This is a genomic window from Parapedobacter sp. ISTM3, from assembly GCF_016533505.1.
Taxonomy (GTDB): domain Bacteria; phylum Bacteroidota; class Bacteroidia; order Sphingobacteriales; family Sphingobacteriaceae; genus Parapedobacter; species Parapedobacter luteus.
On sequence record NZ_JAENGN010000001.1, the window covers coordinates 403,700 to 461,370 of the forward strand.

Genomic DNA, 57,671 nt, shown 5'->3' on the forward strand with positions numbered 1-57,671 from the left:
GCTGATAACTTCTGGTATAAGGCGGTTAATGATTATATGTATAGCATTGGTGGCGTTGCCGGTGCACGCAATCCCGCCAATGCGGAGTGTTTTATTGCCCAGCCGGCAACGTTGTATGAAAACGGCTTTGCTGCTGGCGGGCAAAACGAAACCTGCGCCACCTACAATATGCTGAAACTGACTGGTAACCTGTTTCTCTTCGATCAGCGGGCGGAGTTGATGGACTATTATGAGCGCGGGCTGTACAACCATATTCTGGCTTCGGTAGCCGAAGACAGCCCGGCCAATACCTATCATGTGCCGCTCCGGCCGGGGTCTATCAAGCGCTTCGGCAACCCGAACATGACGGGTTTTACGTGCTGCAACGGCACCGCAATAGAGAGCAGTACCAAGCTGCAGAATTCCATCTACTTTAAAAGCAAGGATGATCAGGCGCTTTATGTCAACCTGTACATCCCCTCAACATTAAATTGGACTGAGCGCGGAATAACGGTGAAACAGGTCACAGATTTTCCCAGGGAAGACCATACGCGGCTGATGATTCAAGGCAGCGGAAAGTTTGCCATCCACGTGCGTGTGCCGAGCTGGGCAACCAAGGGATTTTTTGTGACGATCAATGGTAAAGCACAAAAGGTAGAGGCGAAGCCGGGCAGCTATCTGCCATTACGCCGCAACTGGAAAGATGGCGATGTCATCGAATTGAAAATGCCTTTTCAATTTCGCCTGGATCCGGTCATGGATCAGCAGAACATCGCCAGCCTGTTTTACGGACCGATATTGCTGGCTGCCCAGGAGCCTGAAGCAAGAAATGAGTGGCGTAAGGTAACCCTGGATGCGAACGATATCAGCAGATCAATCAAAGGGGACCCGCAGCAGTTGCAATTTGAGATTGACGGGGTGGTTTTTAAACCGTTCTATGAAACATACGGGCGTCATTCTGTGTACTTGGACGTGACGTTGAAATAGGTCTTGAGATCAACATTTAGGTAAGAATATAAGATTTAATAGCCGTGAAAATTGAAATGAAAAAAGAAATACGCTATATTTGTTTTCATGGAAGCGTACGTAGTATATCCTGAAAATAAAGAACAACTCTCCGCATTGAAGGCTGTGTTGAAGGCGCTTAAGATCAACTTTGAGCCGCAGGTGTCCGCTCCCCTGCCCCACCATGCCATCAAAGGAATGAAACGCGGAATCGAAGACTTGGACAATGGGCGGAAAATCCCATTTAGCGAGTTTGAAGAAATACTGACCCGCAACCCCTAATTCCGTAATGGCGGACTATAACCTGTATTTCTCCCAAGAAGCGAAAGACAGTTTTGAAGCCTTGTTGGAGCAAGTGAAGAAACGTTGGGGCGTTAAAACTGCCAAACAGTTTCAGAAAGATACCCGGCGGGTACTGGGTGTCGTTGCCAAATACCCATTTGCTTTTCAGACTATAAGAGGATGTGTATGTAAGGCGTGCTATCGTGCATCGCACCATTTCGTTTTTGTACTGTGTCGTGGGTGATGAGGTTCAGCTTATCGTTTTCTTTGATAATCGGCAGGAACCGATTCTATAGGTGGCAGCTTAATTGGATTGTGGAAGCATGTCAATTTATGGTTTACATTTGCAAAAATATAAGGGGTCTTGTGGAAACGCATCCACTACTTTCGTGATAGTAATTAACCGGAAATCGCGATGAAATTATTTAATGGATGTGCATTAGCTGTAGGTATCATCATGTTGTCGCTGGCGGTGACCGCTCAGGAGCTGGTGAGCCGACAGGAACGGTTTTCGCGGGCGGATACCCTCCGCGGAAGCAACACCCCTGAACGGGCTTGGTGGGATGTGCGGCGGTATGATCTGACCATCGTGCCGGATTTTGAGGATAAGTATACCGCGGGCACGAACAGAATGACTTATCAGGTAGTGGATAGTGGGACCGGAAGGATGCAACTTGATCTGAAGCCGCCGCTTAAAATCGATAGCGTTGTACTGGCCAGTGACGGCAGTAAGCGGCCTGTTGAATATGCAGGGGGCGACATTTGGTACGTTGATCTGCCCCTGCAGCAAGCAGGAACGACAGACCGGGTCAATGTCTATTTTTCGGGCAATCCGCACATTGCGATCAGACCACCTTGGGATGGGGGATGGACGTTTTCAAGAGACTCCCTGGACAACCCCTGGATGACCGTATGCTGTCAGGGGTTAGGTGCGTCTGTATGGTTTCCCTGCAAGGATCACCAAAGCGATGAACCGGATGACGGCGCTTCATTGACCATGGTCGTGCCGGATACGCTGCAGGCGGTTGGCAATGGCAGGTTGGTCGAACGGATCGATAACCATGATGGGACGATGGCTTATACCTGGGAAGTTACCAATCCGATTAATAATTACTGCATGATACCCTATATCGGCAAATACGCTTCCATTAACGATACGTATATTGGCGAAAAGGGAAAACTGGATCTGCAATTTTGGCCGTTGCAACTTCACAAGGCGCAGGCCGAAAGGTATTTTCCTGAGCAAGCAAAAAAAGTGTTGCGTGCTTTTGAGTATTGGTTTGGGCCTTATCCATTTTACGAAGATAGCTATAAACTGGTGGAAGCCGATAATACCGGAATGGAACATCAAAGCAACATCGGGTACGGTAATTTTTATGCGTTTGGTTACCGGGGACGGGACGCCTCCGGTACGGGCTACGGTTTGCTGTCGGATTTCATCATCGTTCATGAGAGTGCACATGAATGGTGGGGTAATAGCATCACCACCAATGACTTGGCGGATATGTGGGTGCATGAAAGTTTTGCGAATTATGCTGAAGCATTGTATGTAGAATATCATTGGGGCATTGGCGCGGGGAATGATTATGTGTATGGCGTGCGTAGGGGGATCCGGAATGACAAGCCCATCGTACCACCATTTGGCGTGAATGCGCAGGGTAGCGGTGATATGTATCCCAAAGGCGGGAATATGTTGCACACCATTCGCCACAGTATGGCTGATGATACGTTGTTCCGGGAAATATTGCGGGGATTGCAACGGGAGCACGCGCACCAAACGATCGACGGGGAGCAGCTAATCGCGTATTTTTGCGACAAGACTGGCTACGACTATCGGAATGTTTTTGCCCAGTACCTCACTACGGTACAGATTCCCGAATTTCGATTTTATTTTGAAGATAATCGGCTATTTTATAAATGGCAGCATTGCATTGACGGCTTCAACCTGCCTATTGCTTTGACTGACTACGGATCGGCATCATTTAAATTGTTTCCGACGGCAACATGGCAGTCGGTTGTGCTGACCGATGCGCAAAAGGAATTGGTGACAGTTAAGCAACTGGAATACTTGTATTATATCTCCGCCGTGGAGGGAAGATAAATCATGGTAATAATAGGCGGAGCAAGTTGCCTCGAAATGCCGAAGTTACGGTATCTGTTCGAGTAGTTCGATATGGAGGCCGATGTAGCTGAGTTGGATACGGCAAGCAGTACCCAGAAACTGAGCGTTATGCCTTATCTTAACTTTGCATCCATAGTTGTTGACGCTAAAATAAACAATTCAGCTTTTCTTGATGGTCTCATATTAAGGCCGCATGAATAATATATCCCTCTTTTCTTCTATCCATCAAAAAGACTCATGTAAAGGGCAGGAAAAGATTTCAAAGAAATGCGAGCACAAGCTGGCCAAGAATCTACATCGGCTTGGAATTTCGTCATGGTAATGTCATATTTGTTTGTTTGTTTGTTTAATTCTAAACGCTTTTCAAAAGCTATTTTAAAACAATTATAAAGGAATTATACAACATGAAAAGACTGTTATTATTATTTATCATAGGAGCACTTTTTTCCTGTAATAAAAACAAGGAGGACATCGATGGAACGACTGACTCCGTGCAGCTTACTGCTGCGGAAAGGCAAAAAATAGCCGCATTGCAAGCCTCTGGACAGTCCGATGCCGCAATCCGGTTCAAAGATCTATGGGAAGCAGCATTGGAAAAAGCAAAACAAGTAGACCTGATAGTACAGAGCAATCCGAATGTGATGAAAACTTGGCCGGAGTATATACAACTGTTGCAATATGCCCGTGAGAATAAAGCTGTCATCGCCCCGATTATTGTAAGTTACTTGTTTGATGACGGCAAAAAACCGGAGCCTACCACGCAACAACAATATGAAAACAGCTTGGCTATCCTATTGATTAGCTCCGTGATGCAGGAAGAATACCAGACAATTTATGACGAGGTGATCAAAGAGTATGGCACTTCTTCTTTTGAGGCTTGGCAAATAGCAAGGCTGTTGTTTAAAGAGTTCTTAGCCACGTTATAAGACATTATCATAGCTTCAAAATTAAATAACAAGACATGAAAGCTATTATTTTCTTAGCTATGTTATCACTTGTAATTTGCCTATCGTGCAATAAAGAGAATGTCAATGCAGGTTCAAGCGATTTAAAATTAAAATTGATAACCATAGCCGGTACGACAGCGCAGGGCGATGAATCAGATGATAATCGCGTCATCGCTGTTCTGGATATAAAATCCTATAATGCTAAAACCGGAGAGGTGATTTTTTACAATAAACTGCCGAATAATATAGGCGACTGGCAAAATAACCGATATCATGTAAATGTGTACGCAAATAACGATACCCATTTATTTACGCTGACTTATTCAAATTCTTTTTTCAGTCACCTGTATAACGAGCCTGTCCTGTATTATTCGTTACTGGACAACAGCGATATACCGGGCCTTACCACAAAGAAAAATAGGTGGTATATGCTAAGTGGTTATCCGTATGGCAAAGTAATAGGCTCCGAAACCATAACTGATGATGAACAATGGGAGAATTTTCAGAAAATAGAATCCGAATGGAATTTGTTCATTGATGAATTAAAAAGAACCGGGAAGTATATTAATTAGCTTAATCAACAGTATCCCCGCCGTACTATCGACGGGGATATGTTGCGAATGGTAAAAAGAAACCTATTTGCCTCGTACCCGGACGGTGCGAGCACCGGATCCGTTCGGTACCACGTATTGCCCCTGCCCGTTCTTTTCAAACCCGGCAAGCGCAACGTCGCCACCGGTCTCCGTGCCTTGCTTGGTTATCCGAAGTAACGTATTCGGTGTATGCTCATCTGCTCCCGCCAGCGTGAGTGTGACCTCGCCGGTCTTGGTGTTATAGGACACTTCGTCAATTTTGCCCGCATCGGCATTTATCCAAAGGCCAATGGGAGCCAGATAGACCCGCGACCGTGCAGCCGAGGTGATTTTTGTGCTGACCAAATCGCCTTTTTCGGAGAGGCTTCCACTGAATGCCAACCAGCCGAATTCGGGATGATTTACGATGTAGGTGCCTGAGTTGACGGCATAGCCATAAAACCCACAGCCATAGTCACCGGCGTAGCCATCGATGGCCAGCGTGGAGGGATAGGAGTGAAAGGCTGCCGGCCCAAAACCGTCTTCGGTAATATTGGCTAACGCCCCCATGGCACCGGCGTGACCTACGCGAAGCAGGTAAAAGTCGTCCGGATGGTCGCGGTAATGGGTAAGCACGGGGATGGCGTTCAGTCCAGAACCATAGTGGTGCAGCTGACGCTCAATGCGGGAAAGCTTCCCGCCATATACGAAATCCCAATACCGCCGCGCGCTGCCGTTGTACCCCCAATGGGGAACGGTGGGCATATAGGCGAGGATGGCATTAAGCGTGACCATCGATTTTTCATCCATGCCGAAGTAGCGCGACCATAGGTATACTTCTTCCTGGCCGGTGGAGTCCCATGGCATCTCGCTGCCGAAAGGGTACGCCTGCTGCTCCCAACGGTCGGCCCGCTTGCGCATGGCTGCTTCCATTTCACTGGCCATTTCGGTAAGCCCTTCGGCCTTCAGGTCGTTGAGTACCAGTAAAAAAACCGAGCCTTCCATGAGACCAAACCGCGTGTAATAGGGCGCATGCTTCATCATCGCCATAGTGGTGTGGAACGCGTTTTCAAGCGATTGCTTCCAGGGGATATCATCGGCGTAGCCCACATGGTATCTGCCCAGGCGATACATCGTCCAGTAAGCCGCAACCACGTGCGGATAGTTATACGATCGGCCCGGATCGTCGGCTTCCTTTTTCTTCCAGGCCGACCACCCACGGAAGGGGATGCTGTCTACGTAGGTGCCTTTCGGCATGGAGTCGGGCTCATAATAGAACATGCTTTTCTTTACCGCATATTTTAGTGGCCCATCCTTGTACTGGATGCCGCCCCAAAGCGTCTCATTAACAAAGCGCTTCAGTTTTTCGACTTCCGCCTTGTTCGGCCGCAACACTTGCTTCATCATCGCAGCCAACCAGCTGCCTGCACCGGCCTCGTCGCTCAGTCCGACAAACCAGGCGCGATTTTCCTGCGTAAGCTTCCGTTTGACGTCATAGTCGTAGTTGATGATCGAAGGGGCGCGTCCAAAGGGGTCGCGTTGGTCGTCAAACCATTGCTCAGTGGTAAGGAAATGTCCGAGCTTATCTACCGTTTCCTTTTCGGGGCTAATGACCTTGTAGTTGATGGTTTGCGTCAACCCATCGGCATACGTGACCGTGAGCCGGGAACGGCCCCAGGTATTGCCCGCAATCTCATAGGTTTCCCATCCATGTTTGGTTTTCTTGCCGCGTTTGATGGTTAGGGAGCCGGCAGGATAGGCTGCAACCGATTTCACCTTGCTGCCGTAATTCAGGAATAGCTTGGCCGTTATGTCTTTCGGGACGACATAGCCAGGCACGCCGACAGCGACAGGGCGTTTTTGGTTAATCAGCTCGTCTTCGATTTGGCGAACACTTGGCGCCAGGGCGAATTTCAGTGCGAATGATTTGCTTTGTCCCGCCTTGAGCAGCGTAGAAGTCGGCTCGTTCCACTGCGCTACGCCTTTCCATTCGTCGGCTGCATACGCCTTACTATGGATCATCCATTCGTGGAAGCCCTCGAAAACGATGCCGCGCGGCGTTGGATCGTCATTCAGCGGGTGGTACGCTTCAAATGGTGCATTTTCATGGGGAAGAACAAGCAATACAGGCCCTTTGCCATGAAGCCTGTTTACTTGTAGATAGCCCGCATCCATACCGATGTAAGGATCAAAAAACACATTGTCTGCATGCGCTTCATCGAGGTGCTTCCCTTCCAGAATATTATTAAAAATCAAGGGTATACCCAATGCGCCGATTTCAATGTCATGTGTCGTCTTGTTGGTCAGTTCGAAACGCAATATCAAATGGCCATCATCGTTTTGCCAAAAACGCTTTACGGCTAAGGGTACATCGTTTGGGAGTGTAGGAGCCAGATCTGCCGCAGCAAGTATACTGCCACTTGCAGACAGGGGAATGACGGGCGCTCGTTTAGCAGCACTCGAAAACGATTGCCAGTCGCCACTGGCACCGGTGCGGACTCGGAAATTGATGTCGCCTAATTGGTATAATCCGTCTTTTGCGCGGACTTCCAATCGCTCGTCCGGTGTGTAATCAAACGCTGTATCGGCCAATGGTGTAAGTCCTGCCACGGTCTGGGAAGCTTTGACGAGCTTCAATTTCAATGGCGCTATGTCAAATTCGGAAACGCCTTGTTCAAGGCCCAAGGTTGATGGAAGATCGGCAATGCGCTCCCATGGCGACTGTGCCAAGCTTTGAGATCCAATAAGTAAAGAGGCAAGTAACAGGAAACTTCCACTACCCAGGTGTTTCAATAAATCTTTTTGTCTTTTCATCATGGTGTATACTTCATAACAAATGTAAGTATGACATTTTTAAAATTCTTGGCGATATTTGCTTGATTGTACTTATATCTTAGCCAGAAACAAAAATAGGCCTAATTTAGGAGCTGTAATGCCTTTTTCGGGATAACGGAAGTCCGTGGACAAATTTTTACCTATTTCGCCTAGTTAATTTTCGGTTTGCATCTGCGAATATGTTGTTAGTCTGGCGATAGGCGACGGCTTATCTTTGTCATATAAGATGTCATATTGACGTTTCTTTCATAACCAATTGTACCCAATTGTAATTGGGGCCATCATTAGCTGCTAACATATCAAAAATAGGCCTAATGATTACCATATTAAGTGTTAAAATAACGTGAATTATGATTTTAATAACCAAGCAATTAACTAATGTATGAAAAAGCTATCCATTTTCTTTGCTTTCCTATGTGTATTCGTCACCCAATTAGGATTAGCGCAACAGCAAACCACCTTAAGGGGGAAAGTCCTGGATGAATCGGGCGTGCCGGTTGTGGGGGCTTCAGTCAATTTGAAAGGTACGCAGACCGCTACTTCAACTGATGAATCGGGAGATTTCGTCGTCCAGTACGTTTCGCCGGCTATCTTGCAGGTGACCGCTTTGGGGTTTGTGAGTCAAGAGTTTAGCCTCACCGATCAAACAACCTTAACCATTCAGCTGGTCGTGACAGAAGAAGCTTTGGAGGAAGTGGTGGTCGTGGGGTACGGCACGCAGCGAAAGGGAGAAGTGACCAGCGCCATCGCCAGCGTAAAATCTGAAGATTTTGTCAAAGGCACCGTACGCGATGCCGCTCAACTAATTCAAGGAAAGGTAGCGGGGCTTCGAATCACCACGCCTAATGGCGATCCGAACGCGACAACGCAGATCAACTTGCGCGGGCTCAATTCAATTAATGGTTCGCAGAATCCCTTGGTGCTGATTGATGGCGTGCCCGGAAACATTGCAACCGTCGCACCTGAAGACATCGAGTCTATCGACGTGCTGAAAGACGGTTCGGCAGCGGCTATCTATGGTACGCGTGCTACCGGCGGCGTTGTATTGATTACCACGCGCAAAAACAGGAGCGCCGAGCCGCGTTCTTCGATTGAATACAATAGCTATGCCAATGTACAGACCATCTTTCGGAAACCGGAAATGATGGATGCCAATGACTACCGGCGGTTGATTGCGGAAGGATATGATTATGACGATTATGGTGGCAATACCAATTGGCTTGACGAGATGTTGCAGAATCCGGTCAGCCACAATCACAACCTCACGTTTTTCGGCGGCAGCTCGCGGACAAATTTTACCGGTTCGCTGAACTATCGGGGCTGGGAGGGGATATTGCTGAAGACCAATCAAGAACGGCTAACCGTGAGGGCCGACCTCAACCATGAGATGTACGATGGCAAGCTGCGGACAAATATCCAAGTCATCAATCAAAGCCTTTCGGCCAAGCAAGGTGGCGCAGGCGGCTGGGCTTGGCGGCAAGCTATGATTCGGAATCCGACGGACGAAATCAGGAATGCTGATGGAACCTGGAAAGAAGGAGACGCGTATATGTACGACAACCCGTTGGGGATTACTCACGAAACAATCAACGACCGCATTTTCCGTGAAACCCGTTTCAGCGGTTCGTTGGATTACCGGCCCATCGGTGACCTGAGTTTGAAGATGCTGCTGTCGCGGGTGGTAAACAACAACCTTACCGGTAACTCGACGACCTTCCAGCACGTCAATACGACTAAAAATAACCTGAATGGAACGGCCAATCGCTCGACCATCTCGAATACCGAAGACCTGCTGGAACTGACGGCCAACTACAACAAGACGTTCGGCGATCACCGTTTGACCCTCTTGGGCGGTTATAGCTATCAGCACAACGTGGGCGAGTTTTTCAACGTATATAATTTCGACTTCCCAAACGATGACTATTCGTATAACGAACTGGAAGCCGGAGCCGCACTGCGGCGTGGCCAGGCGACCATGGCCAGCAACAAGGACATGTGGAAGCTGATCGGTTTCTTTGGTCGGGTCAATTATTCCTGGAAGGAGCGGTACATTGTTACAGCAAGCGTGAGGCGGGAAGGTTCAACCACGTTCGGCGAAAACAACCAATGGGGTACGTTCCCAGCATTCTCCGCAGCTTGGAATGTGGGTAATGAAGACTTCATGCAGCCTGTCGGATTTATATCGGACCTTAAGTTGCGTGCTGGCTTTGGGGTGACGGGGACCATCGCTTCCTCACCTTACCAGTCACAAACCAGCTATAATTTCGACTGGACCCAAGGTGCATTCATCAACGGCGAATGGGTACAGGGATTTGTGCCTGCGCGGAATTTCAACCCTGACCTGCGCTGGGAAAAAAAGGAGGAGTGGAACGTTGGCCTGGAGTTCGGGCTATTCAATAATCGCGTGACCGGTGCGCTGGACTACTATACGCGCAATGTAAAGGATCTGCTGTACAATTTTGGGGTGCCTACCCCGCCGTTCTTGTACAGCAGCATGATGCTGAATGCCGGGGAAATGCAGAATTCAGGCTTCGAGGCCCTGGTGAATGTACGGGCGGTGGACAATGGGAGCTTCAAATGGAATACGAATGTCGCCTTTTCGACCAATAGGAACAAACTCGTCAACCTTTCCAATGACCAGTTCAACGTGACCACGGAGTTTTTCGATTGGGGACATACTGGAGAGCCTATACAGGTGTCCACCCACCGGGTAAGGGTCGGCGGGCCGATCGGCCAATTCTTCGTGCTGAAGAGTGTCGGATTGGATGACGACGGGAAGTGGCTGGTCGAAAGCCGGGAAGGCGAGACCATCCCGATTGGCGATGCCACGCCGGAAGACCGGCAATATTATGGAAACGGAATACCTAAATATAACCTGGGATGGAACAATACGTTTAATATTCAGCGCTTCGATATTGCAGTGAATTTCCGCGGTGCGTTTGGCCATCAATTGCTGAATATGCAGCGCCTATACTATGAAAACCCCGTAAACAAGGCGTACAACGTGCTGAAAACGGCTTACGACCCGGTATATGGCAAGCAATTGAACAACGATCTGGTGTACGTATCCCACTATATCGAAGATGCCGATTACCTGAAAATCGATAACGTCACGCTGGGTTATACCTTCAAACCGGATGCGATCAGGGGGATAAGCAACCTGCGCCTATACGTTTCCGGGCTCAATCTCTATACCTTCACCGGGTATACCGGAATTGATCCCGAAGCGGTGAACATGGGCATTGTTGAGGACGGCATGGGCGGGGCTCCTCAAAACTTCACGTTTTCGCCGGGCATAGACCATCGCGATAAATACCCCAATACGCGGACGTTTACCCTCGGATTAAATGTTACTTTTTAATGATTACTGAATTAAGACTGATATACTCATGAACACGAAAATAGTAAAAATCGGCGCGCTCATCGCCCTGCTGCTTGCTGGGGGCTTCAACTCGTGCACGAATTTGGATGAGGAGGTATATTCTGAAGTGCTTGAGCGGAATTTTCAGCCAACGGAGCGTGATCTGCCCTACATTCTGGCTCCCGTTTACGCACCGTTCCGGACCCTGATGTTTGGTTGGCAGGGATATTTTGACCTGCAAGAAGAGTCTGCCGACATTATTATTACTCCTGTGAGGCCAAATGGATGGGATGATGCGGGTACCTATCGCCGGATGCATCAGCACAACTGGACGTCCGAACAGTGGCAACCAACCAATACGTGGAATCAAGCGTATTCGGCAATCAGCCGGGCAAACCGGGTCATTATGCAGATCGAAGACGGTGCATTGCCATTGCCGGAAGACGTGGGCAGGGACGCTATCGCCGAATTGCGGGCCGCTCGTGCACTGGCTTACTACTTGTTGTTGGACAACCATGGCAATGTGCCCATTGTAACCGACTACCGGGATGACTCGTTGCCCGAACAAAGCACGCGGCAGGAAGTTTACGATTTTGTGATCACAGAACTGACCGAGGCATTGCCGCTGCTGTCGGAAGAAGTCGCCCCGATGTACGGACGCATGAACCGGTGGGCAGCCAAGGCACTGCTTGCTAAGATTTACCTGAATGCGGAAGTATACATCGGTACCCCACAATGGAATAAGGTCATTGAAGAAACAGATGAAATCATCACAAGCGAAGCCTATTCATTGGATATGAATTACTCCGATGTGTTCACCTACACCAATGAGAACTCGGGCGAAATCATTTTTGCGGTACCCTACGATGAGATTTATGGCACAGGCAACCAAATCCATATGAAAACCCTCGATCCGTTGAGCCGGTTGGTGTATGCGATGGCTGCGGGCCCTTGGGGTGGTAACTGTGCGGTACCTCAATTTATCGACACGTATGATCCCGAAGATAGCCGCTTATACGATACGTGGATACAGGGCCCCCAATACCACGCTACCACAGGCGAGGAAGTGATCAACTATGTCAAGCACGTGCCGGGTATCGGTGGTGATGGCACCGTTGCGCCAAGTAACGCCGGTTACCGCATCGGGAAGTATGAAATAAAAAAAGGAGCTACGGGCAGCTTGGATAACGATTATCCCATGTTCCGTTATGCCGATATCCTCATGATGAAAGCAGAGGCTTTGCTGCGCACGGGTGACGCGAATGGTGCGGCAGCACTCGTCACGCAGGTAAGGCAGCGTGCTTTCAAGGATAATCCCGATAAAGCTACCGTTACGGGGGCGCAGCTCGGACAGGGAAGTAGCTACAACTACGGCTGGCAGGATACGGACGGTTCTGTGGATGCTGTAAACGGTGGCACTGATATCGAGTACGGCCGATTCCTCGACGAGCTCGGCTGGGAGTTTGCCGCCGAAGCACATCGCCGGCAGGATTTAATCCGTTTCGGCGTTTTCCAAACGAAAACATGGTTTAATCACCGGCCCCATCCACAGGCTCAAACCCGTACGCTTTTCCCTATTCCGTTTGCTGAGCTGACAAAAAATCCGAATCTTACACAGAATCCGGGATATTAATAAAGTATAGGATGATTCATAAAGAGCCATGCAGCACATCCGCCGCATGGCCCTTTTTATGACGTCGGTGGCCAGTGTCCGCCTTTGCTTCGACGATCGTGCGTGGGGCAGATGCTTGTCGATCAGACTTGTTATCCGGAGGAATATTAGTAATTTCGGCATCTCGAAATAATACCAGAAGATACTTACTATAAACATCAAAAGCACTATGCTTCGCTATTACCTGTTTTTTGTATGCTTGTCGCTTTTTTATGCTGCCACCGCTCAATATGCGATTAAAGGCAGAATAACCGCAGATAGCGGCGGAATCCCCCGAGCCAGTGTACAGTTGCTAAATTCAAATTTGGCTGCTTCGACGGATGAAAACGGGGACTTTGCCCTTGAAGGTGTTCCGTCAGGCAGGCACCTATTGCGGGTAAGCGCCTTGGGCTATGCCGCAGAAAACCGCACTGTAACGGTCAATGGAGACGTCATTGTCGATATTCAATTGGCCAGCGTCGAAAACCGGCTGGATGAAGCGATCGTGACGGCACATAAAATGGAACATGACCCCCATGATATTCCTGCGAGTTTATCGGTGGTTGGTGCGAAGGAAGTTGAGCAGCAGTATATTTGGAACATCATGGATGTGGCGGCGGTGGTACCAAACCTGAATATCGCCAATCCTGGCGACAACCGGAATGTTGCATCCATCCGCGGCATCACCACGACGTCCTACAATCCTGCCGTGGCTACTTATGTGGATGGCGTAAATCAATTCGGGCTCGATACTTATATACCGTACCTGCAAGATGTGGAGCGTATAGAAGTGCTGCGTGGTCCGCAGGGCACGCTGTATGGTCGTAATGCAATGGCTGGGGTCATTAATATCGTTACGAAGCAGCCAACGAATAACGTGAGTGGATTAGCGGAGGTAAATCTGGGGAATTATGGACAGCAGCGATACCTTCTGGGAATACGCATGCCGGTCTTGAAGGACAAATTGTTCTTTGGGGCTTCGGGTATGTTTAACGGGTTGGACGGTTTCTACACCAATGATTTCGACGGTTCGCACTATGACAAACAACATACCGTCTTTGGTAATTATTACCTAAAATATTTGCCCAACACACAATGGGCGATGACATTAAATGTAAAACACGTTTCGAACCGAAACAATGGGGCTTTCTCACTGATCATGGGGCTTGACGATGCTTTTGAACATCCATTTCGCCTGAATCAAAACGCCAAGACCACGATGGTTGACGAGTCGCGCAATGTGTCGCTGGCTATCAACCATTTCGGCCAGGCGCTCAACGTTAGCGCACAAACGGCCTTCCAGTCTAACTACCGGTATTATCGAGATCCTATCGATGGCGATTTTTCGCCCCTGGATGCCGTTTCGATAATCAATGATTACGGCAAAGATTGGAATAATGTACGTGTATTTACGCAGGAAGTCAAAGTCTCTTCGTCGCCGTCAAAACATGCCTTGATGAGCTGGACGGCGGGTGCATTTTTGTTTCATCAGGATGCTCCCACGAAGCAAGGAACGTATTTTGGTGCGGATGCCGGAATGATGGGAGAAGGTACGCCGACCCACGCTACAAGCGTATTGACGAACTCGGCGATCAATCGGGGAGCTGCAGTTTTCGGCCAGATTGGCTTCCGGTTTGAAAGTGGGGTGGAGCTCCAAGCGGGGCTTCGCTATGATTACGAGCACGCACAATTGGATGCCCGAGGAGAATTCCAGCCCGATGGCGGAGAGTTGGTGGTCGTGCAACCGGATACGGCGGCATCGGCTAATTTCAATGCTTTTACGCCGAGCGTGAGTATTAAATATGCATTTGACGAAGCACATCACCTCTATGGTAGTTATGCCCGTGGCTTTCGGGCTGGAGGGATTTCGCAATTATCGTCCGACCCAGGCGAGGCTTCTTTGCGATCGTTTGCTCCGGAGTATAGCAATAATGTCGAAATCGGCACCAAGAATTTATTATGGGACCGGCGTTTGGAGCTGAATCTGGCGGTGTTTTATTCACGGGTCAATGACGCTCAAGTCCCTACATTAGTTTTGCCGGATGCGGTTACGGTAACGCAAAATACGGGCCGCATGGAAAGTATGGGCGGCGAGCTGGAGGCGACTGCCCGCGTGGTGCGTCACCTAAGTTTATGGGGCAACGTCGCATTTACCCGTGCGCGCTACCTCGACTTGAACACGGCGGGCAATGGAGGCAATGTGCAGCTAAAGGGTAACCGGCCGGTATTTACGCCAGATTGGACTGCCTTTTTGGGAGCGCAGTATGTGGTTCCCGTCGATAGGACCAAACGGCAACAGTTGCAACTGGGCGCCTATGCAAAATTTTTCGGTCAACAGTATTTTACCGTGGAAAATACCCTGGGACAGGGGGCTTACAGTCTGCTCAATGTCAATATCGGTTATTCCCTGATGGGTTATGAACTGATATGCTGGGGTCAGAACCTCGCGAATAAACGCTACATCGACTACGCTTACGACTTCGGTTTTGCTGCCGTGCACATGGGCAGGCCGGCTACTTATGGCCTGACGCTCCGGAAACGGTTCGGGCTTTAGTTCAGAGCGTCATAAACTTCTGCCGATATTCGGTGGGGGTCATGCCGACAAATGTTTTAAACTGTTTATTGAAATTTGAGAGTGTGTTGAAGCCTGATTCATAACAAATTTGTGCGATGCTCCTGGCCTCCTCCGTGGCGAGCAGTTTGCACGCATGCCGGATGCGGAGCTCTGTGAGAAAGTACGAAAATGATTTACTCGTTTTCATGGTAAAATACCTGCTGAATGAGGTGGGGGTCATATTCAACAGCGAAGATACTTCTTCCAACGTGATTTTGTGCTTGAAACGTCTGGCGGCATAGTTGTATACCGTATTGATGCGGTTTGTCTCTACGTCCTTTAACTGGTAATAAACGGCATCATCATGGAGCAGTCGATATTCTTTGCTTTTGGAAAGCAGGTCGAGTATCCTGAATAACTGGATGATACTTTCCAAACCGTGCAGGTGGACAAGCTCGACCATCAATTGGATGGTCGTTTGCGCGGTTTTTCCATAAAGCTCCATTCCACGCCTTACCTTTTCAAGCAATAGTTTCAATTGCGCAAATTCTTCTTTATCAATCAGCGGGCTAAGTGCTGTTGCATTGAAGTAAATCACCAAGCCTCGGCTGTTCTTTTCGCTGCAGGGGTCAAAGTAACACTCATCGCTTCGCCAAAGATGCGGAATATTGGGGCCAAGAAATGTGAGGTCGCCACTATCAAACGGTTTGACCGTGTTGCCGACGAATTTGGTGCCCGTGCCTTCGAGCACTAAAAAGAGCTGGTACTCCATATGGGCATGCCAGGTCGCATCAAAATGCCTGTCGTGGAGTTCGCGCACAAAAAACACATTGGACTCGGGTATCCGCGTCTTTTGTATGGCGGTTTTTTTTAAGGTGACGTTCATGATGGTTTATCTTTGGTTGCTGCATACAGCAGCGATTGTTCGATACGTTTACGCCACACTATTCTTCACATCGTCATGGTGTAGAGCGTATATATCCAAATCTAATAAACGGAAGCTTATCCCGATTATTGTAATGAAAATGTTAGCTAATTATCCAATAACGCTACGTAAGTATTGTAGAATGGATAAAATACAGTCAGTATTTGTTAATTAATAGGTGTGTCAATGCGTTGTAAGCCCCTATCTTAGCACATACATAATAACCAATAACGTAAACAATTATTCGATTATGACATGCGTAATTATACATTCACCTATGGTGGCAAAATAAAATAAATTATTTTTTTATGGCTTTACATGTTAAACGAGGTGTAAGTACTTGGTTATGGGTATCCCCATTTACCACAAAAGAGGCCGGGTCGTTATTTGAAAAGATAGCGGCGCTCGGCTATGATGCTGTGGAAATCGCTGTGGAAGATCCACAATTGGTTGATACCCAAGCTGTGAAGGAAATGCTGTTTAGGAATAACCTGGAGGCGGTTATCTGCGGGGCATTTGGCCCAACGCGCGACTTGACCAATGATGATGAGCGTTTGCAGCAAACCGGACTCGCTTATATCGAAGAATGTTTGAATATAGCGGATGACTTGGGAGCCCGGTTTGTTGCCGGTCCGATGTACGCTGCCGTAGGAAAGGCCCGGATGGTGCCCGCTGAACAGCGGGCTATCGAGTGGGAACGGGCGGTAACGAACCTGCGGACGGTATGCGAGCGTGCTGCGGCAAAAGGGCTGCAGATAGCCTTGGAACCGTTGAACCGCTTTGAGTCGGACTTGATCAACAATGTGGACGATGTGCTGCGCCTTATTGACGATATTGGCCACCCTGCCGCAAAGGTGTGCTTGGATATGTTCCACATGAACATCGAAGAGCCTGATCCGGAGGCCGCTATCCGCAAAGCCGGTGACAAGCTGATTCACATGCAGGTATCCGAAAATTACCGGGGTACACCTGGTACAGGAAATGCCAATTGGGATGCTTATTACCGTGGGCTGGCAGCAATTGATTATCGGGGGACCGTATCCATTGAGAGCTTTACGCCGGAGAATAAAGAGCTGGCAGCAGCCGTGTGTATTTGGCGTAGTTTGGCGGATAGCCAGGATGCTTTTGCCCGTGATGGATATGCGCATTTAAGTAAATGGATAACAGGTTTTTACAATTAAATAAAAGAAATAGATTATGATCAGCAAAAAGCCAATTAATGTAGCGATTGTCGGCTTAGGTTTCGGGGCAGAGTTCATCCCCATTTACCAGCAACATCCGGATGCGAATATGTATGCCATCTGCCAACGGAATGAGGAAAGTCTGAATAAGGTGGGCGATGCCTTTGGTATAGCAAAACGATATCGCGATTACGACGAATTGCTAAAGGATGACCAGATTGACGCAGTACACATCAATACCCCCATTCCCAACCATGCCGAGCAGTCATTAAAGGCACTCCGGGCAGGCAAACATGTGGCTTGTACCGTGCCAATGGCCACCACGGTGGATGAATGCCGGCAATTGGTGGAGGCCGTTGAAGAAACCGGCTTGACCTACATGATGATGGAAACGGTTGTTTATGCCAGGGAATTTCTTTTTATGAAGGAGCTATATGAAAAAGGTGAGCTGGGCAAGCTCCAGTTTCTAAAGGCCAGCCATCAGCAGGATATGGACGGGTGGCCGGACTATTGGCCGGGGCTGCCCCCGATGCATTATGCCACCCATTGCGTAGGGCCTGTACTGGGGCTTACACGTAGTGAGGCTGAGTATGTATCATGCTTCGGTTCGGGGACCATCAGGGAAGCGTTGCATCACTACTACAATTCGCCTTTTGCTGTAGAAACGGCTCACATTAAGTTCAGAAATTCGGATTTGAGCGCGCATGTATACCGTTCGCTGTTTGATACTGCCCGTCAGTACCGCGAGAGCTTTGAGGTGTACGGCTCGAAGAAAGCGGTGGAATGGCCGCTTATAGAGGGGGAGCCTTTGGTCGTGCATACGGCTAAGAAGCCCGAACCCGAAATCCCTGAAGAAGTGATATGCCCTGATTTTGCACATTTGCTGCCTGAGCCGATCCAGCACTTTACCACCGGAGGTGTGTATGATGAAGGTGAGAACCAACATTTGTCTTTTATTCAGGGCGCAGGTCATGGTGGATCTCACCCGCATTTGGTACACGAGTTTGTCAGTGCGTTGGTGGAAGGCCGACAGCCGTTCCCAAATGTGCGGCAATCCGCTAATATCACTTGTGTGGGGATTTTGGCACATGAGTCTGCTTTGAAGGGCGGCGAAATCATCCGGTTACCGGAGTTTACCTTATCAAAGTAATGGCGTATCCGCATGAGGTCGTCTTTTAATGTCAATAAATGTCAATCAAACAATAAAATGAATAAGTTAATTAGAATCGGGCTATTGTTACTGACCCCCTTGTTCTTTTTGAACTGCGGTGGCCAAAAAAACAAGGACGATGGTCCCCGGCGGCTTGAGTTGTTCTTTCTGGGCCACGCCAGTAAACATCATGATTCGGAATTATTGGCCGACATCTTAGCCCAAGCGTATTTCCCCGAAGGGATCAATATCACGTATTCTGTAGACCCCGATGATCTTACACGTGAGGATTTGTACCGGTACGATGGATTAATTGTGTACGCTAACCACGATTCCATCAGCCCCGCGCAGGAAAAGGCCTTACTGGATTATGTGGCTTCCGGTAAAGGGTTCATTCCTTTACACTCGGCTTCATTCTGTTTTCGCAATTCGCCAGAGGTGGTGGCGCTCATCGGTGGGCAGTTCAAAAGCCATGGCGGCGGCGCATTTTCTGCTGAAATCGTGATGCCAGACCACCCGGCGGTGGAAGGTGTGGAGCCTTTTGAAACCGAATGGGACGAAACTTATGTGCATGATAAAATTGCCGATGACATCGTGGTGTTGATGGAGCGTGTGGATAGTACGCATCGTGAGCCGTATACCTGGGTGAAGGAATATGGAAACGGCAGGGTATTCTATACGGCATTTGGCCATGATGAGCGGACATTCCGTAATCCGGGATTCCTTCAGTTGGTAAGAAGCGGTATCCGATGGGCCGTTGGGGAAGAAGCGGTCAAAAAAATGGAAGAATATACCATTGCGCAACCTACCTATGAAGCGGGGAGGATGCCGAACTATGAGCGCCGCGATCCGCCACCGAGATACCAGCACCCATTGAGCCCCGAAGAGTCGCAGACCCTGATACAAGTGCCAGTGGGCTTCAGACTGGAATTGTTTGCCAGTGAACCGGATATTAAAAAACCCATCGCGATGGATTGGGACGAAAAGGGAAGATTATGGGTGATTGAAACCGTTGACTACCCCAATACCGTACGGAATGACAAGGGACAGGGCGATGACCGCATCACCATTTGTGAAGATACCGATGGTGATGGCAAAGCAGATAAGTTTACGGTGTTTGCAGAGGGATTGAACATCCCGACGGCATTTACGTTTGTCAACGGCGGGATCGTAGTGGCGCAGGCACCTCATTTCCTTTTCTTGAAAGATACCGATGGAGACGGCAAGGCCGATGTGCGCGAAGTGCTGATAGACGGCTGGGGTACGTACGACACCCATGCCGGACCGTCCAATTTGCGGTATGGCATGGATAACAAAATCTGGGGTACGGTGGGTTACTCAGGTTTCGAAGGTACGATAGGAGGCCAGCCATTCAAGTTCGGCGCAGGCGTGTACCAATTTGACGGTGAAGCCAAACAATTTGAGTATTTGGGCAACACCTCCAACAATACGTGGGGGCTCGGGTTTTCCGAGGAGTTCGACGTTTTTATCTCTACGGCCAACAACGAGCACAGCGATTTTTTTGCTATTCCGGCACGCTATTATGAAAAGGCCAACCTGCATGAACGGGGTATCGAGAAAATTGATGCGCATTACAACATGCATGTACTGACCAAAGACCTCCGGCAAGTGGATGTGCATGGCGGCTTTACTGCAGCGGCCGGCCACAGCTTGTATACCGCCCGTGCCTTTCCGCAGGAATACTGGAATAGGGTAGCATTCATTTCAGAACCCACGGGGCGGCTGGTGCATCGCCACATCTTGGAGCAGGTCGGTGCCGGTTTCAAGGAGAAAGGCGATGGCTGGAACATGATTGCCAGCGCTGATAACTGGTTTGGACCGGTAGAGGCTAAAGTAGGCCCGGATGGTGCGTTGTGGGTACTGGATTGGTATAACTTCATCATCCAGCACAATCCGACACCTGAGGGTTTTGAAACCGGGGAAGGTAACGCCTATATCGATCCGCTCCGCGATAATACAAAAGGGCGCATCTATCGGCTGGTTCATGAAGACGCCAAACGCTATAAGCCGCTTAAGCTGAATCCTGAGCGTACAAGCACCTTGGTGAATGGGCTGAAAAGCGATAATATGTTTTGGCGGCTTACCGCACAGCGGCTGCTGGTAGAGTCTGGCGGTAAGGAAGCCGCTGGCGACCTGCATAAGCTTATTCGGGATAGGTCTGTGGATGAGGTGGCCGTCAATGGTGCGGCAACTCATGCTATTTGGGCGTTGCATGGGTTGGGATTATTGGATGGGTCTGATGAAAGCAGCATTTCGGTGGTCATTGAAGCGTTGAAACATCCCGCACCTGGCGTGCGCCGGGCCGCTATTCAAACGCTTCCGGCAACTGAGCCCGATGTGGTGCAGCAACTTCTTGCGTCCGGTGTAACGCAGGACCCCGACTTGCGCGTGCGCCTGGCGGCTTTCTTAGCCTTGTCAGATGCGGCACCAACAGCGGAGATCGGCAGCGCCGTGTTTGAGGCTGCGCAGCAACCGGAAAATATTGGAGACAAATGGGTATCCCATGCACTGCTTATCGCAGGAACAGTACATCGGCAGGCCTTTATGGATGAATACCACCAGAAATTGGGACACCCGGATCTTTCCAACACCGACGGATCGCTGGGCGAACGTATTGTCGCAGGCAAGCGCATGACGGTACTTCCTTTGACCACCGAACGGGGGGGCACAATCGGCGGGCGGCAAATCCCTGACTTTGTTAATCAGGAGATAAGCTTTGTGGCCGATGTCCTGCCGGGTGAAATGCGCCGTGTTTTACTGGAGGGAGTGCTCATATCCCATGGCGACAACCGCGACGGGTATGCTGTGTTCCTTAAAGATGGCAAAATCTATTTCCAGGTCAATCAAAAGGGAAGAAAAGCCATCATCCATTCCGCGGATTCGTTACCCGGGCAGTTTAAGGTAAAAGCTTCGCTGCTTGCAGGCGGAAAGATGACCCTGACCGTGGATGACAAACAAGTAGCCGAAGGAAAGGCAACCGGTTTATTTGCCGAAATGCCGGGCGGGTTTATCCGCATAGGGCATAACCGTCAACGCCGTTGGGGTGATGATTCCCCCCGCATTGCGAATGTTGGCGACTACCCCGACGACTTTCACTTCACCGGTCGCCTGGAGAATACGCGCCTTGTCATTGTAAACACGCACGACGTTGGAGAGGGGGAGGCTGTTGCAGCCGATGAATCCATCACCATTAAAGCTGTCATCGGCGAAATGAAATACGATGTAACGAATTTTACCGCCAAGGCCGGACAGACGTTGAAAATCATCTTCGAAAATCCGGACCATATGCAACATAATTTGTTGGTACTGAAACCGGGAACACTCGACCGGGTGGGGCAAGCAGCGGATGATTTGGCCAAGCAGCCTAATGGCGTGGAATTGCAGTATATTCCCAATACGCCGGATGTATTATTCAGTACACCGCTGGTTAATCCGGAGGAACGTTATGAACTAACGTTTACGGTGCCTACCACACCCGGGGATTATCCCTATGTGTGTACGTTCCCCGGCCATTGGCGTATCATGCAGGGCGTCATGCGGGTGACAAGATAACAAGGTACAAGCCCCCTCTTGATTCACGTCCATCCAAGAGGGGGCTTTTTAACCCAAGCTTTAATAAGCCAATAAGCGCCCGCAAGCGATAATGGCCAGCCAAACGATGACGGAAAAGAAGGCGGAGATTTTGGCCGCAGAAGGCAGGTTTGGCTGAATTGTCGATTCGATTCGGCGGGAGATCAGCTTATGGAATACCCAGGCATTGAGACCCGCGATGCCCAATAGGGCCAATTTGAGGCGGAATGTCGGATCGGAAGCCAATGATGCAGCGTTGGTCATAAATAACAGTATTCCCGACGGAATAATAAGCAACAACCCTTTTGCCGACCAAGCCAGTAGGTAACGTGATAGCGCCGGAAACGGTAAATTCCTGGAGAACCCCAGCAGATGCAGGTCAATCAAAAACGCACCCCCTACAAGCATAATGATACCCACAATATGTGTAATTTCCAGAACCGGGTAAGCCCACAGGGACTGCCGGATACCGGATGCCAACGGCGTGCTTTCCAGCCACTCAAAGAAATGCGGCGATGTGTCAGCGCGCATTGGTTAACGTAGCTCGTATTTCTCGCCACCGATGAATATCCGTTCGGCACGCATTTCCGTCTTTTTGGTTTTATGGGGATAGGCGACTATCCGCAATGATGTGCCTTTTTTAATCATATCCGCAGAGACACCACGGGTTTTCATCCGGCTTGCGGGCGCCAGGTAAACTGTCCAGCGTGCTCCGTTGTATTTTACTTCAGCCAGTGCATGGGGGTTTTCGTAGATAGAATGCTCGATCGCTGACTGGAAATCCAATACTTTCGTTTGGTCATAATTGGCCCATCCATGGTGGAAGGCAGTGAACGATACGCTGAGCAAAAAGACCATTGCCAACGTAACCCTTTTTAGGTAAGTCATGGTTCGCGGGTTTTAATGTGAATAAAGCAACTTGATCCGAATACATAACAACCGGACAGTGAATTATGTTTCGCTCATCATTTATTAGTTGTTAATTTTTATTCCTTTTTGTCAGCGCTAAGAAGCTGTCAATATCCTAATCGTTACTCAATTTTATGACTTTGTAAAGATTGGCTTACATTGCAGGGGCTGACTGGTAGTTTTTTGCCAAATCGCTTATTTTTGGTTTGACACGTAAACGCATGTCCGGCCTCTACCTAATCGGAGCATAAGCTGAGATTATTGTTTCACCTTATCATATCTTACTTATGAAATCGCTACAACACTTCTTGCACCGTTTTGTCTGCTGTATGTTCGTTGCCGGTACTTTATTGAGCTGTAAACGGAATATTCCCGTTCCTTTGCCCTCTCCAGAAACGTTACATACCGTCACCTTTAGATTAACCGGTTTTGAAGCTGATGTCGTGCCCATGCGGGGGGCGGCGGCACGTCTGGCTTTTGGCGATCTACGCGCGCGTGGGTTGGCGCTGCGGAATATCGAACCCGGTATAGAGCCGCAGTATTTATACTATTGGTCTTTTAACAATGAAACGTTGGAACCGGATATCGCGATAGACGGGGCGGGAGCAGGGATTGCATTTGATGGGGCCGGGGCGTTGGATTTTGGGAGCGGCTTTGCGCTGGCCCCCTTTGAGGCAGGGCAGGCCTGGAGCATCCGCGGTCCGCAAATGGCTGAAATAAGCTTGCCGCTATATGGTGTTGAATCGCTGACTGCCTTTGCCTTTGACATCAGTAGTTCTAATACAGGGCCAAAGGATTTTATACTTACCTATTCCATAGACGGAGGAACCAGCTATGAAACGCTTAGTCCGACCAACCAATTCGAAAATATGGGAGCCCAGGTTCGCAATTCCTATTCGTTTGATTTGGGCACCTTGTCGGATTTTACCGGCGTACTGAAAATTAGGATGGAGTTTCTGCCGGGCGACCGTGAAGGTGCAGGCAATTACAATGAAAATACCGGGGTGGTGAAACTCGACAACATCCGTATTGCTGGCGTGTACAACGGTGAGCCTGTTGGCAATCCTTCGTTACCGGATATCCTGCATTATTTCATATTCGACGCTGACAATGGCGGTATAGCCAAACAGCAGCGGCTATCATTGGGCGAATTGCAAGGCGATGGTATGGTGGAGGTGATGTTGGCCGGAGGTACTTATGATATCGTGTTCCTGGCCTATCGGTCTAATGATGGAATACTGTTGCCCGACGAACTTGCTGATGCCAATGCGTTTTATTTTGGCCAGCACTTTACAGACGATCAAGCCATTACTTATGCTTCGCTTGTCAATAGGGTTGAGGTAACCGATGCCGATGAAGAGGCAACGGTGACACTGGGTAGGTGCTATAGCCTGGTGGAATTCGACTTTACGGATAGGGTACGTGACCTGCTTACGGTAAAAAAAATAGCCGTAACACGGCTGCATGATAATTACCTGTATACGCCGTTCGGTGCGCCGATAGCCTTGCCGATTACCGACGCGCACACCATGGTGTTCGACGGGTTTACGGATGCGGAAGATTATCGGATTGCTTTTCATCAATTTTTGGGAATGCCCACCGACACTCGCCATGTGCGTTATGAAGTGACGGCATACGATGAGGATGACGAATTGTTGAACAAGTTCAGCGTGGATGAGCATATTCTGAACAGTGTCCAATTGAAATTCAGTGGCCGATTGCTGGGGACGTTGGGCAGTATCAACGGATTTAACGTGGAACTTGATACGGAATGGCACGATAGGGTGGAAAGCAAGTTTTGATTAAAACGCTTCACTCAAGGATAGGTAGAATCCGCCCTGGCGTTTTTCTCCCGGGCGCTGTTCGCCCACGCCGTATTCTAATCGGACGCTGCTGTTGTGTTCCAAATCAAAAAAGTAGCGCAGCCCTCCACCATAGGACGGGATAAACCGGGCATTTTTAAGGCCGTCATGGTATGTGGAACCCGTGCCTGCGAAGGCAGCAACACCGACACGCGGATGGAAGCGGTAACGTAGCTCGCCTTGTGCGGCAAGTAAACTGCGGTCCCGGTAACGGCCCAGGTAATAGCCACGCATCATCATGTCGCCACCTAATTCCCGGTATACGTAAAAGGGTACTCGTGGGCCCAAGGTAGTCTCAAAGTGGCTGTTTAGCCCCAGTGTAAGCTGGTTAGTCAATGGAAAGAAAGCTCGTAGATCGATATCCACCGTGCTTCCTTTGAAATGGTGGCCACCGCCGATACCGGGCGAATAGGCATACTTCGCGCGTGCATAATAGCCTTTAGTGGTGTATGTGTTCCTATTGCGTGTGTCAAACAGCTGGGAGACGCCGATGAGGAGATGCTGCCCGCCCGTTTGGCCATAGGGCGGCGTCCGATCAAATATTCCATCTTCCTCTTTGTCAAAAAAAGTCAGATGCTCGTAAGCCAAGTTGAGTCCTGCGTAATAGTTGGGGGCCAACTTGCGCTCGCCCTCCAGCCGTATCCTTACCATACGTTGGGTTAAAACGTCTTGATTTTGTTCTAACGTCTGGTTGCCCAGCCCGTAAAAGTTGAAAGGGAAGTTGCGGAAACGTAATTCACTGGTGTAATGGTACAGATTGTCTGTCGTCCAGATATCTGACTCCAACTTAAGGTTGGTTTGCCGCTCGGTAGTGAATGTGCCAATAAATGTGAGATTGGAAGTACGGATTGCGTGGTCTGCCTTGTTTACATAAAAATTATAAACCCCCGCCAGACCAAATTCCAAGCCGGTTTCCTGGGCATATCCCAACGCGGGGACGACGATAAAGCCGGCTGACCGCGTGCTGTCTTTTTCGGGGGAAATAAACCGTTTCACCAGGGGATGCTCCCAAAGTCCCCTTCTTTCCTGTGCAAGGGCAGGCACGATGGCACACCCCAAACATAGGCCGATCAAATAGCGTAGAACAAATCTTATAATCATTTTGCGGAGCGAAGATAAGGATAAGAAGCGGAAATTGATGCGATATCACGCACGCCGGCAGGGGGATATCAGATTTTTGTAAATAATTTTTGTATTAAAACAAGTTTGTATATCTTTGCAGTCCCTAAGGAAAAGGGGTGTTTTTCAACGTTTATATTTAGTAACTAAACTAAGCGAGGCACGCCGAGTAGGGTAAAGAGGGAAAGTGGATTTCCTACGTTTTTTGAAGGTTTTTGCCTCCTTAGCTCAGCTGGTAGAGCAACTGACTTGTAATCAGTAGGTCGCTGGTTCGATCCCGGCAGGGGGCTCAAAGTTGGGGGGATTCCAGAGCGGTCAAATGGGACGGACTGTAAATCCGTTGCTTCGGCTTCGAAGGTTCGAATCCTTCTCCCCCCACCATAATAAGCGGAAGTAGCTCAATTGGTAGAGCGATAGCCTTCCAAGCTATAGGTTGCGGGTTCGAGACCCGTCTTCCGCTCGTAATGTGTTAACGAATGCTCTGTCAAACCATTAAAACGGTGAATTGGCGGGGATTTGGATTGTAAACACAAAAAGCCGATGTAGCTCAGCGGTAGAGCACTTCCTTGGTAAGGAAGAGGTCATGGGTTCAAGTCCCATCATTGGCTCGTAAGAGTAACTATATTCATACATAAAATTTTAAATTACTAATTCGCATAACAATGGCAAAAGAGAAATTTGACCGCAGTAAGCCGCACTTAAACATTGGTACGATCGGTCACGTTGACCACGGTAAGACGACTACTACCGCCGCGATCACAAAAGTACTAGCAGATAAAGGACTTTCTGAAGCCCGTTCTTTTGATTCGATCGACTCTGCTCCTGAAGAAAAAGAGCGCGGTATTACCATTAATACAGCACACGTTGAATATCAAACAGCCAACCGTCACTATGCGCACGTTGACTGTCCGGGTCACGCTGACTATGTGAAAAACATGGTTACTGGTGCTGCGCAAATGGACGGTGCGATTATCGTAGTTGCTGCAACTGACGGTCCGATGCCACAAACTCGCGAGCACATCCTGTTGGCTCGTCAGGTAGGTGTACCTGCGTTGGTTGTATTCATGAACAAGGTGGACTTGGTGGATGACCCGGAATTGTTGGATTTGGTGGAAATGGAAATCCGTGAGTTGTTATCGTTCTACGAATATCCAGGTGACGATATTCCGGTAATCCGTGGTTCTGCTTTGGGAGGTTTGAATGGCGAGCCTCAGTGGGTAGACAAGATCATGGAATTGATGGACGCTGTAGACAACTACATCCCGATTCCTCCGCGGTTGACCGATCTGCCGTTCTTGATGCCAATCGAAGACGTATTCTCTATCACGGGCCGTGGTACAGTAGCAACCGGCCGTATTGAGCGTGGTGTGATCAATACCGGTGACCCTGTGGAAATCCTGGGTATGGGTGCTGAGAACCTGAAATCAACGGTTACAGGTGTGGAAATGTTCCGCAAGATTTTGGATTACGGCGAAGCTGGCGATAACGTAGGCTTGTTGCTGCGTGGTATCGAAAAAACCGATATCCGTCGGGGTATGGTTATCTGCAAACCCGGTTCTGTTACGCCTCACACGGAGTTCAAGGCTGAGGTTTACGTACTGTCAAAAGCAGAGGGGGGCCGTCATACGCCGTTCTTTAACAAATATCGTCCGCAGTTCTATTTCCGTACCACTGACGTGACCGGAGAGATTGCGCTTCCTGACGGCGTTGAAATGGTTATGCCTGGTGATAACGTGACCATCACCGTGAAATTGATCAACGCCATCGCGATGGAAAAAGGTCTCCGTTTCGCTATCCGTGAGGGTGGTCGGACCGTAGGCGCCGGACAGGTGACTGAAATTATTAAGTAATTAAGTCCCTTTGGAATTTAATGTTCCACCGATTAGCTAATCAGTATATGTGCTGATTAGCTAATCGTGTCTAAAAAATATAAACGGGCATAGTTCAATGGTAGAATAGAGGTCTCCAAAACCTTTGATCTGGGTTCGAATCCTGGTGCCCGTGCTAACTCTTAACAGGACATGGCAAACGTACTTGAATTTATAAAAGACTCTTATACAGAGATGAGCCAAAAGGTCACTTGGCCCACTTGGTCACAGCTGCAAAGTTCTGCCGTGGTGGTGTTGGTAGCCTCGATTATCATTGCATTGGTCATCTTTGCGATGGATAAAGCGTCGAGCAACGTGTTGGAGTTGTTCTATAATATTGGGTCTTAATTGTTGGGGAAGAAGAAATGGCAGATCAAGGACTGAAATGGTATGTTGTACGGGCCGTAAGTGGTAAGGAAAAGAAAGTAAAACAATATATCGAAGCCGAAATAAATCGTCTCGGTATCAATCACCTTGTACCTCAGGTGTTGATCCCAATGGAGAAATATTATCAAATGCGCGACGGAAAGAAGGTCGCGAAAGAGCGTAATTTCTATCCCGGCTATGTGTTGTTAGAAGCAGCGTTGGATGGCGAGCTGGAACATGTGATTAAGAATATCAACAGCGTTGTCGGCTTTTTGGGCGATAAAGACGGTACCCCTATCCCGTTGCGTCCAGCGGAGATCAATCGTATTTTGGGAAAAGTAGACGAGATGTCAGAGCAGGGCGAACTGATGAGCGTACCGTTCTACGTTGGCGAATTGGTCAAAGTGAATGATGGTCCATTCAACGGATTTACTGGCGAAATTGAAGAGGTAAACGAAGAAAAGAAAAAGCTGAAGGTAATGGTAAAAGTCTTTGGCCGGAAGACACCGTTGGAATTAAATTATATACAAGTAGAAAAAGAATAACAGAACCGATAGGTTTATTTTTTTTCATTAAATATTGTAATAAAGATTTTTTTCGTACCTTTGCACTCCATTTTGGGGTGCAAAGGCAATTTAGCGCTTGGCGCTTCAAAATCTAAATGTTACGTTAAATGCTTCCAACTTACTAACAAACATTTATTAATTAAATCAACATCGTTAAAATGGCAAAAGAAGTCAGTGCGTTAGTAAAATTACAAGTGAAGGGTGGCGCTGCGAATCCATCACCTCCGGTAGGTCCCGCATTGGGTGCCAAAGGGGTGAATATCATGGAGTTCTGCAAGCAATTCAATGCACGTACGCAGGATAAGCCCGGTAAAGTACTGCCCGTTGTCATTACGGTGTACAGCGACAAATCGTTCGATTTTATCATTAAAACCCCTCCTGTTGCTATCCAGCTTATTGAAGCTTCCGGCTTGAAAGGCGGGTCTGGCGAACCGAACCGTAAAAAGGTCGGATCGGTTACCTGGGAACAGGTGGAAGCCATTGCCAAAGATAAGATGCCTGATTTGAATGCGTTTACACTGGAGTCTGCCATGAAAATGGTAGCAGGGACGGCACGCAGTATGGGAATTACCGTGAATGGTAATGCGCCCTGGAACAATTAATTAACGAAATCAGTTTTAAGAAAGTGGCAAGATTAACAAAAAATCAAAAAGCGGCACTATCCAAAATTGAAGTTGGTAAAGCGTATTCTTTGCAAGAGGCGGCTGCCTTGGTCAAGGATGTCACTACGACCAAATTTGATGCTTCGGTGGATATTGATGTACGCCTCGGCGTGGATCCCCGTAAAGCAAATCAAATGGTACGTGGTATCGCCACATTGCCACATGGTACGGGTAAGACCGTCCGTGTATTGGTGCTTTGTACGCCTGATAAGGAAGAAGAAGCAAAAGCTGCCGGAGCAGACCATGTGGGATTGGACGACTATATCAGCAAAATCGAAGGCGGATGGACCGACATTGATATCATCATTACTATGCCCAGCGTCATGGCGAAGGTAGGTAAGCTTGGCCGTATCCTCGGTCCTCGCAACCTGATGCCTAACCCTAAGACGGGTACCGTAACAACCGACATCGGTAAGGCGGTTGCTGACGTGAAGGCGGGTAAAATTGATTTCAAGGTAGATAAAACAGGAATTATTCACACATCTATTGGCAAGGTTTCTTTTCCACCGGAAAAGATTTATGAAAATGCCCTGGAAGTGTTGCAGACAATTTCCAAGTTGAAGCCTTCGGCGGCAAAAGGGACGTATTTCAAGAGCATTTACCTCTCCTCTACGATGAGCCCCGGTATTCAAGTAGAAACTAAATCAGTAGCAGGAATTTAATCATGAAAAGAGAAGAAAAACAAGAGATTGTTAAGGCTTTAGCTGAGCAGATTAAATCTTACGGCAATTTTTATATTACCGATACTGCTGATTTGACCGTGGCCACCGTAAATGGTATCCGCCGGAAATGCTATGATAAAGGCATTACCATGCAAGTGGTAAAAAACACGTTGATTAAGAAAGCCCTCATCGAGGCGGGAGTGGATGCCGAAGAGTTATTCGGTGTGCTGAAAGGGTCATCAACAATGTTGTTTTCTGAGACGGGTAACGCACCGGCTAAGCTGATCAAAGAGCTCCGGAAGGAGGGCGATAAGCCCGTATTAAAGGGTGCTTACATCGATGCCGCGGTATTTATCGGCGATGACCAAATTGATGCGTTGACCAAGCTTAAATCGAAAAACGAGCTTATTGGCGATATCATTGGATTGCTGCAGTCCCCTGCCAAGAACGTGGTTTCTGCTCTTCAATCTGGAGGCAACACGTTGGCCGGGTTGGTTAAAACTTTACAGGAACGAGGAGAATAGGGCAATACTCCCAATCAAAAAGCCCAATGGATTGTTAATAAAAGGTATTAAACAGTAAATTCAAAAATTAAAAATAAAATGGCAGATTTAAAAGCGTTTGCTGAGCAGTTGGTAAACTTAACAGTAAAAGAAGTTAACGAGTTAGCTCAAATCTTGAAGGATGAGTATGGCATCGAGCCAGCTGCTGCGGCAGTTGCTGTTGCTGGTCCTGCTGCAGGTGGTGATGCGCCTGCTGCTGTTGAGGAAAAGACTTCCTTTGACGTCATCTTGAAAGAAGCTGGCGGTCAGAAACTGGCTGTTGTTAAGCTTGTTAAAGATTTGACCGGTCTTGGCTTGAAAGAGGCAAAAGACCTGGTTGATGGCGCACCAAAAGAACTCAAAGCAGGAGTTGCTAAGGACGAAGCTGAAGCTTTGAAAAAGCAACTTGAAGAAGCAGGAGCTGTTGTTGAGATTAAGTAACGCTGATCATACAACGTACCTGAATGGGTTAGACTCTGACGTGTATTTCGTCAGAGTCTATTCCTGTTTATGACTTTTCCTTTATAGTCATATCCACGCTGTACACGGATGCCGCACACGCGGCAAAGAACAGCAAAAAACGCAGTTTAAATAGTTAAACTAAATTCTTATTCCCTTGGCAAACAAAAGTATTCACAGCGAAAGAGTAAATTTTGCAAGCAGTAAAAAGGTAATTGATTACCCTGATTTTCTGGATGTGCAATTGGAATCTTTCAAGGAGTTTTTTCAGCTTGAAACAACTTCAGACAACCGCCACCAGGAAGGGCTATTCAAGGTGTTTTCCGAGAATTTCCCGATCTCTGATTCAAGGAACATTTTTGTACTTGAGTTCTTGGATTATTTTATTGATCCACCACGTTATGGTATTCAGGAATGTATCGAACGTGGATTGACTTATAGTGTCCCGCTCAAGGCAAAGCTACGTCTGTCGTGCAATGACGAGGAACATGAAGATTTCGAGACCATTGTACAGGACGTTTATTTGGGAACCATTCCCTACATGACTCCTAAAGGAACCTTTGTCATCAACGGTGCCGAGCGTGTCATTGTATCGCAACTGCATCGTTCGCCGGGGGTGTTTTTCGGCCAAAGCCGCCACACCAACGGTACGAAACTGTATTCGGCCCGCGTCATTCCATTTAAGGGGTCGTGGATCGAATTCGCTACAGACGTCAATAACGTGATGTATGCATACATCGATCGTAAAAAGAAATTTCCGGTAACTACACTACTGCGCGCCATTGGCTACGATTCTGACAAGGACATTTTGGAACTGTTCGAGCTGGCTGACGAAGTGAAAGTAAGCAAATCCGGGCTGAAGAAATACGTAGGCCGTAAATTGGCAGCGCGGGTATTGAAGAAGTGGATAGAAGACTTCGTAGACGAAGATACGGGTGAGGTCGTATCCATTGACCGCAACGAAGTAGTGCTGGAGCGCGAAACTATACTGGAAGACGAGCATATTGATTTGATTATCGACGCAGGCGTGAAGTCTATCATCTTGACCAAAGAAGACACCGCAAACGCCGCCGATTATTCCATCATATATAATACCTTACAAAAAGATACGTCAAACTCGGAGAAGGAGGCTGTAGAGCACATCTATCGCCAACTGCGTAATGCCGAACCACCCGATGAAGAAACGGCCCGTGGGATTATTGAACGGCTCTTCTTTTCGGATAAACGGTATGACCTTGGCGACGTAGGCCGCTACCGCATCAACCGTAAGTTGCAATTGGATACTCCCGATGAGATTAAAGTGCTTACTCGTGAGGATATCATTGCTATTGTAAAATATCTCATTAACCTGATCAACTCTAAAGCTGAGGTTGATGATATTGACCACCTGTCTAACCGCCGGGTGCGTACGGTCGGCGAACAATTGTATTCGCAGTTCGGTGTAGGCCTCTCGCGTATGGCACGCACAATCCGTGAGCGGATGAATATCCGGGATAATGAGGTGTTTACTCCGACGGATTTGATCAATGCACGTACATTATCGTCGGTCATTAATTCGTTCTTTGGTACGAACCAGCTGTCGCAGTTCATGGACCAAACCAATCCGTTGGCTGAGATTACGCATAAGCGTAGGCTGTCTGCGCTCGGCCCTGGTGGACTGTCTCGCGAACGCGCGGGCTTCGAAGTGCGTGACGTGCATTATACGCACTATGGAAGGTTATGTACGATTGAAACGCCGGAAGGACCGAATATTGGTTTGATTTCGTCGCTTTGCGTACACGCCAAAATTAATAACTTAGGTTTCATCGAAACGCCATATCGGCGGGTAGAAGAGGGGCGGGTTGTCGTTGAAGAGCCGGTCATTTACCTTTCGGCTGAAGACGAAGATGGCAAAACCATCGCACAGGCTAATGCCGAATACGATGACAAGGGCAACTTTATTACCCCGAAAGTAAAGGCCAGGTTTGAAGGGGATTTTCCGGTCATTGAACCCGAAAAATTGGACTTGATGGACGTGGCCCCGAACCAGATTACATCTATCGCGGCATCCTTAATCCCATTCCTTGAGCACGATGACGCAAACCGTGCGCTCATGGGCTCTAACATGCAGCGCCAGGCTGTGCCGTTGCTGCGCCCCGAAGCACCCGTCGTGGGTACGGGATTGGAGGGGCGCGTAGCGCGCGACTCGCGTACCTTGATCAATGCGGAGGCTGATGGTGTAGTGGAATATGTCGATGCGAATGAAATCAAGATCCGGTATGAACGGAATGAGGACGAAAGGCTTGTGTCGTTTGACGACGACGTGAAGACCTATAAGTTGATTAAGTTCAAGAAGACAAACCAAAGTACTTGCATTAACTTAAAGCCTATTGTAAAAAAAGGGCAAAAGGTAGAGAAAGGACAAGTGCTTTGTGAAGGCTATGCTACCCAAAATGGCGAGTTGGCATTAGGTCGTAACCTGAAGGTGGCCTTCATGCCATGGCAGGGCTTCAACTTCGAAGATGCTATCGTGATTTCAGAACGCGTGGTCAGCCAGGATATTTTTACCTCCCTTCATATCGAGGAGTTTGAACTGGAAGTACGCGATACAAAGCGCGGTGAAGAGGAGCTGACAGCCGATATTCCAAACGTATCTGAGGAAGCAACGAAAGACCTTGATGAAAACGGTATCATCCGTGTGGGGGCCGAAGTACGTGAAGGTGATATCCTGATTGGTAAGATTACGCCTAAGGGCGAGTCTGACCCCTCTCCGGAAGAAAAACTGCTTCGTGCGATTTTCGGCGATAAGGCCGGAGATGTGAAAGATGCCTCTTTGAAAACCCCTCCGTCTATCAACGGTGTGGTTATTGATACCAAATTGTTCTCCCGTGCCAAGAAAATGGCTAAGGAAGAAGAAAAGAAGGCGCTCGACCAACTGGATGCCCAGCATGCTAAGGCATTGAAGGCGTTAAAAGATAAATTGGTAGACAAGCTGTTTGCCATCGTCAATGGTAAAACCTCGCAGGGTGTCTACAACGTCTATAAAGAACTGTTGGTGCCTAAAGGAGCTAAGTTTACCCAGAAGATTCTGGCGGATTTGGATTACAACAATATCAATCCGGCAGGATGGACTACCGACGACGACAAAAACGAACTGATTAAGCAGGCGCTCCATTTCTATAACATTAAGCTGAATGAAGAGCTCGGTGCCTATAAGCGCGACAAATTTGCTATCAGCGTCGGTGACGAATTGCCTTCAGGCATCGTGCAAATGGCTAAGGTATTCATTGCCAAGAAGCGTAAGCTTAAGGTAGGGGATAAGATGGCCGGCCGCCACGGCAACAAAGGTATCGTTGCGCGCATCGTGCGCGATGAGGATATGCCTTTCTTGGAAGATGGCACACCGGTTGACATCGTGCTGAACCCATTGGGGGTACCTTCACGGATGAACCTTGGCCAAATCTACGAGACCGTGTTGGGGTGGGCCGGACAAAAGTTGGGTGTCAAGTTTGCGACGCCAATTTTCGACGGTGCGTCTACCGAAGAGGTAGAAGAGTGGGTAGCGAAAGCAGGGTTGCCTGCATCCGGCCGTACCTACCTTTACAACGGCTTGACCGGCGAGCGTTTCGACCAGCCGACAACCGTAGGTGTGATTTATATGCTGAAGCTGGGCCATATGGTGGATGACAAGATGCACGCCCGTTCTATCGGACCGTACTCACTCATTACGCAACAGCCGCTTGGTGGTAAGGCGCAATTCGGTGGGCAACGCTTCGGTGAAATGGAGGTGTGGGCATTGGAAGCATTCGGAGCTTCGAACATTCTGCAGGAAATCCTCACGGTCAAGTCTGATGATGTGGTTGGTAGGGCTAAAACATACGAATCCATCGTCAAAGGCAATAATCTACCGACACCGTCTGTGCCCGAGTCCTTTAACGTACTCGTACACGAGCTGCGTGGCTTAGGACTGGATATCACGTTGGATTAATTAAGCATGGCGCTTTAACTTTTAGAAACGAAAGTATGTCTTACAAAAAGGATAATAAAATAAAAAGCAACTTCACCTCGATTACCATTAGTTTGGCCTCTCCAGAGACGATTCTGGAGCGCTCAAGTGGTGAAGTCGTGAAACCGGAAACCATCAACTATCGGACGTATAAGCCGGAGCGTGACGGTTTGTTTTGCGAACGCATTTTCGGTCCGGTAAAGGATTACGAATGCCATTGCGGTAAATACAAGCGCATTCGCTATAAGGGCATCGTTTGTGACCGTTGCGGTGTGGAGGTGACCGAGAAAAAGGTACGTCGTGAGCGTATGGGCCATATCAGCTTGGTGGTGCCTGTAGCGCATATCTGGTATTTCCGCTCATTGCCGAACAAAATTGGCTATTTGTTGGGCCTGCCCACCAAAAAGCTCGATATGATTATCTACTACGAGCGTTATGTGGTTATCCAAGCCGGGGTAAAGGAGGAGGATGGTATCCAGTACATGGATTTCCTTACAGAAGAGGAATACCTCGACATCTTGGATACCCTGCCGAAGGAAAACCAGTTCCTGGATGATACCGATCCGCAGAAGTTCATTGCCAAAATGGGTGCGGAAGCGTTGGAAGAGTTGTTGAAACGGCTGGATCTGGATCAGCTTTCGTATGATTTGCGCCACCAGGCAGCTAATGAAACTTCCCAACAACGTAAAAATGAGGCGCTAAAACGCCTGCAGGTTGTGGAGGCATTCCGCGGGTCGAGGGATCGGATTGAAAACCGGCCGGAATGGATGATCGTCAAAATTGTACCGATTATTCCGCCTGAGCTGCGTCCGTTGGTGCCGTTGGAAGGTGGGCGTTTTGCTACTTCCGACCTAAACGACTTGTACCGGAGGGTGATTATCCGTAACAATCGGTTGAAGCGTTTGATGGAAATCAAGGCGCCCGAGGTCATTTTGCGTAATGAAAAGCGGATGTTACAGGAAGCTGTAGACTCGCTATTCGACAATTCACGTAAGGTGAACGCTGTCAAGACGGAAGGCAACCGTGCATTGAAATCACTCTCTGATATCCTGAAAGGTAAACAAGGCCGTTTCCGCCAGAACCTGTTGGGTAAGCGGGTAGATTACTCCGCACGTTCGGTCATCGTGGTTGGACCAAACCTGAAGTTGCATGAGTGCGGATTGCCAAAAGACATGGCTGCCGAGCTGTATAAGCCGTTCATCATTCGCAAAATGATAGAGCGTGGTATCGTGAAGACGGTGAAGTCGGCCAAGAAAATCGTTGATCGCAAGGATCCGGTCGTATGGGATATCTTGGAGAACGTATTGAAAGGACACCCCGTATTACTCAACCGGGCACCTACGCTGCACCGCTTGGGTATTCAGGCATTTCAACCGACTTTGGTAGAAGGCAAGGCAATCCAGTTGCACCCGTTGGTGTGTACGGCATTTAACGCCGACTTTGACGGTGACCAGATGGCTGTGCACTTGCCCTTAGGCAATGCTGCCATATTGGAAGCTCAAATCCTTATGCTGGCTTCGCATAATATCCTCAACCCGGCTAATGGCACACCCATTACCGTTCCTTCGCAGGACATGGTACTGGGACTCTATTACATGACCAAAGGCCGTAAGACCGATGAAAGCCGGGTGATGAAAGGGGAAGGCATGACCTTCTATTCTGCTGAGGAAGTCATTATAGCGCTGAATGAAAAGAAAATCGATTTGCATGCCTTTATTAAGGTGAAAACCAAAGTAAGGAGCAAGGATGGCAATATCGAAGAAAGGCTCATCGAGACTACCGTAGGGCGTGTGTTGTTCAACCAGGTCGTTCCCGAGGAAATCGGATACGTCAACGAGCTGTTGACCAAAAAGTCTTTGCGGGATATCATTGGCGAGGTCGTGAAAATTACGGGTATGGCCCGGGCAGCGAAGTTTTTGGATGATATCAAGGAATTAGGATTCCAGATGGCGTTCAAAGGTGGGCTTTCGTTCAACCTACAGGATTTGAACATTCCGGATGCCAAGGCCGATCTGATCGAACAGGCAACGAAAGAAGTGGAGGAGGTGATGAACAATTACAACATGGGCTTCATCACCAACAACGAACGCTATAACCAAATCATCGACATCTGGACACGCATCAACAACCGGTTGACCGCGAATGTGATGGAAATCCTTTCGACAGACAACCAAGGATTCAATTCCGTATACATGATGCTTGATTCGGGCGCCCGTGGTTCGAAAGAGCAAATTCGTCAGCTCTGTGGCATGCGGGGACTGATGGCCAAACCGCAGAAATCTGGTTCTTCAGGCGGTGAAATCATCGAAAACCCTATCCTCTCCAACTTTAAGGAAGGGTTGTCGGTATTGGAGTACTTTATTTCTACACACGGTGCCCGTAAAGGTCTTGCGGATACCGCGTTGAAGACGGCTGATGCCGGTTATTTGACCCGTCGTCTGCATGACGTAGCCCAAGATATGATTGTGGTGGATGAAGATTGCGGTGGTTTGAGGGGGGTATATACAACAGCGCTGAAAGATAACGAGGATATCATTGAGCCGCTATACGACCGTATTCTTGGCCGGGTTTCCCTACACGATGTGTATGACCCTGTAACTGAAGAATTGCTGGTAGCGGCCGATCAGGATATCGATGAGGAAATCGCCGCTAAGATTGAGGCATCTGCGGTTGAAGGGCTCGAGATTCGTTCGGTATTGACCTGTGAAAGTAAACGGGGTGTGTGTGCACTTTGTTATGGACGCAACTTGGCTACGGGTAAACGGGTGCAGAAAGGTGAGGCAGTGGGCGTGATTGCAGCACAGTCTATCGGTGAGCCTGGAACGCAGCTTACACTCCGTACCTTCCACGTGGGTGGTACCGCGTCAAATATTGCGGCGGAATCTCAAATATTCGCTAAGTTCGATGGCATCATCGAGCTGGAAAATATCCGTTCGGTACCCCACGAAGGGGAAGAAGGACCAGATCAAGTCGTTATCGGGCGTTCCGGTGAGTTTCGGATTGTCGACCCGGAATCGAGAAAAGTGTTGATGACGAACAATATCCCTTACGGTTCTTATCTCTATGTGAATGCTGGCGATAAGGTGACAAAAGGGCAACGTATCTGTTCTTGGGATCCGTACAATGCGGTGATTATTTCCGAATTTGGTGGGAAAGTTGAGTTCGAGTCGATCATTGAAGGGGTAACATTCCGTGAGGAGTCCGACGAACAAACGGGACACCGGGAAAAAGTCATCATTGATACGCGCGACAAGACCAAAAACCCGGCCATCAAAATATTGGATAGCAAAGGCGCGGTTATCCGCACTTACAACATCCCGGTGGGTGCGCACGTCTCTGTCAATGACGGCACCGTGGTAAAAGAGGGTGTTGTATTAGCTAAGATTCCGCGCTCTACCGGTAAGACCCGTGACATTACAGGTGGTCTGCCACGTGTGACGGAACTGTTCGAAGCTCGTAATCCATCCAACCCTGCGGTCGTCACCGAAATAGATGGTGTGGTGACCCTGGGTGGCGTAAAACGGGGTAACCGTGAAATCTCAATTGAGTCACGGGACGGACAGATCAAGAAGTACTTGGTGCCGCTGTCTAAACATATTCTTGTACAGGATAATGACTTCGTGAAAGCGGGTATGCCGTTGTCAGATGGTTCTATCTCGCCTGCCGATATTTTGGCTATTAAAGGCCCGTCGGCCGTGCAGGAGTATTTGGTAAATGGTATCCAGGAAGTTTACCGCCTCCAAGGGGTGAAGATCAATGACAAGCACTTTGAGACCATCGTACACCAAATGATGCAAAAGGTGGAAATTGAAGACCCGGGCGATACCCGTTTCTTGGAAAAAGAGGCGGTCAACAAGTGGGACTTCGTTGAGGAGAATGATGCTATCTATGACAAAAAAGTGGTGGTGGATGCGGGAGATTCCAACGAGTTGAAGCCGGGGCAGATTGTCTCGCTGCGTAAGCTACGGGACGTTAATTCAAGCCTCAAACGGCGTGACCTGAAGCTGGTGGAAGTACGCGACGCCATACCGGCGACTTCAAGCCCGTTACTGCAGGGTATTACCCGCGCGTCATTGGGTACCAAGTCATTCATTTCTGCGGCATCGTTCCAGGAAACTACGAAGGTACTCAACGAGGCTGCCATTGCCGGTAAGCGTGACGACCTCTTGGGTTTGAAAGAGAACGTCATCGTCGGCCACTTGATTCCTTCCGGAACTGGCCTGCGCGATTATGAACGCATTATCGTAGGCTCGCAAGAGGAATATGACCAGCTGCTGGCATCGAAGGAGGAAGATTAATCCGCTGTCGGTGACCCGCGGGGTCAGTGAACGATAAAAAACAATTCAGACCGTCAGGTGTACGCCTGACGGTTTTTTTTGGAATTCGGCGCTGCTAGCCAGCTAACACCGTGGTTGACGCTTAGCGCCTTATAGCGCATGTCTCAAACTTATCTCGTATCTTTGCACGACTATGGGTACCCTGTTGGACATTGGAAAAAAACCGTACAATCACTACGGGGCATATTTGCGGGCCAAATACGACGGCAAGCGTGTGTTTAAGATTATTGTGGATGGTAATTTTACTTGTCCGAACCGCGATGGAAGTAAGGGGTACGGTGGCTGTGCTTATTGCAACGTGGATTCGTTTACGCCGGATTCGGCACGTAAACTGCCGACTATCCGTGAACAGGTGGAAGAGGGGATCCAGCGTGCAGTAAACGGTTATGGAGCTGAAAAATTCGTGATTTATTTCCAGCCCAATACCAATACTTACGCACCGGCGCATTACCTTAAATCCTTGTATGATGAGGCCTTGAGCGTAGCACCCGAACATGTGGTAGGGCTTTCGGTGGGTACGCGGCCGGATTGCATAGATTTTGAAAAAGTGGCCCTGCTCGAAAGCTATACCGATCGATATGATGTGGATCTGGAGATGGGCATGGAATCCATCTACGACAGTACGTTAAACCGGATAAACAGAGGGTGCACGCATGAAGAGCTTGAAAAGGCACTCGCCTTGGTACAAAACAGTTCCTTGGATATCTGCGTGCATACCATCTTTGGATTCCCTTGGGAAACCAGGGCGATGATGCTGCGCTATGCGGAAGAAATCAACCGGTTTCCGCAAATCAAGTTTGTGAAACTCCACCACCTCCATATTGTGGAAGGCTCTATTATGGGCGTGCAGTACAAACGACAGCCTTTTCATGTATTTAGCTTGGAGGAATATACGGATTTCCTCTGTGAGTTTATCCCTTTGCTGCGCCCTGACATCGTGATTCAGCGCCTATTTGGACTGGCCGATCAGGAATTGCTGATAGCGCCAAATTGGGGCTTGGGCAAGTCAGCCATTCAAACCTATATCGATAAAGAGCTGGAGCGTAGGGCGGCTTACCAAGGGAGTAAATACAGCATATAGGAGAACGAAAAGAATACTATCCTTCCAGAATTTTAGCGAGGTCAGCAGGCGAATAGTACACGGATTTCAGCGTTTTCCGGTCTGCCGTCCGGTATACCAGGTAATGGCCATCCGCCTCCTCATAAAAACATTCCACACCTTTCTCCGTGTAATGTGCCACTGTATCCTCGGCCTCCTGGACGGTCTTACAAGCTTTACTCATGTTTGATCGCTGTACTTCATCAAAAAGTTGCGCGAACTTGCTGGCTAAGCCAAACTCGAGTACTGCTCCTGACAATACATATTGAAGATCGCATAACGCGTCGGCAATCTCCGTGATGTCGTTGTCCGCGATGGCTTCTTCAAGTTCTTTGAGTTCTTCTGCCAGTAACGCGACCCGCAACCGGCACCGCTGCTCGTCCGGAACAGTAGGCTTGGGTAATACGGGATGCTTAAATGTCTTGTGAAATTCGGCAACGGCCGTCAATGTTTTTGGATCGGTCATGTCTGTAGTCGTCTGTCAAAAGTTGTGGGTTGTCAATCAAATTCGTAAGCAGGCAAGCTGAAAGTCACTTAATAAAGTGCTTGAGTTGGATGATTTCCTTTTCTTCGAGGTAGCGCCAGCGTCCACGGGGTAGATCTTTTTTCGTTAAGTTAGCGTAAACGACCCTGTCCAGCTTAATCACCTCATAACCTAAATGCTCAAAAATACGCCTCACAATGCGGTTTTTTCCACTGTGAATCTGAATGCCTACTTCCCTTTTGCTTCCGCCCTGTACGTAACTTATCGTGTCAGGTTTGACAAAGCCGTCCTCTAATTCGAGGCCAAACGCAATTTTATTAAGGTCACCTTGAGCGAGACTCTTATTGAGTTCGACGTTATAAATCTTGACAACATTGTTGCGCGGGTGCGAAAGCTTTTCGGCAAGGTTACCATCATTCGTCAGCAAAAGCAGCCCGGTGGTGTTACGATCAAGACGGCCAACAGGGTATATCCGTTCTTTGGAAGCCTTGGACACCAGTTGCATCACCGTGCGGCGTTCCTGGGGATCATCCGTTGTGGTGATGTAGTCTTTGGGTTTGTTAAGCAACACGTAAACCATTTTTTCGCGCTTTAGGCGTTCGCCATTATAGCGCACTTCATCTTTGGATGGATCTACTTTGACACCGAGCTCGGTGACAACATGGCCATTTACAGAGACGACACCGGCTTGGATCAGCTCATCTGCTTTACGTCTCGAGCAGATGCCCGAATTGGCGATATACCGGTTTAGCCGGATCAGTCCGTCATCTTCCGGTGTACTTTTGAATGGCTTCGGCGTTGGGTCGGTTCGCTCACGCAATTTTCGCGAAGGATTGTACGGTCTGTTTTCCGTTGAGCGCCTATCTGTGTTATAGGGCGGCTTTTGTCCGTTCCCGTATTTTTTTTCCCGGTCCCGATAATCACTTGACCGTTTGTCGCTGAATCTCTGCTCGTTGTTTGATGTATTTCGACCTGCTGTCGACCCGCCGCCTGCACGAGGCCGTGGCCGATCGCTTGGGTATTTTCTCTCCCGATTTTCTCCAGACCGCTCGTCTGTATATCGTTTGTCGTTGTCTGGTGTGCTTCGGTCGTCGTATTTCCGGCTACGCGTATGGGAAGGGTTCGGGGTTGATTTACCGAAGCGCTTGGATTTGTCGTCACGACTGTTCCTTTTGTTACTAAAGGGCATGATTTTTATATAAAAATGTAGGCTACAAAGATAGGTAAAATTATATGTTTAATCGCCTGTACGCTTGGCTTTTTTATAAGAGCAAGACCTGTCAAAATACGTTAAATTATGTTAAACACCAAGGGGGCTTATGGTAACTGTTTGTGAATTAACAATATAATTTTTACTTTTGTCGCCAGCTTTTTGGATCAAGTAATTCTGTGGTGCGATTATTTTATGCGTCGCTGGATTACAGAAAGGTTATAAATGATAAAAAAACAACTGCTCTGTTGTAGCGCGGTTTTATTACTGGTATTACTTTCTAAGCTATACGCTTATCGCGTAGCGACAAATACCGAGACATCCGCACTACCGCATGACTCCTTATCTCAAGGAGAAATATTGCAAGACGATATCGCTGATATCCGCAACACTCCGTACTTTGCATCATTGAATTTTGCTGATGAAAACCTTCCGTTGGGTGATAAGCAAATCGAGCGTAAAATGATGCGTTACCTTAAAGAGTATTCCTACACAAAACGCCGTTCGCATGTATTGCATCACAAGGCATTGCATGCATTGCCGAAAGTCGCCGCTATCTTACGTCAACATGGGATTCCCGAGGATTTTAAATATATCCCTTTGGTCGAAAGCGGATTGGTGAGCGGTACTACTTCACATCGCGGGGCGTCAGGCTACTGGCAGTTCATGCCCGGTACAGCGCGGGCTTTTGGGCTGCGTGTAGATAGCGAGGTGGACGAGCGGCAGCATATTGAAAAGTCTACCGCGGCCGCAGCAAGGTATATTAAGGCGTTGTATAATGAGTTTAACAGCTGGACGCTGGTCGCTGCGGCTTTCAATATTGGCGAAGGGAACCTCCGAAGGATTATCGACAGGCAACGTGAGGATAATTACTTCAGGTTGAAGCTCAACAGGGAGACGGGCAGTTATGTGTATAAACTGATCTCGGTCAAAGAGATCATCGAAAATCCCGCTGCACACGGCTACAGGAAAAACCACTTGCTAGCCGATGCAACGAATGAAGAGTCCCAGCAACAGAATAAGCTATAAGGTTACCCGCAGCCCGGCTATCTGAGATCGACGATTTCCATTCCCGGATAGTCGCTTTGTTTAAATGTAAATTTATTGGCAGGGATGGGGGCGTTGGCCTTGGTGTTTTTGATGGCGTAATGATATTTGATTCCACTCTTGTCAAAAATAGTGGCGTCATGTATCAGGTTGGTTGTCTTATTGATCCGTAGTTTGATTTTGAAATAAGGTGCACTGGTGTCCTCAGGCGAAAGTTCGACTACCTGCAATGGTATATTTCCCGATCGTTCGTCAGGTGCAGAAACATATTTATATCCGCTGTTATAGAACGAAAAGATATTGATTGGAGAGATGGAGCCTCCCGATTGATCGACATCCGTCACCTGGACTTCCTGCTCTTCTTTAAGTACCATCCATTGCGTTTTGCCATCGCTGATAATGTCTTGGCCGGACGTCATAATGTGGTACTTACCTGCAGCGCCCTCCATATATATGGTGCCGGACTCGGTATAGCTGTCCGTTTGTTGGGGTTGCTGTACGGTAAGGGTAAAATCTGCCTGAATGGATTTATATCCTTCATATGTTTTGCTTACTTTATTGAGTAAGGTCTTAGCCGCGGCATCGGTCTGTGCGTGGCTTGGTGCGTTAATCATCACCAAGAAAACTAACCACAGACTGGCACGATAAATTGCGCTATTCATTTTCCTAATCTTTCTTTAACCCATCCAAAAACTGTTCCAATGAGTATTCGTCGGGAAAGAGCACTTCCCGGGCCTTGCTGCCTTCAAACGGGCCGACGATACCTGCGGCCTCCAACTGGTCAATAATCCTTCCGGCTCGGTTATAACCGAGTTTCAGCTTGCGCTGAATGAGTGAGGTAGAGCCCTGTTGATGCAACACGACTAAACGGGCCGCATCCTCAAACATTGAGTCGCGGTCTTGCATGTCAAAATCTTCAACGCCACTGTCACCGTCTTCGCCTACATATTCAGGTAGGAGCAAGGCTGACGGATAACCGCGTTGGTTGCCGATATAGTCGGATATTTCTTCCACCTCAGGGGTGTCTACGAAAGCACATTGTATCCGAATGAGGTCACTGCCGGTAGCCAGCAACATATCCCCCCGCCCGATAAGTTGGTCAGCTCCTCCGGAATCGAGGATAGTCCGCGAATCGACTTTGGAGAGCACGCGGAATGCCAATCTGGCAGGGAAGTTGGCTTTTATAGTGCCGGTGATGATGTTTACCGATGGTCGCTGCGTAGCGATTACCAAGTGGATGCCCACAGCACGGGCTAACTGAGCCAGCCGCGCAATGGGGGTTTCTACTTCCTTGCCCGCCGTCATCATGAGGTCGGCAAACTCGTCAATGACGAGCACGATAAATGGCAGGTAGCGATGCCCTTCCTCGGGGTTAAGCCGACGGTTAATAAACTTGGCATTGTACTCCTTGAGGTTGCGCACTTGCGCATTTTTCAACAAGTCATACCGCGCATCCATTTCGATACACAACGAATTAAGCGTGTTGATAACCTTTTTCGTATCGGTGATGATCGCATCTTCCTCGCCGGGGAGTTTAGCAAGGAAATGCCGCTCAATTTTTTTGAATAGCGACAGTTCCACTTTCTTTGGGTCCACCAACACAAACTTAAGTTCGGCAGGGTGCTTTTTGTAAAGCAGCGAAGTGAGGATGGCGTTGATGCCTACTGATTTTCCTTGCCCGGTGGCCCCTGCCACCAATAGGTGAGGCATTTTGGCCAAGTCAGCGATGTACACTTCGTTGGAGATGGTACGGCCCAGCGCAATGGGCAGGTCCATATCCGTATGCTGGAATTTTTCGGTAGCCAGCACTGAGCGCATGGAGACCATTTCGGGGTGGCTGTTCGGTACTTCGATGCCAATAGTCCCTTTTCCGGGCATAGGAGCAATGATACGGATGCCCAACGCAGCCAAGCTGAGCGCAATGTCGTCTTCCAGGTTTTTAATCTTGGAGATACGCACGCCCGGTTTGGGAATAATTTCATAAAGCGTGACCGTGGGGCCGATGGTCGCCTTTATTTTTGCTATTTCGATATTGTAGTTGCCTAATGTCTCTACTATCTTATCCTTGTTCGCTTCAAGCTCGTGGTTATTGACCGTAATTTTGCCGGATCCGTAGTCTCGAAGCAGATCAAGGGAGGGGTATTGGTAGCCCGACAGATCCAACTTGGGGTCGTACTGGCCTACCCGTTCAACCAGTTCATCAGCGGTATTTGGCTTCTCTTCCTTAATGGCGGAAACTGTCAAAGGGGGCGTTATAAGTTCATTTTTGGGTTTTTCCTGTGGCCGTTCGACAGCAAAATCCAAAGCCGCTTCGGGCTCTTGTGCGGGAGCCTTTGGAGGAACGGTCAGCTGCTGTTGGAGCTTTTCGGAAGTTTCTTGCCGGTCGGGAACAGTTTTTAGCCGGTTTGCGGATGCCTCGTTTGCCGCGGCAGCTTCCTTATGCTTATTGAGGCTGAATTCCACCGGTTCTACCCGGTATTCGGATTCATGGGCATACTTTTCGCCACGTTGGTGGTCGGCCGGATCGCGTTCCTGATCGCCGCCCACAGCTACCCTTCGGCCACTGCTGAATTTAAAATCGAAATTAAAGAAGACGATTAAAATGGTCAATATCGTGAAAAGTAACAATCCAGCCACTCCCGGAGTACCGATTTGGGCTTCAAGCAATCGGTTGCTCCAGAACCCGAATTCGCCTTCAAGGAAATGGGGATAATCGTTGATGAATCCATGGATGAAGCCTAATGTTACCGAGATAAATACCAAAGCGAAAAAAGTATATACTAAAATTTTCCAGGTGGCAATAATCTTTATTCTGAGTAATAGCCTGTATCCAATGACGAACAGGACGGCAATAAAAAGGAAAGAGGCTATCCCGAACCATTTGTAAATGAACTGATGAGCAAGCAACGCACCGAATTTGCCCATCCAGTTTTGCACGACGGGAGGTTCAATGCCAGCAAGGGCAAGCTCTTCCCGGGTTTTAAATAACGTATGCCATCCTCCGTTGGCAGCAGAAACGTAGCTTTGATCCTCTTTCCAAGTAAATAAGTAGGATATGAACGCGATGAGGAAATACACAGACAGTATGAGCAGAAACAAGCCAGCGATCTTTCTCGCTTTACTGCCTAATGCCTGACCATAAAGAATCGTTGATTTTCGCTCATTTTTTTTGCGTAGGGAGGGTTTGCCTTCCGTATCGTGCTGTATATTCTTTCTGAATGAATTCCCTTTTCCAGCCATTTAAAACACGCAATTTGTTTGAGACAAACTTACGGATTTTTTATAGATAATCGATTGCGGCGAATAACGGATAGGATTTCCAATATTTTCGGGCGGGATGTAGCATTCTGCTTGATGCATCCGTTTTCACGACAACAGGCGATAAGGGAGCGTCTTGAATAAACTGATAGTCGGAATTACACAAAAATTGAATGAGACGATTTGAAAAATTGACGAGCAGCCGATTGTTTCTTTTGGCAGGGTTTGTTGTAACGGTTATGGCAACGTTGTCTGGCTGTCTTAAAGATGATGAGCAGGGCAGCTATCAAATCTCGGCTGTGCGAGCGTTAAATGCGGTGCCCGGGTCGGCATCGCTGGACATTGGATTGAATCAAAATAAACTTAATTACGACAACGCAACTCGCCAGGATGAAGACTTTGCCTTCGGGGATACCTTGGCCTATAAAAATGCTTGGCCGGGAAACCGATGGGTGACGGTCTTTGATCCGGCGGATTATCCCAATGCACAGCCATTGGCTCAGCGGACAGTCAACTTCATTCCGGGACGGTTTTATTCGTTGTACGTGGTAGGATACGAGGAAATCGAACTGATGGCGACGATGGATGATCTGTCTGCGCCGGAGGCGGGGAAAGCAAAAATTCGATTTATACATTTGAGTCCGGATGCCCCTTCGCTGGACTTCGGTGTGCAGGGCGCAGACACGTTAATCGCTAATGATAAGGTATTTAAGGAGGTAGAAGAATTTTCCCAAATTGAGGCGGAAGAAACCTATACGTTCTACATCGGCGAGCACAGCAGCGGCAATGTTGTGCATACGTTTGAGTTTACCCCGAAGACGAATATGATCTATACCATATGGGTCAAGGGGTTATTCGAAAGTACAGGCGATGAATCCTTGGATCTGGGACACGGTATTATTGTCCATTAGGACAGCACGTATTTCTCCATAAGTTTAGGTTGATTGAAATCCGTCGATAGGCGGATGCCGCTCCCTCCCCGGGAGCGGTTTTTTTTTGCCTATGCATAGCCTATTCGGCGATTAGTAGGTAATAGTTCTTTTTCCCTCGTTGGACAATCAGGTAGTTGTCATTGATCAAGTCATCTACACGGAAATCCTGTTCGATATCGGTGATTTTTATCCGATTTATCGACACGCCGCCGCCTTGAATCATTTTGCGGGCTTCCCCTTTTGACGGAAAAACCGAGGAGGCGACGGCCAGAAGATCCAGTACATTGATGCCACTGGCCAATGATTCCCTCGCAATTCGAAACTGAGGTACGCCGTCAAAGATATCCAATAGCGTTGAATGGGGTATTGCTTTCAGAAATTCCAGGGACCCATTGCCAAATAGAAATTCAGAGGTCTTCAATGCAGTTTCATAATCTGACATCGAATGTGTACGGATGGTGATGTCTTTGGCCAGCTCCTTTTGCACAATACGATGGTGTGGTGCGGCATCATGTTCGGCGATAATGGCCGCGATTTCATCCTTGGATTTTAACGTGAAAATTTTAATCCAGTTTTTTGCGTCTTCGTCACTTGCATTAAGCCAGAACTGGTAGTATTTGTAGGGCGATGTTTTATTGGCATCGAGCCAAACCGCTCCGCTTTCCGTCTTCCCAAATTTATTGCCGTCGGCCTTTTTTATAAGTTGGGTGGTTAGGGCGTAGGCAGTACCGCCATCTTTGCGGCGGATAAGTTCCGTGCCGGTGACGATATTCCCCCATTGATCCGAGCCCCCCATTTGCAGGACGCAGCCATGGTTTTTCCATAAGTAGTAAAAATCATAGCCTTGTATCAGCTGATAAGTGAATTCGGTAAAGGATAACCCGTTTTCTCCTTCGAGTCTTTTCTTGACGGAGTCCTTTGCCATCATGTAATTGACCGTAATATGTTTGCCGACATCGCGGATAAAGTCCAGAAAACGAAAGTCTTTAAACCAGTCATAGTTGTTGACCATGACAGCACTGTGCGGCGAACCCGAGAAATCCAAAAATTTGGCAAGCTGATTCTTTAGGCAGGATATATTGTGGTTTAGGGTTTCTTCGTCCAGCAGGTTGCGCTCTGCTGACTTCCCTGAGGGGTCGCCTACCATACCTGTTGCACCTCCAACCAGCGCTACCGGTTTATGACCTGCCTGCTGAAAATGGATCAAGGTCATGATCTGCGTAAGGTGGCCGACATGCAACGAATCACCCGTGGGATCGAAGCCGATATATCCGGCCGTTTTCTCTTTGAGTAATTGCTCCTCGGTTCCAGGCATAATATCATGTAACATGCCCCGCCAACGTAATTCCTCAACAAAACTCATCGTCTTAACTGTAATAATGCGTAATTAATGATGAGCGCAAAGATAGTAGAATATGCCGGAATTGTCGCTCGAATTCGTTATCTTGGCACAATAAGTGTTCAACATTTCGGAAAGCGGCAGGATGAATTTCCTCTCTCATTATTATTTCGAGCGGTATAGTCATAACCCCGAATTGGTGTTGGGTAGTATACTGCCCGATTTGATCAAAAATGCCGACAGAAACGTCACCATGTGGCCGCAAAGGTACGAAGGTCGCTTTGGTAACAACCCCAAACTGCATAGCATCTACCACGGATGGACACGGCATATGGAAACGGATCGTTATTTTCATAACTCCGCTTTTTTTTATAGTCATACCCATGCGTTGAAAATTTTGCTCACACCGACCGTCAGTGATACGCTGATTAGGCCGTCCTTCTTGTCGCACATTGCCCTTGAGCTGCTGCTCGACCACCTGCTGCTTCGAAATAATTGGGTCCATGAATCGGATTTTTACGCATACTTGGGCGCTATCGACTATGAGATGACCGATCGGTTTCTACGATTATGTGAGATAAAGGATACCGCATTTTTTTTTGTGTATTTCAACAGCTTTATGCACGCTCAATATGTACAGGGTTACTGGGAAATTGAGCAAATCGCCTCGGCCATGATCAATATATGCCGCCGTTTATGGGACGTAGGAATTAACGATGTGCATTTGGAAGGGATAATTGATGTCATTACAGATTATGCAGCGACATTGGATGGAAACTTCCATATCATTTTTGATGAAATCCGGTCTAAACTTACATAGGGCCCGTTTATTTGTAAAATAATCGGATAAAAACTGCCTATCCTAAAATTTTTTCATAAGTTTGGCCGGTTGGCGATCAACCAAACCCAAGGAGTTACCCGTGTATGGCAAACAGACTTTTCCGCAAAAAAACAGTAGAACATATTTTAGCCTCCGCCCAGTCCGCAAAGTCCGGTGAGTTGGCCAAGGTGCTGGGCGTTCGTGACTTGGTGTCATTGGGGATAGCGGCCATCGTGGGAGCGGGAATTTTTAGCACGATAGGATTAGCGAGCTTCAATGGCGGACCTGCTGTTTCGCTACTGTTTGTTTTCGTAGCCGTAGCCTGTGTGTTCACAGCATTGGCTTATGCGCAGTTTGCTAGTACGGTTCCCGTATCCGGGAGCGCGTATACCTACGCGTATGTGGCATTTGGCGAGCTGTTTGCCTGGATTATCGGTTGGGCGCTTATTCTGGAGTATGCGGTGTCCAATATGGTGGTAGCCATTTCCTGGTCGCAATATTTTGTAAGCATGTTGGCCGGCTTTGGCATCCGCCTGCCGGGATGGCTTACGATGGCGCCGGCTTATGCTTCGGAGGCCTATGCAAAAGTGCAGGAACAAGGGATAGAATCACTCTCTAAAATAGAACAGACTGCAGCATTAGCTTATGAGCATGCTCCACGAATAGGGGACATTCCGATCATATTTGACTTGCCGGCCGGACTCATTACTTTTTTGGTTACCTGGTTGGTTTACATTGGTATAAAAGAATCCAGGACCGCCAGCAACATCATGGTGGCTATCAAGATCGGCGTGATTTTGTTTGTAATTTTCGGCGGTGTGTTTTTTGTGAGGCCTGAGAACTGGACGCCTTTCGCTCCCAATGGCGTGGGGGGGGTATTAAGTGGGGTTGCTGCCGTATTTTTTGCCTTTATCGGGTTTGACTCCATATCCACCACAGCCGAAGAATGCAAGAACCCCCAGCGCGATTTGCCCAGGGCAATGATTCTGTGCCTGCTGATCTGTGCTGTGCTGTATATTTTGATTACGCTGGTATTGACGGGTATGGTAAACTATACCGAATTGAACGTAAAGGATCCGTTGGCCTATGTATTTGAATATGTGGGGATGGATTATATGGCCGGCATCGTATCGGTCACTTCTGTGGTGGCCATCACCAGCGCGCTGTTGGTTTTCCAACTTGCGCAGCCGCGGATATGGATGACAATGAGCCGCGATGGCTTGCTCTGGAAGCGATTTGCGCAAATACATCCCAAATATAAAACACCATCTTTCGCGACCATTATTACTGGGCTTATGGTCGCGATACCGGCGTTATTCTTTAAAATGGACTTCTTTGTCGATTTGACAAGCGTAGGTACATTTTTTGCCTTCATCTTGGTGTGTGCGGGTGTTTTGTATATGGACTATTCCGGCATTTCAAAGCAATCCAAATTCAAGGTGCCTTATATCAACGGACGCTACCTCATTACGATCGGGTTGTTGCTGGCTGTCTATGGTGTTTATAACTTTGGCCAAGATACCATTGCAGAATGGCGTCAATTATCATGGCGAGATATGCTTGAACACAAGATGCTTACGATTGTGTTCTGGCTGGTTTGGGTAGTTTTGTGTGTCATGGGCTATATCTATCGGTTCTCATTATTGCCTGTCGCAGGAATCCTCGTAAACCTATACCTCATGGCTCAACTTGGCGCGAGCAATTGGATCATTTTCATCGCGTGGTTGGGCGTTGGGTTGTTGGTGTATTTTGGCTATGGTTATAAGCATTCCAAACTCAACAAGATGGAGAATGCGACACCCTGATGCGGCGGTCCAACGATTTTTTTGTTTTTTATAAAACTAAATTTGTTTTACGTTGTTACACCCAATGACAAGCGATTATCGAAGTCGCGGCCTTAACGTCCTAACGTGTTAAAAATTGTTAAATTAATGAAAAAGTTATACATTGGCCTGTGTGTATTGGGCACTTTCTTCTACCTTTGTATTACTTGAAAGGGTGGGGATGATTTAAACTTAAATTTGAGCGCAACACCTTTTTTGAACCAGATACCATATGAGGAAGTATTTACACTACATAATTGTCATATTAACAGTAAGCACTACGGCACTCGTTGAGCGTTCGGACGCTGCACAAGCGCCTTCGGCTATTGCTGCGGTTGATAGTAGCCGCGTAAAAAATAGTGGGGCGCGGATGGCTGCACTGGAGGCTTCAGCGGAAAGACGTGTACAACGGTCGTTTTTTTCATCGTTTAAGAGTTTTTTTCCCTTTCGGACCAACAACGCGCAGGATGAAAAGCTGCTTAGTGGGGTAAAGGTATTTCCCAATCCTGTTGTGGACCAGATCAGCCTCTCTTATAGGCTGGGTAAGCAAAGTTCCGTATCGATCAAGGTCATGGACGCATTGGGCAATGAGGTCATGACATTGCTTAACCAAGAACTGGATGCCGGGCCGCAAAACCACGTTTTCGAAACCAATAACAAATTGACAAACGGATTCTATTTTATCCGCGTGTCTGCAGGGGCTGAAACCGTTGTGAAGCGTATTTCGGTATTGTAAGTATAGCTTTGTTGTGAAATAATCGTAGCAATCTAGCGTCTCCGCTACACCTCCGCTTGCACCCGCCTTCCTTATTTTATTTCAGGGTCTATCCAGCGGCCGTCTTCGCGTATGATTTCGATCAGCTCATCAAGTGCATCGGCCGAGCTGACGTTGCGTTTGACGACCTCTTTGCCCCGGTACAGGGTGACTTTTCCTGGTCCAGCGCCTACATAACCGTAGTCGGCATCGGCCATTTCGCCGGGTCCGTTCACGATACATCCCATAATGCCAATCTTCAGACCTTTGAGGTGGTTTGTGCGGCTCCGTATCATTTGGGTGGTTTCTTGCAGGTCAAACAGCGTGCGGCCGCAACTTGGACAGGAGATATATTCCGTTTTGGAAATACGGGATCGTGTCGCTTGCAAGATAGCAAAAGATGCGGATACCAGTTTATCCGTCGGGATGGTAGGGGCATCTATCCACACACCGTTGCCCATGCCGTCAACCAGTAGTCCGCCGATATCAGTGGCTGCATAAAGTTGTAGCTTAGATAAGGGCTCTTCCGGATCCATGAGGTTGTTTTGCGGGCCGGAAAATTCCGGTGCTGGATATTGGCGCCGGATGATGATGGGATTTTCAAGGCCCAACTCAGATAGCATCGAGAAAAATAAACGTTGATCAGCCATACCATGTGGTTCGTCGGTTTCCAGCACGAAGACAACCGTCTTATCCAAAGGCAGCGCCTCAAATAGGGGGGTGCTTAGATCACGGCGGCTTATCCGTACCAAATTGAGGTTTGCGTCTCGCAGATCGGCCTCAATAAATTCGCCCAACGTATATACCGGGTGGATATTCGCCTTGTTCTTGATGGTCAGCCATGTTTGGTAATCATACAGCTGCTTAAGGTTGCCTGGCATGCTAAAAGAGGGTAGGTTATCGGCCAGGTACACAAAGTCAACCGACTGTTCTCCCATGTGGTACTTATCGAGCAGTATATCGTATTTGTATCCGACGTCGGAGAGGATGGTAGGGTCTTTCAGGTTTTTGCGTGAAATATCGACAACCACCCGAGGCACGATTGAACCGCCGATAAACGCATTGACCTCAGCCGCCACATAGGGCGCGGGTAAAGGGGATGGGTGGGGGCGCTGTCCGATATCCAGTGATTTCTGAACGCTCGATGTTGTTTGCCGAGCTTCGTACCGATTGACCAATGCGATTGCCACGGGGGCTTCAAATTCAGGCTCCTCGGTAAGTGACACCCGGACGGTGTCTCCTAATCCATCTTCAAGCAATGTGCCGATACCTACCGCAGATTTAATACGCCCATCTTCTCCATCTCCTGCTTCGGTGACACCGAGGTGTAGCGGGTAGTTCATCCCCTCTGCTACCATTTTCTCTACCAATAGCCGATATGCACGCACCATGACCTGAGGATTGCTGGACTTCATGGAGATGACGAGGTTGTAATAGTGCAAATCCTCGCAGATTCGTATAAATTCCATGGCGGATTCCACCATGCCTTCCGGCGTATCGCCATAATGGCTCATGATGCGGTCTGATAGCGAACCATGGTTGGTACCAATGCGCATGGCGGTGCCGTATTCCTTGCAGATCTTTACCAATGGCGCGAATTTGGCATATATCCGTTCCAATTCGGCTTGATAAGCGGTTTGCGTATAGCTCAGTTGGTCAAATTTCTTCTTGTCCGCATAGTTGCCGGGATTGATGCGAACTTTTTCTACGATGCGGGCCGCCACCTCGGCGGCATTCGGCGTAAAATGAATGTCGGCCACCAAAGGTACATGGTAACCCCGCCTGCGCAATTCTTTTTTGATTTCGGCAAGGTTATGGGCCTCCTTAATGCTCGGCGCGGTGATGCGGACATACTCGCAGCCTGCATCTACCATGCGGATGGTTTGCTCCACCGATCCGATGGTATCCATGGTATCCACCGTGGTCATGCTCTGGATGCGGATGGGATTGTCTCCACCCATAGGCACGTCACCAATGGTCACCTCACGTGTGCGCCATCTTGAATATTCCGTCAGCGAGTTGCAATAGCCCCCGGGTAGCGTATTTCCAATTTTCATATCCATCTTCGGATTACAAAGTTAGGGATAAATTGCAACAATTACGGAACGCAATCCAGCTCAAATCAGCCTGTCCTTGATGACCAACGTGCCGGCGATCTTGTCATGCAGGCATTGCTGCCTGCGATCCAGGAAGCCTGTGAAAAAACCAATGCCAAGCGTCACTACGCCAACTATTTTGGCCAGGTTTCGCAAGAGGGCTTTCCCATAACCAATCGGTCGCCCTTGCTCATCCGTGACTTTGATGCCGATAAGCATTTTGCCAATGGAAGCGTGCTTTTGAGAGCCTTCTGTGATGACGCAGAGCACGAACTTGAAAACGGGAACCAGGATAAGCCCGACCAGCAATGTCGGGACACTTTCCTTTGCATTGGCCGTGCCGCCAAGATATATCGCGGCGAGCACAGCATAAATACAGAAAGCGATAAAATAATCAATGGCGGTAGAAAGCAACCGCATATCCAGCGATGCGAAATATTGCGGTTGTGTGGTCTGATGTTTCACGCCAAGTAATTTGGATAGCTCGGCAAATTCGCGGAGTTCCTTAAATTCCGGGTGACCTGCGGGTTTCACAAAGTCGGTAGGGCGGAGGTTCATGCCCCGCAATTCATCCAGGGTAAATGGCCCTTGTGGTTTCCCGTGGATGACAACTTCATATTGGCCTGACAATGTATCCAAAGGTTAGTCGTAGCGTTTTACCGTGAAGGAACTTAGCCCCCCTTGTAGATTTATCTGAAACTTGTTTTCGGCTTGCTCATAGCCTTCCGTGATGTAAGAACCGTCGCTTTGTTTGATAAAGCCCGGGAAATCCCGGGAAGAAAGTCCAGATTTCGTGACGATTCGGCATGCCGCCGCCTTCGGTATTTCGATTTCGATGCTGGATACGCCCGATTCCGTAGCGATTGTCGTTTCTCTCAACGGCATGCCCAGTTTGGCCTCGATGGATGCGGCGCCGCCTTTAAACTTAAGATTGGCCACCTTGTATTCCGTCAGATCAAATTCGGCCGAACCGGCGCCCATCTCCAGATCGATGTCCCATACCGGATTGCGATTGAGGCTTATTTTTGCCCAGTTTTCATCGCCGTTGAGATTCCAGGAGCCTTTCCGGCTGTCTTGCATTCTGAAGATTAGATCGGCGTTTGAGCCTGTGGTGGATGTTTCCAGCTGATGTGCTCCTATCGTACTGGTGGCCTCTGCGCTGAAGAGCTTGTCGGTGGAGCCGTCGATCTCGTATTCGACCGCGCCACCGCGGATATGAAGACGGGCTGTTGTAATGGCGCTGTCATATTCGTGCGTAAACGTGCCGCTTGATTTCTCGCGGCGTGTTTTATTTTTGTTAGCCGGCGATTCCCGTTCGATGCGCCAATCCTGATTGTTGAATGCCCACCAATCATGACGCGGGTGGAACGTGCCACGATAAGCGAGGAACGTTAATGCGGCAACGGTTACAACGATGGAAATGGCATTGCCGATGCCCTGCTTCGGCACCAGCAGGTTGACGCCGATGATGATCAGGATAACCGGCCACATGCTAAAGACAGATCGCCAATAGAAGTTGATAACATTCAGGTTATCCAGTAACAAGACGCTTCCTACAAACAATAGGATGAGTCCCCAACTCAATTTTTCTTTATTCATGACCTGTGCTTATTTGGTGTAAGAATGTGCAGAGTCGTCGTCCGAAGGCGATTCGGGCTGCTGCTGATGTCCATGTTCCTGTTCATGAGGAACGGTAGGTTTTTTATCGTTGAATGCACTGACGATGCTGCCTATTCCCATAATAATGAGCAATACGGGCCAATAGCGCGCAAAGTCATGCCACCGGAACACACCGAGTTGATGCAGGAGAAAAAACAAACCGACAGACAAGAGGATCAAGCCGGCGATATACCTGTCCTTTGGTAGTCTCCCGGCTGGCTTATCCATCGGGTTCCAGCCGTATCCGCTGGTGTAGTTGTAAGCGTCACCGGCCGTTTCAGGATTTTGAGGCGCCCGATAGTCCACATCAAATGGATCTTTGGGCAACGAAAATACTTTTACTGGAAGGACAATCCACAGGACGATGTAGACGATTGGTCCCAGTAGCCCCAGGCCAATATATCCCGAAAAGAAAACACTGATGACAAAGGCAAGCCTAAACCATGTCTTATCAACAGCAAAGTAGGCACCCAAGCCTGCACAAACACCGGCAATAGCGCCCTCGTGCGGTATCCGTTGAAGTCTCTTTTCCATCGTCATGTCATTTTAAATGTTACCAAATTTTGGTGTTACCACGATTTCATCCACGTTGGCTCCATCACTCATCTGGAGACAGGAGGCGATCGCGTCAGCGATGTCCGTTGGCAGCACAAACCGATCCGCAGCAACCGTGGTGCCCTCCCAGGAGGATGTCAACGTCGAACCGGGAATAATCTCGGTTACCTTCACGCCGTACGGCCTCAGCGCTTCCCGCAACACATGAGTTAGACCCATTACCGCATATTTTGTTACAGTATAGGTGGCGGCAGAAGCAACGGGCTTCCTGCTGGCGATAGAGCTGATATTAAAGATATGGCCTTTATGGTTTTTTTGCATATTCCGCCCTGCTGCGCGTGACAACAGGTGGGGCGTGTGATAGTTGATAAGCATCTGCAATTCGAAGTCTTCCTCCGATTCCTCGAATAACGATACGGGGCGGAATATACCGACATTGTTGATAAGGATATCCAGATCCGGTGCGGTATGCTCCATCCATTGTATAAGCCGCTTGAGTTGGGCACTATCGGAAAAGTCACAGGCCAAGCACTGCACCTGAATGGTGGGATGTTCTTGTTCCAGCGCTGTTTTGAGCGCATCGAGTGCCCGGCGGTCACGCGCAGCGAGCAGTAAATGGCAGCCCAGGCTGGCGAGTTTTTCCGCAATAGCAAGGCCCATGCCTTTTGTAGCCCCGGTAATTAAAGCCTTTTGATTGATGAGTGTAGCCATATCGCTGTGTATCTAACGTCAAAGTTAAGAAGTTTATCCACGAGAAGGCCAACAACGGCAGGCTTAATTTTTGAGTGGTAGCTCAAGCAGGTTTCATTGCATCGGGCTGATTTAGCGGCGAGGAAGTTCATTGGTTGGCGGCAGCAACATGTCTGTTCATAGGCCTCATTTTGAGCAGTGGCTTGCGCAGTTTCGTTGATACGCGTAAAATGGGTATCTTTAACCGGAGTTTTACGCGTATATTCGGTATACATAAAGTTGTTTTTATGTTTTTTACTTACTTTGGACAATACCTCTTGCTATTAAAATCGGTCTTCAGGCGGCCCGAAAAATGGCGGATTTACTGGAAGGAGATTATTCATGAAATGAATGAAATAGGGGTGGGGTCACTT

43 protein-coding genes and 5 tRNA genes (2 of these 48 running past the window's edge) are annotated in these 57,671 nt (G+C 48.4%); 33 read left to right on the forward strand and 15 right to left on the reverse strand.

Annotated features, from left to right (window positions below):
* The 5 genes from JHJ32_RS01745 to JHJ32_RS01765 all read left to right on the forward strand — a co-directional run.
* Positions 1 to 966 carry the 3' portion of a beta-L-arabinofuranosidase domain-containing protein gene (locus JHJ32_RS01745; RefSeq protein WP_233632431.1) on the forward strand. It extends 2,100 nt beyond the left edge of the window, so only the last 966 of its 3,066 coding nucleotides appear in the window; the start codon falls outside the window, past its left edge; its stop codon occupies positions 964 to 966.
* An 87-nt stretch (positions 967 to 1,053) separates the two neighbouring features.
* The gene (locus JHJ32_RS01750) at positions 1,054 to 1,266 is read left to right on the forward strand and encodes a DUF2683 family protein (protein ID WP_079714921.1); all 213 of its coding nucleotides are present in this window, start codon (positions 1,054 to 1,056) and stop codon (positions 1,264 to 1,266) included.
* Between the two features lie 415 nt (positions 1,267 to 1,681).
* On the forward strand, positions 1,682 to 3,367 hold the full coding sequence (locus JHJ32_RS01755) for a M1 family metallopeptidase (RefSeq protein WP_079714923.1): 1,686 nt from the start codon (positions 1,682 to 1,684) through the stop codon (positions 3,365 to 3,367).
* 425 nt (positions 3,368 to 3,792) lie between these two features.
* Complete coding sequence (locus JHJ32_RS01760; RefSeq protein ID WP_200119451.1) at positions 3,793 to 4,314, forward strand: hypothetical protein; 522 nt, start codon at positions 3,793 to 3,795, stop codon at positions 4,312 to 4,314.
* A 35-nt stretch (positions 4,315 to 4,349) separates the two neighbouring features.
* A complete protein-coding gene (locus tag JHJ32_RS01765) occupies positions 4,350 to 4,907 on the forward strand; it encodes a hypothetical protein (RefSeq protein ID WP_200119454.1) in 558 nt (185 codons plus the stop codon).
* 63 nt (positions 4,908 to 4,970) lie between these two features.
* Here the strand turns inward: JHJ32_RS01765 and JHJ32_RS01770 are convergent, their stop codons facing one another.
* Positions 4,971 to 7,724: a DUF5695 domain-containing protein gene (locus tag JHJ32_RS01770; RefSeq protein WP_200119456.1), complete on the reverse strand. Its 2,754-nt coding sequence runs from the start codon at positions 7,722 to 7,724 to the stop codon at positions 4,971 to 4,973.
* Between the two features lie 400 nt (positions 7,725 to 8,124).
* Between JHJ32_RS01770 and JHJ32_RS01775 the strand changes: the two genes are divergently transcribed.
* From JHJ32_RS01775 to JHJ32_RS01785, 3 genes are all read left to right on the forward strand, one after another.
* A complete protein-coding gene (locus JHJ32_RS01775; RefSeq protein WP_200119466.1) occupies positions 8,125 to 11,103 on the forward strand; it encodes a SusC/RagA family TonB-linked outer membrane protein in 2,979 nt (992 codons plus the stop codon).
* Between the two features lie 28 nt (positions 11,104 to 11,131).
* Positions 11,132 to 12,736, forward strand: coding sequence for a RagB/SusD family nutrient uptake outer membrane protein (locus JHJ32_RS01780; protein ID WP_200119469.1), 1,605 nt, complete (start codon positions 11,132 to 11,134; stop codon positions 12,734 to 12,736).
* A gap of 208 nt (positions 12,737 to 12,944) precedes the next feature.
* Positions 12,945 to 15,308, forward strand: a complete 2,364-nt coding sequence (locus JHJ32_RS01785; protein ID WP_200119473.1) for a TonB-dependent receptor — start codon at positions 12,945 to 12,947, stop codon at positions 15,306 to 15,308.
* 1 nt (position 15,309) lies between these two features.
* Here JHJ32_RS01785 and JHJ32_RS01790 read toward each other — a convergent pair whose 3' ends face one another.
* Complete coding sequence (locus tag JHJ32_RS01790) at positions 15,310 to 16,194, reverse strand: AraC family transcriptional regulator (protein WP_200119475.1); 885 nt, start codon at positions 16,192 to 16,194, stop codon at positions 15,310 to 15,312.
* Positions 16,195 to 16,541: 347 nt separating this feature from the next.
* On the opposite strand from JHJ32_RS01790, the gene JHJ32_RS01795 reads away from it, so the two are divergent.
* From JHJ32_RS01795 to JHJ32_RS01805, 3 genes are read left to right on the forward strand one after another with little or no spacing between them, the layout of a single operon-like run.
* On the forward strand, positions 16,542 to 17,414 hold the full coding sequence (locus JHJ32_RS01795; RefSeq protein WP_079714929.1) for a sugar phosphate isomerase/epimerase: 873 nt from the start codon (positions 16,542 to 16,544) through the stop codon (positions 17,412 to 17,414).
* Between the two features lie 16 nt (positions 17,415 to 17,430).
* Positions 17,431 to 18,564 carry a Gfo/Idh/MocA family protein gene (locus JHJ32_RS01800; protein WP_200119477.1) on the forward strand — a complete coding sequence of 378 codons (1,134 nt, stop codon included), beginning with the start codon at positions 17,431 to 17,433 and terminating at the stop codon, positions 18,562 to 18,564.
* Between the two features lie 57 nt (positions 18,565 to 18,621).
* The gene (locus JHJ32_RS01805; RefSeq protein ID WP_200119479.1) at positions 18,622 to 22,137 is read left to right on the forward strand and encodes a PVC-type heme-binding CxxCH protein; all 3,516 of its coding nucleotides are present in this window, start codon (positions 18,622 to 18,624) and stop codon (positions 22,135 to 22,137) included.
* 60 nt (positions 22,138 to 22,197) lie between these two features.
* Here the strand turns inward: JHJ32_RS01805 and JHJ32_RS01810 are convergent, their stop codons facing one another.
* Together JHJ32_RS01810 and JHJ32_RS01815 are read right to left on the reverse strand one after the other, a co-directional pair.
* A complete protein-coding gene (locus JHJ32_RS01810; RefSeq protein WP_200119481.1) occupies positions 22,198 to 22,686 on the reverse strand; it encodes a hypothetical protein in 489 nt (162 codons plus the stop codon).
* Positions 22,687 to 22,689: 3 nt separating this feature from the next.
* Positions 22,690 to 23,043 carry a DUF6152 family protein gene (locus JHJ32_RS01815; RefSeq protein ID WP_200119483.1) on the reverse strand — a complete coding sequence of 118 codons (354 nt, stop codon included), beginning with the start codon at positions 23,041 to 23,043 and terminating at the stop codon, positions 22,690 to 22,692.
* Between the two features lie 308 nt (positions 23,044 to 23,351).
* Here JHJ32_RS01815 and JHJ32_RS01820 point away from each other — a divergent pair, with 308 nt between their 5' ends.
* A complete protein-coding gene (locus tag JHJ32_RS01820) occupies positions 23,352 to 24,866 on the forward strand; it encodes a hypothetical protein (protein ID WP_200119485.1) in 1,515 nt (504 codons plus the stop codon).
* Here the strand turns inward: JHJ32_RS01820 and JHJ32_RS01825 are convergent, their stop codons facing one another.
* On the reverse strand, positions 24,867 to 26,027 hold the full coding sequence (locus JHJ32_RS01825) for a BamA/TamA family outer membrane protein (RefSeq protein WP_200119487.1): 1,161 nt from the start codon (positions 26,025 to 26,027) through the stop codon (positions 24,867 to 24,869). It abuts the gene before it with no gap.
* A gap of 235 nt (positions 26,028 to 26,262) precedes the next feature.
* Between JHJ32_RS01825 and JHJ32_RS01830 the strand changes: the two genes are divergently transcribed.
* The 15 genes from JHJ32_RS01830 to JHJ32_RS01900 all read left to right on the forward strand — a co-directional run bounded on the left by JHJ32_RS01830 (position 26,263) and on the right by JHJ32_RS01900 (position 40,573).
* A tRNA-Thr gene (locus JHJ32_RS01830) sits at positions 26,263 to 26,335 on the forward strand.
* Between the two features lie 7 nt (positions 26,336 to 26,342).
* Positions 26,343 to 26,426, forward strand: a tRNA-Tyr gene (locus tag JHJ32_RS01835).
* A 6-nt stretch (positions 26,427 to 26,432) separates the two neighbouring features.
* Positions 26,433 to 26,505, forward strand: a tRNA-Gly gene (locus JHJ32_RS01840).
* A gap of 76 nt (positions 26,506 to 26,581) precedes the next feature.
* Positions 26,582 to 26,653: transfer RNA gene (locus JHJ32_RS01845), tRNA-Thr, on the forward strand.
* A 54-nt stretch (positions 26,654 to 26,707) separates the two neighbouring features.
* A complete protein-coding gene (gene tuf, locus JHJ32_RS01850) occupies positions 26,708 to 27,895 on the forward strand; it encodes an elongation factor Tu (protein ID WP_079714936.1) in 1,188 nt (395 codons plus the stop codon).
* An 83-nt stretch (positions 27,896 to 27,978) separates the two neighbouring features.
* Positions 27,979 to 28,049 (forward strand) — tRNA-Trp (locus JHJ32_RS01855).
* Positions 28,050 to 28,066: 17 nt separating this feature from the next.
* Positions 28,067 to 28,261, forward strand: a complete 195-nt coding sequence (gene secE, locus JHJ32_RS01860; RefSeq protein WP_079714937.1) for a preprotein translocase subunit SecE — start codon at positions 28,067 to 28,069, stop codon at positions 28,259 to 28,261.
* Positions 28,262 to 28,278: 17 nt separating this feature from the next.
* On the forward strand, positions 28,279 to 28,824 hold the full coding sequence (gene nusG, locus JHJ32_RS01865; protein ID WP_079714938.1) for a transcription termination/antitermination protein NusG: 546 nt from the start codon (positions 28,279 to 28,281) through the stop codon (positions 28,822 to 28,824).
* 179 nt (positions 28,825 to 29,003) lie between these two features.
* On the forward strand, positions 29,004 to 29,447 hold the full coding sequence (rplK, locus tag JHJ32_RS01870; protein ID WP_079714939.1) for a 50S ribosomal protein L11: 444 nt from the start codon (positions 29,004 to 29,006) through the stop codon (positions 29,445 to 29,447).
* A gap of 23 nt (positions 29,448 to 29,470) precedes the next feature.
* On the forward strand, positions 29,471 to 30,169 hold the full coding sequence (gene rplA, locus JHJ32_RS01875) for a 50S ribosomal protein L1 (protein WP_200119489.1): 699 nt from the start codon (positions 29,471 to 29,473) through the stop codon (positions 30,167 to 30,169).
* 2 nt (positions 30,170 to 30,171) lie between these two features.
* Complete coding sequence (rplJ, locus tag JHJ32_RS01880; RefSeq protein WP_079714941.1) at positions 30,172 to 30,693, forward strand: 50S ribosomal protein L10; 522 nt, start codon at positions 30,172 to 30,174, stop codon at positions 30,691 to 30,693.
* A 78-nt stretch (positions 30,694 to 30,771) separates the two neighbouring features.
* The gene (gene rplL / locus JHJ32_RS01885) at positions 30,772 to 31,152 is read left to right on the forward strand and encodes a 50S ribosomal protein L7/L12 (protein ID WP_079714942.1); all 381 of its coding nucleotides are present in this window, start codon (positions 30,772 to 30,774) and stop codon (positions 31,150 to 31,152) included.
* A gap of 175 nt (positions 31,153 to 31,327) precedes the next feature.
* Positions 31,328 to 35,137 carry a DNA-directed RNA polymerase subunit beta gene (gene rpoB / locus JHJ32_RS01890; RefSeq protein WP_079714943.1) on the forward strand — a complete coding sequence of 1,270 codons (3,810 nt, stop codon included), beginning with the start codon at positions 31,328 to 31,330 and terminating at the stop codon, positions 35,135 to 35,137.
* Between the two features lie 35 nt (positions 35,138 to 35,172).
* Positions 35,173 to 39,453: a DNA-directed RNA polymerase subunit beta' gene (gene rpoC / locus JHJ32_RS01895; protein WP_200119491.1), complete on the forward strand. Its 4,281-nt coding sequence runs from the start codon at positions 35,173 to 35,175 to the stop codon at positions 39,451 to 39,453.
* A gap of 172 nt (positions 39,454 to 39,625) precedes the next feature.
* Complete coding sequence (locus JHJ32_RS01900) at positions 39,626 to 40,573, forward strand: TIGR01212 family radical SAM protein (RefSeq protein ID WP_200119493.1); 948 nt, start codon at positions 39,626 to 39,628, stop codon at positions 40,571 to 40,573.
* Between the two features lie 16 nt (positions 40,574 to 40,589).
* Here the strand turns inward: JHJ32_RS01900 and JHJ32_RS01905 are convergent, their stop codons facing one another.
* Both JHJ32_RS01905 and JHJ32_RS01910 read right to left on the reverse strand, forming a co-directional pair.
* A complete protein-coding gene (locus tag JHJ32_RS01905) occupies positions 40,590 to 41,057 on the reverse strand; it encodes a nucleoside triphosphate pyrophosphohydrolase family protein (protein ID WP_079714946.1) in 468 nt (155 codons plus the stop codon).
* Positions 41,058 to 41,121: 64 nt separating this feature from the next.
* Positions 41,122 to 42,264: a pseudouridine synthase gene (locus JHJ32_RS01910; RefSeq protein WP_079714947.1), complete on the reverse strand. Its 1,143-nt coding sequence runs from the start codon at positions 42,262 to 42,264 to the stop codon at positions 41,122 to 41,124.
* Positions 42,265 to 42,510: 246 nt separating this feature from the next.
* On the opposite strand from JHJ32_RS01910, the gene JHJ32_RS01915 reads away from it, so the two are divergent.
* Positions 42,511 to 43,314: a lytic transglycosylase domain-containing protein gene (locus JHJ32_RS01915; RefSeq protein ID WP_200119495.1), complete on the forward strand. Its 804-nt coding sequence runs from the start codon at positions 42,511 to 42,513 to the stop codon at positions 43,312 to 43,314.
* A gap of 17 nt (positions 43,315 to 43,331) precedes the next feature.
* Here the strand turns inward: JHJ32_RS01915 and JHJ32_RS01920 are convergent, their stop codons facing one another.
* Both JHJ32_RS01920 and JHJ32_RS01925 read right to left on the reverse strand, forming a co-directional pair.
* Positions 43,332 to 43,994, reverse strand: coding sequence for an outer membrane lipoprotein carrier protein LolA (locus JHJ32_RS01920; RefSeq protein ID WP_200119497.1), 663 nt, complete (start codon positions 43,992 to 43,994; stop codon positions 43,332 to 43,334).
* Positions 43,995 to 43,998: 4 nt separating this feature from the next.
* Complete coding sequence (locus JHJ32_RS01925; RefSeq protein WP_200119498.1) at positions 43,999 to 46,572, reverse strand: DNA translocase FtsK; 2,574 nt, start codon at positions 46,570 to 46,572, stop codon at positions 43,999 to 44,001.
* A 191-nt stretch (positions 46,573 to 46,763) separates the two neighbouring features.
* On the opposite strand from JHJ32_RS01925, the gene JHJ32_RS01930 reads away from it, so the two are divergent.
* Complete coding sequence (locus JHJ32_RS01930) at positions 46,764 to 47,501, forward strand: DUF4397 domain-containing protein (RefSeq protein ID WP_200119499.1); 738 nt, start codon at positions 46,764 to 46,766, stop codon at positions 47,499 to 47,501.
* 100 nt (positions 47,502 to 47,601) lie between these two features.
* Here the strand turns inward: JHJ32_RS01930 and tyrS are convergent, their stop codons facing one another.
* Positions 47,602 to 48,885, reverse strand: coding sequence for a tyrosine--tRNA ligase (gene tyrS / locus JHJ32_RS01935; protein ID WP_200119500.1), 1,284 nt, complete (start codon positions 48,883 to 48,885; stop codon positions 47,602 to 47,604).
* 121 nt (positions 48,886 to 49,006) lie between these two features.
* Here tyrS and JHJ32_RS01940 point away from each other — a divergent pair, with 121 nt between their 5' ends.
* From JHJ32_RS01940 to JHJ32_RS01950, 3 genes are all read left to right on the forward strand, one after another.
* Positions 49,007 to 49,681, forward strand: a complete 675-nt coding sequence (locus tag JHJ32_RS01940; protein WP_233632432.1) for a hypothetical protein — start codon at positions 49,007 to 49,009, stop codon at positions 49,679 to 49,681.
* Positions 49,682 to 49,785: 104 nt separating this feature from the next.
* On the forward strand, positions 49,786 to 51,486 hold the full coding sequence (locus tag JHJ32_RS01945) for an amino acid permease (RefSeq protein ID WP_200119502.1): 1,701 nt from the start codon (positions 49,786 to 49,788) through the stop codon (positions 51,484 to 51,486).
* Between the two features lie 250 nt (positions 51,487 to 51,736).
* Positions 51,737 to 52,240: a T9SS type A sorting domain-containing protein gene (locus JHJ32_RS01950; RefSeq protein WP_200119503.1), complete on the forward strand. Its 504-nt coding sequence runs from the start codon at positions 51,737 to 51,739 to the stop codon at positions 52,238 to 52,240.
* A gap of 71 nt (positions 52,241 to 52,311) precedes the next feature.
* On the opposite strand, the gene ispG is transcribed toward JHJ32_RS01950, so the two are convergent.
* The 5 genes from ispG to JHJ32_RS01975 are packed head-to-tail and all read right to left on the reverse strand — an operon-like array spanning position 52,312 to position 57,279.
* Positions 52,312 to 54,321, reverse strand: a complete 2,010-nt coding sequence (ispG, locus tag JHJ32_RS01955) for a (E)-4-hydroxy-3-methylbut-2-enyl-diphosphate synthase (RefSeq protein WP_200119506.1) — start codon at positions 54,319 to 54,321, stop codon at positions 52,312 to 52,314.
* A gap of 54 nt (positions 54,322 to 54,375) precedes the next feature.
* Positions 54,376 to 54,993 carry an RDD family protein gene (locus JHJ32_RS01960; RefSeq protein WP_200119507.1) on the reverse strand — a complete coding sequence of 206 codons (618 nt, stop codon included), beginning with the start codon at positions 54,991 to 54,993 and terminating at the stop codon, positions 54,376 to 54,378.
* Positions 54,994 to 54,996: 3 nt separating this feature from the next.
* Complete coding sequence (locus JHJ32_RS01965; RefSeq protein WP_200119508.1) at positions 54,997 to 55,953, reverse strand: LiaI-LiaF-like domain-containing protein; 957 nt, start codon at positions 55,951 to 55,953, stop codon at positions 54,997 to 54,999.
* Between the two features lie 9 nt (positions 55,954 to 55,962).
* Positions 55,963 to 56,547, reverse strand: coding sequence for a PspC domain-containing protein (locus JHJ32_RS01970; RefSeq protein WP_176146048.1), 585 nt, complete (start codon positions 56,545 to 56,547; stop codon positions 55,963 to 55,965).
* Between the two features lie 12 nt (positions 56,548 to 56,559).
* Positions 56,560 to 57,279 (reverse strand): SDR family oxidoreductase, encoded by a 720-nt coding sequence (locus tag JHJ32_RS01975; protein WP_200119509.1) that lies wholly within the window; start codon positions 57,277 to 57,279, stop codon positions 56,560 to 56,562.
* A 266-nt stretch (positions 57,280 to 57,545) separates the two neighbouring features.
* Here JHJ32_RS01975 and JHJ32_RS01980 point away from each other — a divergent pair, with 266 nt between their 5' ends.
* Positions 57,546 to 57,671: the beginning of an ABC transporter permease gene (locus JHJ32_RS01980; protein ID WP_079714961.1), read on the forward strand. Its footprint extends 609 nt past the window's final position; the window shows 126 of its 735 coding nt (coding positions 1-126); its start codon is at positions 57,546 to 57,548; its stop codon lies beyond the right edge, outside the window.

What these genes read in the sequence shown, in the direction of transcription:
- JHJ32_RS01940 (WP_233632432.1), top strand. Translation starts at nt 49,007, where the DNA reads ATGAATTTCCTCTCTCATTATTATTTCGAGCGGTATAGTCATAACCCC.
- JHJ32_RS01790 (WP_200119475.1), bottom strand. Translation starts at nt 16,194, where the DNA reads ATGAACGTCACCTTAAAAAAAACCGCCATACAAAAGACGCGGATACCC.
- rplK (WP_079714939.1), top strand. Translation starts at nt 29,004, where the DNA reads ATGGCAAAAGAAGTCAGTGCGTTAGTAAAATTACAAGTGAAGGGTGGC.
- secE (WP_079714937.1), top strand. Translation starts at nt 28,067, where the DNA reads ATGGCAAACGTACTTGAATTTATAAAAGACTCTTATACAGAGATGAGC.
- JHJ32_RS01815 (WP_200119483.1), bottom strand. Translation starts at nt 23,043, where the DNA reads ATGACTTACCTAAAAAGGGTTACGTTGGCAATGGTCTTTTTGCTCAGC.
- JHJ32_RS01900 (WP_200119493.1), top strand. Translation starts at nt 39,626, where the DNA reads ATGGGTACCCTGTTGGACATTGGAAAAAAACCGTACAATCACTACGGG.
- JHJ32_RS01785 (WP_200119473.1), top strand. Translation starts at nt 12,945, where the DNA reads ATGCTTCGCTATTACCTGTTTTTTGTATGCTTGTCGCTTTTTTATGCT.
- JHJ32_RS01825 (WP_200119487.1), bottom strand. Translation starts at nt 26,027, where the DNA reads ATGATTATAAGATTTGTTCTACGCTATTTGATCGGCCTATGTTTGGGG.
- JHJ32_RS01945 (WP_200119502.1), top strand. Translation starts at nt 49,786, where the DNA reads ATGGCAAACAGACTTTTCCGCAAAAAAACAGTAGAACATATTTTAGCC.
- JHJ32_RS01760 (WP_200119451.1), top strand. Translation starts at nt 3,793, where the DNA reads ATGAAAAGACTGTTATTATTATTTATCATAGGAGCACTTTTTTCCTGT.
- ispG (WP_200119506.1), bottom strand. Translation starts at nt 54,321, where the DNA reads ATGGATATGAAAATTGGAAATACGCTACCCGGGGGCTATTGCAACTCG.
- JHJ32_RS01965 (WP_200119508.1), bottom strand. Translation starts at nt 55,953, where the DNA reads ATGAATAAAGAAAAATTGAGTTGGGGACTCATCCTATTGTTTGTAGGA.
- JHJ32_RS01805 (WP_200119479.1), top strand. Translation starts at nt 18,622, where the DNA reads ATGAATAAGTTAATTAGAATCGGGCTATTGTTACTGACCCCCTTGTTC.
- tyrS (WP_200119500.1), bottom strand. Translation starts at nt 48,885, where the DNA reads ATGAGTTTTGTTGAGGAATTACGTTGGCGGGGCATGTTACATGATATT.
- JHJ32_RS01915 (WP_200119495.1), top strand. Translation starts at nt 42,511, where the DNA reads ATGATAAAAAAACAACTGCTCTGTTGTAGCGCGGTTTTATTACTGGTA.
- JHJ32_RS01765 (WP_200119454.1), top strand. Translation starts at nt 4,350, where the DNA reads ATGAAAGCTATTATTTTCTTAGCTATGTTATCACTTGTAATTTGCCTA.
- rpoC (WP_200119491.1), top strand. Translation starts at nt 35,173, where the DNA reads ATGTCTTACAAAAAGGATAATAAAATAAAAAGCAACTTCACCTCGATT.
- JHJ32_RS01795 (WP_079714929.1), top strand. Translation starts at nt 16,542, where the DNA reads ATGGCTTTACATGTTAAACGAGGTGTAAGTACTTGGTTATGGGTATCC.
- JHJ32_RS01975 (WP_200119509.1), bottom strand. Translation starts at nt 57,279, where the DNA reads ATGGCTACACTCATCAATCAAAAGGCTTTAATTACCGGGGCTACAAAA.
- JHJ32_RS01770 (WP_200119456.1), bottom strand. Translation starts at nt 7,724, where the DNA reads ATGATGAAAAGACAAAAAGATTTATTGAAACACCTGGGTAGTGGAAGT.
- JHJ32_RS01925 (WP_200119498.1), bottom strand. Translation starts at nt 46,572, where the DNA reads ATGGCTGGAAAAGGGAATTCATTCAGAAAGAATATACAGCACGATACG.
- JHJ32_RS01910 (WP_079714947.1), bottom strand. Translation starts at nt 42,264, where the DNA reads ATGCCCTTTAGTAACAAAAGGAACAGTCGTGACGACAAATCCAAGCGC.
- JHJ32_RS01820 (WP_200119485.1), top strand. Translation starts at nt 23,352, where the DNA reads ATGAAATCGCTACAACACTTCTTGCACCGTTTTGTCTGCTGTATGTTC.
- JHJ32_RS01950 (WP_200119503.1), top strand. Translation starts at nt 51,737, where the DNA reads ATGAGGAAGTATTTACACTACATAATTGTCATATTAACAGTAAGCACT.
- rplJ (WP_079714941.1), top strand. Translation starts at nt 30,172, where the DNA reads ATGAAAAGAGAAGAAAAACAAGAGATTGTTAAGGCTTTAGCTGAGCAG.
- JHJ32_RS01930 (WP_200119499.1), top strand. Translation starts at nt 46,764, where the DNA reads ATGAGACGATTTGAAAAATTGACGAGCAGCCGATTGTTTCTTTTGGCA.
- tuf (WP_079714936.1), top strand. Translation starts at nt 26,708, where the DNA reads ATGGCAAAAGAGAAATTTGACCGCAGTAAGCCGCACTTAAACATTGGT.
- JHJ32_RS01905 (WP_079714946.1), bottom strand. Translation starts at nt 41,057, where the DNA reads ATGACCGATCCAAAAACATTGACGGCCGTTGCCGAATTTCACAAGACA.
- JHJ32_RS01800 (WP_200119477.1), top strand. Translation starts at nt 17,431, where the DNA reads ATGATCAGCAAAAAGCCAATTAATGTAGCGATTGTCGGCTTAGGTTTC.
- rplL (WP_079714942.1), top strand. Translation starts at nt 30,772, where the DNA reads ATGGCAGATTTAAAAGCGTTTGCTGAGCAGTTGGTAAACTTAACAGTA.
- JHJ32_RS01750 (WP_079714921.1), top strand. Translation starts at nt 1,054, where the DNA reads ATGGAAGCGTACGTAGTATATCCTGAAAATAAAGAACAACTCTCCGCA.
- JHJ32_RS01970 (WP_176146048.1), bottom strand. Translation starts at nt 56,547, where the DNA reads ATGGAAAAGAGACTTCAACGGATACCGCACGAGGGCGCTATTGCCGGT.
- JHJ32_RS01775 (WP_200119466.1), top strand. Translation starts at nt 8,125, where the DNA reads ATGAAAAAGCTATCCATTTTCTTTGCTTTCCTATGTGTATTCGTCACC.
- JHJ32_RS01755 (WP_079714923.1), top strand. Translation starts at nt 1,682, where the DNA reads ATGAAATTATTTAATGGATGTGCATTAGCTGTAGGTATCATCATGTTG.
- JHJ32_RS01810 (WP_200119481.1), bottom strand. Translation starts at nt 22,686, where the DNA reads ATGCGCGCTGACACATCGCCGCATTTCTTTGAGTGGCTGGAAAGCACG.
- JHJ32_RS01780 (WP_200119469.1), top strand. Translation starts at nt 11,132, where the DNA reads ATGAACACGAAAATAGTAAAAATCGGCGCGCTCATCGCCCTGCTGCTT.
- JHJ32_RS01920 (WP_200119497.1), bottom strand. Translation starts at nt 43,994, where the DNA reads ATGAATAGCGCAATTTATCGTGCCAGTCTGTGGTTAGTTTTCTTGGTG.
- nusG (WP_079714938.1), top strand. Translation starts at nt 28,279, where the DNA reads ATGGCAGATCAAGGACTGAAATGGTATGTTGTACGGGCCGTAAGTGGT.